Annotated in this window: 48 protein-coding genes (2 of these 48 running past the window's edge); 24 read left to right on the forward strand and 24 right to left on the reverse strand. The window is 52.0% G+C overall.

Annotation, left to right across the window (positions count from 1 at the left end):
• The 4 genes in view from J5067_RS19170 to J5067_RS19185 are tightly spaced (at most 22 nt apart) and all read left to right on the forward strand, a layout consistent with a single transcriptional unit that may run on beyond the window.
• A protein-coding gene (locus J5067_RS19170) for a sugar ABC transporter ATP-binding protein (RefSeq protein ID WP_264651786.1) crosses the window boundary here: on the forward strand, positions 1-537 show its final stretch. Its footprint begins 984 nt before the window's first position; only the last 537 of its 1,521 coding nucleotides appear in the window; its start codon lies off the left edge, out of view; its stop codon occupies positions 535-537.
• Positions 534-1,529 (forward strand): ABC transporter permease, encoded by a 996-nt coding sequence (locus tag J5067_RS19175; RefSeq protein ID WP_264651787.1) that lies wholly within the window; start codon positions 534-536, stop codon positions 1,527-1,529. The genes J5067_RS19170 and J5067_RS19175 overlap by 4 nt, the downstream gene beginning before the upstream one ends.
• Positions 1,530-1,551: 22 nt before the next feature.
• Positions 1,552-2,619, forward strand: coding sequence for a sugar ABC transporter substrate-binding protein (locus J5067_RS19180; RefSeq protein WP_264651788.1), 1,068 nt, complete (start codon positions 1,552-1,554; stop codon positions 2,617-2,619).
• Positions 2,620-2,630: 11 nt separating this feature from the next.
• Positions 2,631-3,878: an LVIVD repeat-containing protein gene (locus J5067_RS19185; protein WP_264651789.1), complete on the forward strand. Its 1,248-nt coding sequence runs from the start codon at positions 2,631-2,633 to the stop codon at positions 3,876-3,878.
• A gap of 182 nt (positions 3,879-4,060) precedes the next feature.
• On the opposite strand, the gene gdhA is transcribed toward J5067_RS19185, so the two are convergent.
• Together gdhA and uspA are read right to left on the reverse strand one after the other, a co-directional pair.
• The gene (gene gdhA, locus J5067_RS19190) at positions 4,061-5,404 is read right to left on the reverse strand and encodes an NADP-specific glutamate dehydrogenase (RefSeq protein WP_264645383.1); all 1,344 of its coding nucleotides are present in this window, start codon (positions 5,402-5,404) and stop codon (positions 4,061-4,063) included.
• A gap of 440 nt (positions 5,405-5,844) precedes the next feature.
• Positions 5,845-6,279, reverse strand: a complete 435-nt coding sequence (gene uspA, locus J5067_RS19195; protein WP_252317672.1) for a universal stress protein UspA — start codon at positions 6,277-6,279, stop codon at positions 5,845-5,847.
• A 524-nt stretch (positions 6,280-6,803) separates the two neighbouring features.
• Here uspA and uspB point away from each other — a divergent pair.
• Entirely contained in the window at positions 6,804-7,139 is a 336-nt protein-coding gene (gene uspB / locus J5067_RS19200; RefSeq protein ID WP_264651790.1) for a universal stress protein UspB, read from the forward strand.
• Between the two features lie 93 nt (positions 7,140-7,232).
• Here the strand turns inward: uspB and pitA are convergent, their stop codons facing one another.
• Positions 7,233-8,735 carry an inorganic phosphate transporter PitA gene (gene pitA, locus J5067_RS19205; RefSeq protein WP_264645381.1) on the reverse strand — a complete coding sequence of 501 codons (1,503 nt, stop codon included), beginning with the start codon at positions 8,733-8,735 and terminating at the stop codon, positions 7,233-7,235.
• A 271-nt stretch (positions 8,736-9,006) separates the two neighbouring features.
• Here pitA and J5067_RS19210 point away from each other — a divergent pair, with 271 nt between their 5' ends.
• The gene (locus tag J5067_RS19210; RefSeq protein WP_264651791.1) at positions 9,007-10,197 is read left to right on the forward strand and encodes an NAD(P)/FAD-dependent oxidoreductase; all 1,191 of its coding nucleotides are present in this window, start codon (positions 9,007-9,009) and stop codon (positions 10,195-10,197) included.
• A 147-nt stretch (positions 10,198-10,344) separates the two neighbouring features.
• Here J5067_RS19210 and J5067_RS19215 read toward each other — a convergent pair whose 3' ends face one another.
• Positions 10,345-11,598 (reverse strand): enolase C-terminal domain-like protein, encoded by a 1,254-nt coding sequence (locus tag J5067_RS19215; RefSeq protein WP_264651792.1) that lies wholly within the window; start codon positions 11,596-11,598, stop codon positions 10,345-10,347.
• 338 nt (positions 11,599-11,936) lie between these two features.
• On the opposite strand from J5067_RS19215, the gene J5067_RS19220 reads away from it, so the two are divergent.
• From J5067_RS19220 to J5067_RS19230, 3 genes are all read left to right on the forward strand, one after another.
• A complete protein-coding gene (locus tag J5067_RS19220; RefSeq protein ID WP_264645378.1) occupies positions 11,937-12,704 on the forward strand; it encodes an SDR family oxidoreductase in 768 nt (255 codons plus the stop codon).
• A 56-nt stretch (positions 12,705-12,760) separates the two neighbouring features.
• Positions 12,761-14,047, forward strand: a complete 1,287-nt coding sequence (locus J5067_RS19225; RefSeq protein WP_264651793.1) for an MFS transporter — start codon at positions 12,761-12,763, stop codon at positions 14,045-14,047.
• 86 nt (positions 14,048-14,133) lie between these two features.
• The gene (locus J5067_RS19230) at positions 14,134-14,862 is read left to right on the forward strand and encodes a FadR/GntR family transcriptional regulator (RefSeq protein ID WP_264645514.1); all 729 of its coding nucleotides are present in this window, start codon (positions 14,134-14,136) and stop codon (positions 14,860-14,862) included.
• A gap of 168 nt (positions 14,863-15,030) precedes the next feature.
• On the opposite strand, the gene J5067_RS19235 is transcribed toward J5067_RS19230, so the two are convergent.
• The 7 genes from J5067_RS19235 to norV all read right to left on the reverse strand — a co-directional run bounded on the left by J5067_RS19235 (position 15,031) and on the right by norV (position 23,271).
• Entirely contained in the window at positions 15,031-16,056 is a 1,026-nt protein-coding gene (locus tag J5067_RS19235; protein ID WP_264627848.1) for an AbrB family transcriptional regulator, read from the reverse strand.
• Positions 16,057-16,075: 19 nt separating this feature from the next.
• Positions 16,076-17,479: an FAD/NAD(P)-binding protein gene (locus J5067_RS19240; RefSeq protein WP_264627847.1), complete on the reverse strand. Its 1,404-nt coding sequence runs from the start codon at positions 17,477-17,479 to the stop codon at positions 16,076-16,078.
• Positions 17,476-18,702, reverse strand: coding sequence for an acetyl-CoA carboxylase biotin carboxylase subunit family protein (locus J5067_RS19245; protein ID WP_264651794.1), 1,227 nt, complete (start codon positions 18,700-18,702; stop codon positions 17,476-17,478). The genes J5067_RS19240 and J5067_RS19245 overlap by 4 nt, the downstream gene beginning before the upstream one ends.
• Entirely contained in the window at positions 18,702-19,337 is a 636-nt protein-coding gene (locus J5067_RS19250; RefSeq protein ID WP_264627970.1) for a 2OG-Fe dioxygenase family protein, read from the reverse strand. The genes J5067_RS19245 and J5067_RS19250 overlap by 1 nt, the downstream gene beginning before the upstream one ends.
• Before the next feature lie 308 nt (positions 19,338-19,645).
• Complete coding sequence (locus tag J5067_RS19255) at positions 19,646-20,545, reverse strand: EamA family transporter (RefSeq protein WP_264645375.1); 900 nt, start codon at positions 20,543-20,545, stop codon at positions 19,646-19,648.
• Positions 20,546-20,701: 156 nt separating this feature from the next.
• Positions 20,702-21,829 carry an NADH:flavorubredoxin reductase NorW gene (gene norW / locus J5067_RS19260; protein ID WP_264651795.1) on the reverse strand — a complete coding sequence of 376 codons (1,128 nt, stop codon included), beginning with the start codon at positions 21,827-21,829 and terminating at the stop codon, positions 20,702-20,704.
• On the reverse strand, positions 21,826-23,271 hold the full coding sequence (gene norV, locus J5067_RS19265; RefSeq protein WP_264651796.1) for an anaerobic nitric oxide reductase flavorubredoxin: 1,446 nt from the start codon (positions 23,269-23,271) through the stop codon (positions 21,826-21,828). Before norV ends, norW begins: the two co-directional genes overlap by 4 nt.
• 188 nt (positions 23,272-23,459) lie before the next feature.
• Between norV and norR the strand changes: the two genes are divergently transcribed.
• On the forward strand, positions 23,460-24,974 hold the full coding sequence (gene norR / locus J5067_RS19270; protein ID WP_264651797.1) for a nitric oxide reductase transcriptional regulator NorR: 1,515 nt from the start codon (positions 23,460-23,462) through the stop codon (positions 24,972-24,974).
• A gap of 239 nt (positions 24,975-25,213) precedes the next feature.
• Positions 25,214-26,107, forward strand: coding sequence for a LysR family transcriptional regulator (locus J5067_RS19275; protein ID WP_264628070.1), 894 nt, complete (start codon positions 25,214-25,216; stop codon positions 26,105-26,107).
• Positions 26,108-26,176: 69 nt separating this feature from the next.
• Here J5067_RS19275 and J5067_RS19280 read toward each other — a convergent pair whose 3' ends face one another.
• The 3 genes from J5067_RS19280 to J5067_RS19290 are packed head-to-tail and all read right to left on the reverse strand — an operon-like array spanning position 26,177 to position 28,851.
• Positions 26,177-27,511 (reverse strand): MFS transporter, encoded by a 1,335-nt coding sequence (locus J5067_RS19280; protein ID WP_264651798.1) that lies wholly within the window; start codon positions 27,509-27,511, stop codon positions 26,177-26,179.
• A 10-nt stretch (positions 27,512-27,521) separates the two neighbouring features.
• Entirely contained in the window at positions 27,522-28,175 is a 654-nt protein-coding gene (locus J5067_RS19285; RefSeq protein ID WP_264627845.1) for a 4-carboxy-4-hydroxy-2-oxoadipate aldolase/oxaloacetate decarboxylase, read from the reverse strand.
• A 13-nt stretch (positions 28,176-28,188) separates the two neighbouring features.
• Positions 28,189-28,851 carry an RraA family protein gene (locus tag J5067_RS19290; protein ID WP_264627844.1) on the reverse strand — a complete coding sequence of 221 codons (663 nt, stop codon included), beginning with the start codon at positions 28,849-28,851 and terminating at the stop codon, positions 28,189-28,191.
• A 342-nt stretch (positions 28,852-29,193) separates the two neighbouring features.
• Here J5067_RS19290 and J5067_RS19295 point away from each other — a divergent pair, with 342 nt between their 5' ends.
• Together J5067_RS19295 and J5067_RS19300 are read left to right on the forward strand one after the other, a co-directional pair.
• Positions 29,194-30,597, forward strand: a complete 1,404-nt coding sequence (locus tag J5067_RS19295) for a M24 family metallopeptidase (protein ID WP_264651799.1) — start codon at positions 29,194-29,196, stop codon at positions 30,595-30,597.
• Between the two features lie 194 nt (positions 30,598-30,791).
• Entirely contained in the window at positions 30,792-32,273 is a 1,482-nt protein-coding gene (locus J5067_RS19300) for a hypothetical protein (RefSeq protein ID WP_264627586.1), read from the forward strand.
• 102 nt (positions 32,274-32,375) lie between these two features.
• Here the strand turns inward: J5067_RS19300 and J5067_RS19305 are convergent, their stop codons facing one another.
• The 7 genes from J5067_RS19305 to J5067_RS19335 form a co-directional block, all read right to left on the reverse strand.
• A complete protein-coding gene (locus J5067_RS19305) occupies positions 32,376-34,259 on the reverse strand; it encodes a sigma 54-interacting transcriptional regulator (protein ID WP_264627587.1) in 1,884 nt (627 codons plus the stop codon).
• A 146-nt stretch (positions 34,260-34,405) separates the two neighbouring features.
• Complete coding sequence (locus J5067_RS19310; RefSeq protein ID WP_264645367.1) at positions 34,406-35,569, reverse strand: metallo-dependent hydrolase; 1,164 nt, start codon at positions 35,567-35,569, stop codon at positions 34,406-34,408.
• A gap of 14 nt (positions 35,570-35,583) precedes the next feature.
• A complete protein-coding gene (locus J5067_RS19315) occupies positions 35,584-36,978 on the reverse strand; it encodes an anion permease (RefSeq protein ID WP_264645366.1) in 1,395 nt (464 codons plus the stop codon).
• Positions 36,979-37,052: 74 nt separating this feature from the next.
• On the reverse strand, positions 37,053-37,751 hold the full coding sequence (locus J5067_RS19320; protein ID WP_264645365.1) for an RraA family protein: 699 nt from the start codon (positions 37,749-37,751) through the stop codon (positions 37,053-37,055).
• Positions 37,752-37,761: 10 nt separating this feature from the next.
• On the reverse strand, positions 37,762-38,715 hold the full coding sequence (locus tag J5067_RS19325; protein WP_264627735.1) for a hydroxyacid dehydrogenase: 954 nt from the start codon (positions 38,713-38,715) through the stop codon (positions 37,762-37,764).
• A 408-nt stretch (positions 38,716-39,123) separates the two neighbouring features.
• The gene (locus tag J5067_RS19330; RefSeq protein WP_264651800.1) at positions 39,124-40,104 is read right to left on the reverse strand and encodes an MDR family oxidoreductase; all 981 of its coding nucleotides are present in this window, start codon (positions 40,102-40,104) and stop codon (positions 39,124-39,126) included.
• Between the two features lie 203 nt (positions 40,105-40,307).
• Positions 40,308-40,997, reverse strand: coding sequence for a TetR/AcrR family transcriptional regulator (locus tag J5067_RS19335; RefSeq protein WP_264651801.1), 690 nt, complete (start codon positions 40,995-40,997; stop codon positions 40,308-40,310).
• A 178-nt stretch (positions 40,998-41,175) separates the two neighbouring features.
• Between J5067_RS19335 and J5067_RS19340 the strand changes: the two genes are divergently transcribed.
• Positions 41,176-41,571, forward strand: coding sequence for a DUF2946 domain-containing protein (locus tag J5067_RS19340; RefSeq protein WP_264651802.1), 396 nt, complete (start codon positions 41,176-41,178; stop codon positions 41,569-41,571).
• A gap of 206 nt (positions 41,572-41,777) precedes the next feature.
• Positions 41,778-43,778: a TonB-dependent copper receptor gene (locus tag J5067_RS19345; protein ID WP_264651803.1), complete on the forward strand. Its 2,001-nt coding sequence runs from the start codon at positions 41,778-41,780 to the stop codon at positions 43,776-43,778.
• On the opposite strand, the gene J5067_RS19350 is transcribed toward J5067_RS19345, so the two are convergent.
• The 3 genes from J5067_RS19350 to J5067_RS19360 are packed head-to-tail and all read right to left on the reverse strand — an operon-like array spanning position 43,775 to position 46,875.
• Positions 43,775-44,722, reverse strand: a complete 948-nt coding sequence (locus tag J5067_RS19350) for a LysR family transcriptional regulator (protein WP_264651804.1) — start codon at positions 44,720-44,722, stop codon at positions 43,775-43,777. The genes J5067_RS19345 and J5067_RS19350 overlap by 4 nt on opposite strands.
• A gap of 3 nt (positions 44,723-44,725) precedes the next feature.
• Positions 44,726-45,997 carry a serine hydroxymethyltransferase gene (glyA, locus tag J5067_RS19355; protein WP_264651805.1) on the reverse strand — a complete coding sequence of 424 codons (1,272 nt, stop codon included), beginning with the start codon at positions 45,995-45,997 and terminating at the stop codon, positions 44,726-44,728.
• A gap of 56 nt (positions 45,998-46,053) precedes the next feature.
• The gene (locus J5067_RS19360; RefSeq protein ID WP_264651806.1) at positions 46,054-46,875 is read right to left on the reverse strand and encodes a YggS family pyridoxal phosphate-dependent enzyme; all 822 of its coding nucleotides are present in this window, start codon (positions 46,873-46,875) and stop codon (positions 46,054-46,056) included.
• A 124-nt stretch (positions 46,876-46,999) separates the two neighbouring features.
• Here J5067_RS19360 and J5067_RS19365 point away from each other — a divergent pair, with 124 nt between their 5' ends.
• The 9 genes from J5067_RS19365 to J5067_RS19405 form a co-directional block, all read left to right on the forward strand.
• Complete coding sequence (locus J5067_RS19365; RefSeq protein WP_264651807.1) at positions 47,000-48,511, forward strand: PLP-dependent aminotransferase family protein; 1,512 nt, start codon at positions 47,000-47,002, stop codon at positions 48,509-48,511.
• Positions 48,512-48,606: 95 nt separating this feature from the next.
• Positions 48,607-49,005: a rhodanese-like domain-containing protein gene (locus J5067_RS19370; protein WP_264651808.1), complete on the forward strand. Its 399-nt coding sequence runs from the start codon at positions 48,607-48,609 to the stop codon at positions 49,003-49,005.
• Positions 49,006-49,116: 111 nt separating this feature from the next.
• On the forward strand, positions 49,117-49,746 hold the full coding sequence (locus J5067_RS19375; protein ID WP_264625972.1) for a response regulator transcription factor: 630 nt from the start codon (positions 49,117-49,119) through the stop codon (positions 49,744-49,746).
• A 7-nt stretch (positions 49,747-49,753) separates the two neighbouring features.
• Positions 49,754-51,280, forward strand: coding sequence for an MASE1 domain-containing protein (locus J5067_RS19380; RefSeq protein WP_264645355.1), 1,527 nt, complete (start codon positions 49,754-49,756; stop codon positions 51,278-51,280).
• 100 nt (positions 51,281-51,380) lie between these two features.
• The gene (uhpC, locus tag J5067_RS19385; RefSeq protein WP_264651809.1) at positions 51,381-52,703 is read left to right on the forward strand and encodes an MFS transporter family glucose-6-phosphate receptor UhpC; all 1,323 of its coding nucleotides are present in this window, start codon (positions 51,381-51,383) and stop codon (positions 52,701-52,703) included.
• Between the two features lie 30 nt (positions 52,704-52,733).
• Entirely contained in the window at positions 52,734-53,765 is a 1,032-nt protein-coding gene (locus J5067_RS19390; protein WP_264645353.1) for an ABC transporter substrate-binding protein, read from the forward strand.
• 237 nt (positions 53,766-54,002) lie between these two features.
• Positions 54,003-56,084, forward strand: coding sequence for an iron ABC transporter permease (locus tag J5067_RS19395; RefSeq protein ID WP_264645352.1), 2,082 nt, complete (start codon positions 54,003-54,005; stop codon positions 56,082-56,084).
• A 16-nt stretch (positions 56,085-56,100) separates the two neighbouring features.
• Positions 56,101-57,192, forward strand: a complete 1,092-nt coding sequence (gene fbpC, locus J5067_RS19400) for a ferric ABC transporter ATP-binding protein (protein ID WP_264645351.1) — start codon at positions 56,101-56,103, stop codon at positions 57,190-57,192.
• A gap of 199 nt (positions 57,193-57,391) precedes the next feature.
• On the forward strand, positions 57,392-57,671 hold the 5' end (the start) of the coding sequence (locus J5067_RS19405; RefSeq protein WP_264651810.1) for an EAL domain-containing protein. Its footprint extends 1,361 nt past the window's final position; only the first 280 of its 1,641 coding nucleotides appear in the window; it begins with the start codon at positions 57,392-57,394; its stop codon lies off the right edge, out of view.

Raw genomic sequence — 57,671 nt, forward strand, 5'->3', positions numbered from 1 at the left:
ACCACGCCGGCGGATGCCGTCGCCGCAGGCATTGCTCTGGTGCCGGAAGAGCGTCGCAAAGAAGGCATTTTTATTGACGAGTCGGTGGCGATGAACCTGAGCATCAGCGCCGACGACAGCTTTTCCCGCTGGAGCCTTTTCAATCATCGGCGCGCATGGCGCTGGGCACAGGAGATTATTTCTCGTCTCGGGGTGCGAACCACCGGGCCAGCACAGACGCTGCGTCGCCTGTCAGGCGGCAATCAGCAAAAGGTCGCGATTGGCAAATGGCTGCGCAACGATGCCGACGTGCTGATCTTCGATGAGCCAACCAAAGGCGTTGATGTGAAAGCCAAAACCGATCTCTTTCTCTTGATCGATCAACTGGCTCGCGAAGGCAAAGGCGTGATTTACGCTTCCGGCGAATTCGCCGAGTTGGTCGGGCTGTGCGATCGCATTTGCGTGCTGTGGGATGGCCGCATTGTGGCGGAGTTGGATGGCCGCAAAGCCAGCGAAGAGACCCTTTTACTTTACTCCACCGGAGGAACCCCTGCGTGAGCAAAGCACTTTCCCTTAAGGCGACAGTTTCGGGCCGCCAACAGCTGTTTGATTTTCTCTACAAGTGGGGAATGCTGCTGACGGTTGTCGCGCTGATTGCACTGTTCGGTATTGCATCCGACAATTTTCTCGATCCGTACAACATCATCAACATTTTGCGCTCGATTGCCATCGTCACAGTAATCGCCATTGGCGTCTCTATCTCACTCACAGTGGGTGGGTTCGATCTGTCGGTGGGCTCCACCGCCTCGCTGGCAAACGCACTGGTGATTTCACTGTTTGTCTGGCACGGCTTTGGCACCACGGAAGCGATTCTGGTGACGCTGCTGCTGTGTACGCTGGTCGGCCTGTTTAATGCTTTTCTTATCGTAGTGCTGAAAATTCCCGACATGTTGGCAACACTTGCCAGCCTGTTCGTGATTCAGGGCGTAGCGATGACCTACAGCTACGGTGGCTCCATTACCCAGAACATGGTGCTGCCCAGCGGAGAGATGGCAGAGGGCGTAATACCTGACGCCTTCTCACTGCTCGGTCAGGTGCCGACCATCGTGATTATCATGCTGGCTGTCACGCTGGTGGCGCAGTTAGGCCTGTCACTGACTAAACACGGCCGCCGCATGTATGCCATCGGCGGCAACGCCGAAGCCGCACGGCTTTCCGGCATTCGTACCACCCGTTACCGCGTGGCGGCCTATATCCTCGCCTCACTGTTGGCAGGATTGGGCGGTATCTTGCTGGCATCGCGCATCGGTTCATCGCAGGTCAACGCCGGTGGCGGTTACCTGATGGATGCCGTAGCAGCAGCCTGGATCGGTTTTTCACTCGCTGGCTCGGGTAAACCCAATGCATTGGGTACGCTGGTCGGCGCCGTTATCCTTGGCGTATTACAAAACGGGCTGGTGATGCTTTCCGTTCCCTACTACGCCATGGACATTATTAAAGGGCTGGTGCTGGCCGCCGCTCTGGCAATCACTTACGTTCAACGCCGTTAATCCCGAAAGACAGGAAACTATAATGAAAAAATTGACGTTTTCACTGCTGGCGCTGAGCCTGCTGACCATCGCCCCCACCTATGCAGCCACGCCTACGCCGGTGCCGGACGCTATCGCCAAACATGACGGACCGATTCGCATCGCCGTCATCCGCAATCTGGGCTCCGACGATAACACCACCCAGTTTATTGCGGGAGCCATCCAGCAAGGGAAAAAACTGGGGTTCACCGTTAATACCTTCCTGAGCAACGGCGACGATGCACGTTTTCAGGATTTCGTTAATCAGGCCATCAGCCAGAAGTACGACGGGATTATCCTGTCTCAGGGCCGCGACCCGTACTCTACTGCGCTGGTTCAGCGCATCGTTGACAGCGGCATTGCGGTGTCTACTTTCGATACCGCCGTTAATGGCACTATTCCCGGCGTGACCGTGACTCAGCAGGATGACGCGTCGCTGACTGAGCTCTCCTTCGGCCAACTGGTGAAGGATTTCAACGGTCAGGCCAACATCATCAAGCTGTGGGTAGCCGGGTTCCCGCCGATGGAGCGCCGTCAGGCGGCCTACCAAAATATCCTGAAAGATCACCCTGGCATCAAAGAGCTGGAATCCATTGGTGCGGTCTCTTCTGACGTACAAGGTGACACCGCCAACAAAGTGGGCGCAGTGCTGGCGAAATACCCGAAAGGCAAGATCGACGCCATCTGGGGCACCTGGGATGCCTTCAGTCAGGGGGCTTACAAGGCGCTGAAAGAGAATGGCCGCACCGAGATCAAACTCTACAGCATCGATATCTCCAATCAGGATGTGCAACTGATGCGCGAAGCCAACAGCCCGTGGAAAGTCAGCGTGGCAGTTGACCCGAAACTGATCGGTGCCACCAACGTGCGCCTGATTGCCAACAAGATTGCTGGCGAGACCACCCCGGCAACCTATGATTTCAAAGCCGCCACCATTCCACAGGCGCTGCTGGTAAGCCAACCGGGGCAGGTGAACGTCTCTTCACTCGGCAACATCATTCCCGGCTGGGGCCAGAGCGATGATTTCATTGCACCGTGGTTCGCGACGCTGGAAGCCAAACAGAAAAAATAAGGAACCACAGCATGGCAAAGCAGGAACTGTCGCATCCCGATTACAGCCGCAATATGCGGTTGATCGGGCATAGCGATCAGGGCGGTCGGCCGGACGGCGTACAGGTGATGGTCCATCGCGGCTACGCTTATATCGGGCACATGGTGTCACAGGGGTTCTCCATCGTCGATGTGCGCGATGCGAAAAACCCCAAGGCGGCGGTTTACGTGCCCGCCCCACCCGGCACCTGGAATGTGCATTTGCAGGCACATGACGATCTGCTGCTGGTGATTAACGCACGCGATCTGTTTGCCGACACCCGCTTTGCCGATGAAAAGGTCTATTACACGCGCTCCGTTGCCGATACGGTGAGTGACGTGCAAGACAGAGGCTGGAGCGCAGGACTGCGCGTGTTCGATATCTCAACGCCGGATAAGCCGCGAGAAATCGGCTTTCTGTCGCTGAACGGCATTGGTATTCACCGTATCTGGTACGTCGGCGGACGTTGGGCCTACGTCTCTGCGCTGTTGGACGGTTTTAGTGATTATATCTTCCTGACCATCGATCTTGCCGATCCGCGTAAACCGGAAGTGGCCGGGCGCTGGTGGTTGCCGGGCATGCACAGCGCCGCAGGCGAAACGCCCAACTGGCCGGAAGGGAAACGCTATGCGTTGCACCACGCGATTATCAGCGGCGATACCGCGTACGCCAGTTGGCGTGACGGTGGTCTGACGCTGCTGGACGTGAGCGATCGCCATCAGCCGCAGTTGATCAGCCACCGCAACTGGAGCCCACCGTTCGGCGGCGGTACCCACACCGCGCTGCCGTTGCCGGATCGCGATCTGCTGGTGGTACTGGATGAGGCGGTGCTGGACCATCAGGAAGATGGCGAGAAGCTAATCTGGCTGTTCGACATTCGCGAACCGAGCAATCCGGTCAGCATTTCCACCTTTCCGCAGCCGGATGAAGTGGACTACGTTGCCAAAGGCGCGCACTTCGGGCCACATAACCTGCATGAGAACCGACCGGGCAGCTTCATCAGCTCGACGCTGATTTTCGCCACCTACCAGAACGCAGGCGTTCGTGCTTACGATATCAGCAACCCGTATCGCCCGGTGGAAACCGGCGCACTGGTGCCTGCTGCGCCAGAGAAAATGATGGATACCCGTCCGGGCCGCCCGCGAGTGATTCAGTCCTGTGATGTGTTTGTGGATGCACAGGGCATTATCTACAGCACGGATTACAACGGTGGGCTCTCGATTATTGAGTATTTGGGCTGAGGCTATTTTCTCCGTTATGACGGAGAACGCCGGGGAAAAGAAGCGTCTCTCTGCAAGACCGTTGATGTTTCGTGTGCGTTAACCCGCGCGGTTATTTGCATCGCACGCGCACGAAACCTTCACGGCACTCACAGAAATCCCCGCCCAAATCTAAACGGGGATAGCCTCACGAGGCGATATCGTTACACCACGCCTTGCGCCAGCATCGCATCCGCCACTTTCACAAAGCCCGCGATGTTCGCGCCGCGCACGTAGTTGGTGTGCTGGCCTTCGCCGCCGAAATCCACGCACGCATGGTGGATATCCAGCATGATGTGGTGCAGACGCGCATCTACTGTCTCCGCTTTCCAGCCCATACGCGCCGCATTCTGCGCCATTTCCAACCCAGAGGTCGCCACACCACCGGCGTTTGCCGCTTTGCCCGGCGCAAACAGCACGTTGGCCTCCAGGAAGGCGTCCGTCGCCTCAATGGTGGTCGGCATGTTAGCCCCTTCGGCCACGGCTTTCACACCGTTAGCAATCAGCGTCTTGGCACTGGTCAGGTCCAGCTCATTCTGCGTGGCGCACGGCAGCGCGATGTCCACCGGAACGTTCCACGGCGTTTGGCCCGGCAGATACGTGAGACCCGCTTCACGCGCATAATCTTCCACACGGCCATAGCGTTGGTTTTTGATATCCTCCAGCAGCGCCAATTTCTCCGGCGTAAAGCCCGCTTCATCCACCACCGTGCCGTTTGAATCCGAAGCGGTAATTACGCGCGCGCCCAGGGACAACGCTTTTTCAATGGCATACTGCGCCACATTGCCTGAACCCGATACCGCAACACGCATGCCCTCAAAACCAAGGCCGTGACGCTCCAGCATCGCCTGGGTGAAATACACCAGCCCATACCCTGTCGCTTCCGGGCGAATCAGACTGCCGCCAAAAGAGAGCCCTTTGCCGGTAAACACGCACGCGGTGTTGTTGGTCAGCTTTTTCATCATCCCGGTCATAAAGCCCACTTCACGACCGCCCACGCCGATATCTCCGGCAGGCACGTCGGTGTCCGGCCCCAGATGGCGATACAGTTCCGCGATCAGCGCCTGACAGAAACGCATTACTTCACCCTGGCTTTTGCCCTTGGGATCGAAATCGGAGCCGCCTTTACCGCCGCCCATCGGCAACGTGGTCAGCGAGTTTTTAAAGGTTTGCTCGAAACCGAGGAATTTAAGGATGGAGAGGTTCACCGAAGGGTGGAAACGCATCCCGCCTTTATACGGACCAATGGCGGAACTGAACTGCACGCGCCAGGCGCGGTTTACCTGCACCTGACCTTTGTCATCGGTCCAGGCAACGCGAAACTGAATAACACGCTCTGGCTCCACCAGACGTTCCAGCAGACTTTGCTCTGCATAACGCGGATTCTGTTCCAGAAACGGCCACAGGGTAGAGAAAACTTCCCTGACCGCCTGAGCAAACTCCGGCTGATGCGGGTCGCGCTGTTGAACCTGATTGAGAAAACTTTCCAGAGAGACTAATTGAGCCATTACCAACTCCTGCAAAAAAGAGAAAGCGTCCGGTGGACTGTGCTTTTTTTATCCCGCACCCTTTCACGCGCAGCAAAATGCTTGGCCGCGTGAAAACGGTGAGAGTTATGCACGTTAAAAGCCTGTGGGATCGCGGTTGAATGATGTTGTGCCGCTTCGACTATAGCACTGCTGGTGGATATTCAAGCAAGCGTTTTTTAACGTCTTATATGCTTAAAAACCAATGAGATAGGCACTTAACTTCGCATAAAAAATGATAAAAGTTTGTCATAAGTTTCTGTTATATAACAAAAGAAAGTGCAATTCAGTGCACAAAAAGGCGATTAACAGAGGGAAGGTAAAAAAATGCGATCGACTAAAAAATCGGTCAATGTGCAAAAAAATGCACCTGCCAAAACTATCCCCGGCTTAAGGCCGGGGATAGGAAGAGAACGAAGAGGTTACTCTTCGTCATCACGCAGCGGAACGATCAACATGTCCACATGCACAGTGTTGATCAGTTGACGCGCAGAGGACATCAGCTTGCTCCAGAAGTCCTGATGGTGCCCGCATAACACTAGGTCCGCATCATATTTCTTGATGGCATCCACCAATACCTGCCCCAAATCGCCGCTGCCGCTCAGGGTTTCCGTAATCGGATAACCGGCGTTTTTAGAGAGATCGGTCAACGCGTTTTGCGTTTCTTCAGAAATACGCTGCTGCATGTCGCCCAGATTTACGTCGATCAGGCCGGTGTAGAGATCGGAGTAATTGACGTCGACATGAATCAACGAGACTTTGGCATTGTACGGCCTTGCCATCGAGACCGCCTTTTCCACTAACACTTTACTTTCTGGAGAAAGGTCAACAGCAATCAGGATATGTTTATAAGCCATAATAAGCTCCTTCCGTAAAGGCACATTAATGGTTCAGCAGATTTTTCCGCCTGCTAATCTGATACTTAACGGCTTGGCTATAGAATACCACCCCTGCCGATTTTCGTTATGTTCAGCAGATCACACCGCCACATATTTACCTCATTCTGCGAGATGCCCCGCACAGCGCTGGCGCGTTGGCGGAATAGCAGCTCACATCAACGGCGATCTGACCGTAAAATTCTCGTACTCATTGATAAGTGTAGTAGAAACGGCTCCTTATCTCGCCCGGATTACCAACGATCCACTGCAAAACCGAGAAAAAGAGTAGAGAAAATTGTCAAAATTATTTGATATTGGTCACTCTGTGGCAAAAATCTGTTTTCCTCTTCTACAATAACAATGAGGGGGATATCAACGTGCCATTCGGTTGCTGAGCCTCTATAAAATCGCGTAATGAACGTGTGGCAAAACGATTCGCAGAAACGCCGTAGGATGTTCACCACATCCTCGTTCTGACGAATAACATTATCCGGGAGGGGAGCATGATCAGTACATTTGCGCTTTTCTGGGCCTTATGCATCGTCTGTGTCATCAACATGGCGCGCTATTATTCCTCTTTGCGCGTACTGCTGATGATCCTTCGCGATTGCGACCCGCTGTTGTACCAGTATGTGGATGGCGGGGGGTTTTTCACTTCCCACGGACAACCCAGTAAGCAGATTCGTCTGGTTCGCTACATTTACGCACAACGCTATCTGGAACACCACGATGAGGCGTTTATGCGCCGCTGTGAGCGAGTACGAGGCCAGTTTATGCTGACCTCCGCACTGTGCGGACTCATTCTGGTGAGTCTGGTGTCCATGTTGATGTGGTATTGATCGATTGGGTATTTAACAATGTGTAACCAACAAAGATAAAAGGCGATTCTCTCGAATCGCCTTTTTATTACGTGCGGTTTCAACCCTGATGGATTAAATCAGTTTCAGCGCCAACCAATAGAGCACGCCTGACATCACCAGAGAAACCGGCAGCGTAAACACCCAGGCCAGCAGGATGTTCTTAACCGTTTTGCCCTGTACGCCACCGCCATCAACGATCATGGTGCCCGCGACCGCCGAGGAGAGAACGTGGGTGGTGGACACCGGCATACCGGTATAGCTCGCCACACCAATCGACAACGCCGCCGTTACCTGCGCAGACACCCCTTGCGCGTAGGTCATGCCACGTTTACCGATCTTCTCACCGATAGTCACCGCGACGCGACGCCAGCCCACCATGGTGCCCAGAGAGAGCGCCAATGCGACAGCAACGATAATCCATAACGGCGCGTACTCAACGGTTTTCAGCATATCCTGACGCAGATTGTTCAGATAGCGTCGGTCTTCCGACGTGGTTTCCGGCAGCTTCGCTACCTTGTCCATGGTATCCGCAATGCACATCAGCAAACGGCGCACGCGACCGCGATCCTCAGCATTCAACTGGTCATAACTCTTCAGGTTATTCAGCAGACCCAGTGAACGCTCAATGGCGATCATTACGCGAGAACTGTCGCAGTGGAACTCTTTCACGCCATTCGCAGGCAACACCGTTTCTGTCGCCGGTACCGGCGTAGAGAGGTCGATGACGTGTGTGAGCGCATCGCCGTGCTGTTGATAGAACTCCTGCAAGTTGACGACCGCATCACGCGTGCGACTGATCTCATAGCCGGAAGCGCTCATGTTGACGACAAAGCCGGCAGGCGCAACGCCAATCAGCACCAGCATGATCAGGCCGATACCTTTCTGACCGTCGTTAGCGCCGTGGGAGAAGCTAACGCCGATAGCGGAGATAATCAGCGCTGTACGCGTCCAGAACGGCGGCTTACGTTTGCCATCCAGCTTTTCACGATCGGCAGGCGTGAGGTGAACACGTTTGCGTTTCTTGTTGCTATTCCAAAAGCGCAACAGCACAAACAACACCAAGCCTGCGACCACCATCCCCACAATCGGAGACAGAATCAGTGACAGGAAGATGCTGATCATTTTGGGAACGTTGAGCGCATCCACGACGGATGTGTCGGTGAGCAGGGCGTTGGTTAAACCAATCCCGATGATAGAACCAATCAAGGTGTGAGAGCTGGAGGCCGGTAAACCAAAGTACCAGGTGCCCAGGTTCCAGATAATCGCCGCCAGCAGCATGGAGAACACCATGGCCAGGCCGTGCGCAGAACTGACGTTAAGCAGCAAATCAGTAGGCAGCAAATGCACGATGGCATACGCCACGCTCAACCCGCCTAGCATCACGCCGAAAAAGTTAAACAGTCCGGCCATGACAACCGCATATTCCGCCCGCATTGCGCGCGTATATATAACGGTGGCAACAGCATTCGCCGTATCGTGAAAGCCGTTAATGGCTTCATAGAACAGAACAAATACCAGTGCCAAAATCAGCATCAGACCGGTATGAAAATCAACCCCGGTAAATAAATGTAGCATAAGCGTTAGGCCATTTGTGGTCATGAACGCGGCGCATTATCTGCGACAAGCCTAAACGGGAAAAGGAAAATATGACTTTTTTTTGACGAAAAGATGACCAATTCGGCTGTTGGTCAGATTTATCTTAATAAAATCAAAAAAATACATATTCTTGTATAAATATACATTTTGTTACGCTGGCATCCATTCGCACCTGACACTACAATCAGCCGCCCGGTTATTATCGGGAAAATGCTTACTTTTTAGGTTGCCCTTGCCAGGAGAGCGCACTGTGGAATCGTTTGATGTTGTCATTGTGGGTGCAGGTGCTGCCGGTCTGTTTTGTGCCGCGCAGGCCGGACAACGCGGACTGCGCGTTCTGCTGGTGGATAACGGCAAAAAACCGGGTCGCAAGATATTGATGTCGGGCGGCGGCCGCTGCAACTTCACCAATATGTACGCCGAGCCAGCTGCTTATTTGTCTGAAAATCCGCATTTTTGCAAATCCGCACTGGCGCGTTACACCCAGTGGGATTTTATCGATCTGGTCAATCGACACAGTATTGCTTACCACGAGAAAACCCTTGGGCAGCTGTTCTGTGATGACAGCGCGCAGCAGATTGTGGATATGCTGATGCGCGAATGTGAACTCGGCAACGTACAGTTTCGTCTACGCACTGAACTCCAGAGCATTGAACGGACGGGCTCAGCGTTCACCCTCACCTTTGCCAATGGCACAGTGATCGTTCCACAGGTGGTGATTGCCAGCGGCGGACTTTCCATGCCGGGGCTAGGCGCATCCCCCTTCGGTTATCAGGTCGCACAGCAGTTTGGCCTTAAGGTACTGCCCACACGCGCAGCGCTGGTACCGTTTACGCTGCATAAACCGCTGTTGGAGCAGATACAGACCCTGTCTGGCGTTTCCGTGCCCGTGGTGGTGACGGCGAAAAACGGTGTCAGCTTTAAAGAGAGCCTGCTGTTTACCCATCGCGGCCTTTCTGGCCCGGCCATCCTGCAACTGTCGAGCTATTGGCTACCGGGCGAAAGGGTGACGATCAATCTGTTGCCACAGCACGATCTTAACGCGCTGCTTGCCGAGCAACGTGCGGCGCACCCCAATCAGAGCCTGAAAAATACGCTGGCGCTGTGGCTGCCGAAACGCCTGGTCGAGTGTCTGCAAACGTTGGGATTGGTGCCCGAGGTGTCACTTAAGCAACTACAATCCCCCCAAACAGCCGCGCTCACGGAAAATCTGCACGCCTGGCAGGTGCAGCCCAACGGTACGGAAGGCTATCGCACCGCAGAAGTCACGATGGGCGGAGTGGATACGCGTGAGTTATCGTCCAAAACCCTGGAAGCCAGTAAAGTACCGGGCCTCTATTTTATCGGCGAAGTGGTGGACGTTACCGGCTGGCTGGGAGGCTATAACTTCCAGTGGGCATGGAGTTCCGCCTGGGCGTGCGCGCAGGCGTTAACACGCTGATTTGGGATAGTAAAGTGGACACAAGTTTTGCAAACACAATGAATCGCCCTATCCCATTTCCCAAAAGCCCGGCCTAAGGCCGGACGTATTGTTAACCCCGTTGATGCCGGAGATGCGCATTAACGGTATCGCACCGAGTGTGTCACCTCATGGACGAGAAGCTGTGCCGTCTGGCGTACGCGCCATCGTCCAGGATGGAATGCCCCCCTCACAGGGATATTTAGCGGCTTTATCTTCATCAATATCGATGCCCAAACCAGGCTTGTCGTTCAGGTAGGCGTAACCCTGATCGATCTCTGGACACCCAGAGAAGACCTCACGCAACGCATCATTCATTGGCGTATATTCTTGAATACCGAAATTCGGTGAGCTCAGATCAAGGTGCATATTGGCACAAACCCCGACTGGCGAGATGTCACCCGGTCCATGCCAGGCGGTACGCACGCCGTTCAGCTCACTGTAGACCGCCAGCTTCTTTGCTGGCGTGATGCCGCCAATCGTACTGACATGGCATCGAATATAATCGATTAACTTGTTATCAATTAATGGTTTCCATTCGTTCACGTTAACGAATAGCTCGCCCATCGAGATCGGTGTAGATGACTGCTGACGTAACATTTTCAGCCAGTCAATATTTTCTGGTGCAACCGGATCTTCAAGATAAAACAGCTGATACTGTTCGAGCGTTTTTGCCAGATTGATGGCCGTTACCGGCGTGACGCGTTCATGCACATCATGAATAAATTCAATGCCAAAACCCAGTTTGTTGCGCAGATGGTCGAACAAACGCGGAACGCTCTTCGCATAGGCATCAGGATCAAAATAAATACCGGGGGATTTGCTTCTTGGTGAACGCTTCGGTTGAATGTTTTTTGCGCGTGCCAGTTGTGTGGCAATTAACTTCAAATCGTCTGTTCCAGCACCACCATACATCCCCATCTGGCAGCGAACATATTGATAACCTTCTTCCATACGGGCGCGGATATTATCTTCCACCGCCACTTCATCACCCCCGTCAGTGTGGCAATACAGTGGGATACCATCGCGACATTTTCCGCCCAGCAAGTCATAAACCGGCATTCCGGCAAGTTTGCCTTTGATATCCCATAGCGCCATGTCCACGCCGGACAGCGCATTGTTCATGATGGGGCCGTTACGCCAGTAACCGCTGACTGCACCGGATTGCCAGATATCTTCAATACGGGTGGGATCTTTACCGATCAGAAACGGTGCCATGTATTCATCAATCGCATTTTTCACGGCAAAAATTCGCTGTGTGAACGTCGCGCACCCAAGACCATAGAGCCCCGGCTCGTTGGTCTCGACCTTGACGACGGCCAAATCAATGCCACCGGGTGCCGTAAGAATGGTTTTTACATTGGTAATCTTAAGGTTACTCACTTTAACTCCTCAATTCAGCAAATCAACGCCATGTCATACCGAGGAGGACAACACGGCGAAATATTTGTAGGTCGTCCTACAACTTCAGGTGTTATATCACGCTTTACAATCCCACAGTTCCTTGAACGTTCATTTTGTGACAAAGGTCAAAAAACGTCAAATCAAAGATATAGTTATTCATTAAATACAATGAGTTATACAACTTCAGATAAAGAGTGATAAGCGTTATTTGTGATCCGTATTGCAAAATCATTTTTGTATTGTTGATTTTACAAAAGTGAAAATCCACTCTTAAATAAGACAGTCGTCATACAAATATCAAGCGTGAGGAAAATTACATGACTGCTTTATTTGATTTAACGGGGAAAACAGCACTGGTCACCGGTTCTGCACGGGGTTTGGGGTACGCCTATGCAGAGGGGCTGGCCGCCGAAGGCGCACACGTTATCCTCAATGATATACGTGACACGCTCCTGACTGAGTCCGTTGATAAACTGAGAGCCAAAGGCTACACCGCCTATGGCGTAGCCTTTGATGTTACTAAAGAAGACGCGATTGAAAACGCGTTCAACCAACTGGATGAACAGAATATTCATGTTGATATTTTGATCAACAACGCAGGTATTCAATATCGCAAACCGATGGTGGAACTGGAACTTGAGAACTGGCAAAAGGTTATCGACACCAACCTGACGAGCGCCTTCTTGGTCTCACGAGCCGCTGCCAAGCGAATGATTGCGCGCAACACCGGGGGAAAAATTATCAATATCGGTTCATTGACCAGCCAGGCAGCAAGACCGACCGTTGCACCTTACACCGCAGCGAAAGGCGGAATAAAAATGCTTACCTGTTCAATGGCTGCTGAATGGGCGCAATTTAATATCCAGTCCAACGCGATTGGACCAGGATATATTCTGACCGATATGAACACCGCGTTGATTGAAGATGAAAAATTCGATAACTGGGTGAAAAGCAGTAATCCCTCCCAGCGCTGGGGCCGCCCGGAAGAACTGATTGGCACGGCGGTATTCTTATCGTCAAAAGCCTCTGACTACATTAATGGTCAAATCATTTATGTCGATGGTGGTTGGCTATCCGTTCTGTAATTGTTGCTTTATTTCCAAAAATACAGATTACAAAACAATAACATGGAATATGAATAATGATTCAAAGCATACAAGCAAAATTAGCGCCGATACGCTGGCGTAAATTAATTCCGCTCGCCTTCATTACTTATAGCCTTGCGTATCTGGATCGTGCGAATTACGGTTTTGGCGCAGCATCCGGTTTGGCAGAAGATCTTAATATAACACCGGGAATTTCATCCTTATTAGGTGCCTTATTTTTCTTGGGGTACTTCTTTTTCCAGGTTCCAGGTGGAATTTACGCTGAAAAGCGCAGCGCTAAAAACCTCATTTTCTGGAGCCTGATACTTTGGGGCATACTCGCCACTGCGACAGGAATGGTGCATGACGTCAAAGTGTTGGCGGTCATTCGCTTTCTTTTAGGCGTGGCGGAAAGCGTTGTGATGCCAGCCATGTTGGTATTTTTAAGCCACTGGTTTACAAAGAAAGAACGATCGAAAGCGAATACGTTTCTGTTTCTCGGCAACCCGATTACGGTGCTTTGGATGTCGGTACTTTCCGGCTACCTTGTTGAAGCATTTGGTTGGCGTGGGATGTTTATCATTGAGGGCATACCCGCAATTATTTGGGCAGCCATCTGGTGGTTTGTTTTTGTAGATAGACCAGCTGATGCTAAATGGTTGACTGAAAAAGAGAAAAAAGATATTGAAGCTGCATTGGCAGCAGAACAAACCAATATCCAGGAAATTAAAAACTACAGTGAAGCATTTCGTTCCAGAAAAGTGTTGTCACTCTCCTTTATCCACTTCTTCTGGAATATCGGAATGTATGGCTTCATTATGTGGCTGCCTTCAATTCTGAAATCTGCGTCTGGACTGGGTATTGTCGCCACCGGTTGGTTATCAGCGGCACCTTATCTCCTCGCCGTTCCCATGATGCTGGGTGCGTCATGGTATTCCGATAAGTTTCTGAACCGAAAGATTATTGTTCTGCTCTTCTTAGGTCTTGGCGCCATCTGCTTTATTGGTTCCTTTACTGTTGGTGCATCCAATTTCTGGCTGTCTTATGTGCTTCTGATGGTTGCAGGTGGGGCAATGTATACCCCTTACGGTCCCTTCTTTGCCGCTATTCCTGAAATGATCCCTCGTAACGTGATGGCAGGCGCAATGGCCTTTATCGTCAGTTTCGGTGCGCTTGGCTCGTTTGTGGGTTCGTGGATTGTCGGCTATCTGAATGGCCTAACCGGGGGTCCCGGTGCGTCTTACATCTTTATGGGCGGAGCACTGGTGCTTGCTGTTTTCTTGACCTCGGTCACAGCGTTTACCAGCACAACCTCTTCTCTGAGCAAAGCACAGGCGTACTAATGCAAAGCGCCCTGATGGGCGCTTTGTTCTTAAAAGTGAAATGTTATACAATCGCTTTCTTCAAGACATCTATAGCGGGCCCCATCTTGAGCATAAAATCCATTCAAAAACACAATGTTGTAAATGAAATTTATGATCAGATCAGCGGAAAACTGCTAGACGGCAGTTGGTCCCCGGGGAGCCGTCTTCCCTCGGAAGCAGAACTCACGGCCGCCTTTAACGTCAGTCGCGTTAGCGTGCGCAGCGCAGTACAGCGTTTTCGAGACTTGGGTATCGTAGTCACACGCCATGGTAGCGGCAGCTTCGTGAGTGAAAACTTTACGCCGCAGATGCTCAGCAACGATCCCAGACCAATCATGCATCTGAGCCGCGAAGAATTCCACGATATGATGATTTTTCGCCAAACAGTGGAATTTAAATGCGTTGAGTTAGCGGTAACACATGCCACCGATGAGGATATGCGCCATCTCGAACAAGCCCTCAACAACATGCTCATCAACAAAAGCGATTATAAAAAATACTCGGAAGCAGATTACGAGTTTCATCTTGCCATCGTCAGGGCATCGCATAATAGTGTGTTCTACAACGTAATGAACTCGATTAAAGACATTTATTACTACTATCTTGAGGAGCTTAACCGCGCATTGGGTATTACTCTTGAGAGTGTCGAGGCACATATCAAAGTATACATGTCCATTAAAAACAGGGACGCGCGTACGGCTGTAGAAGTCCTTAATGAAGCGATGTCTGAAAATATTATCGCCATCGAAAAAATCAAATCATCGGCAAACGACACCGATCAGTCGATACGCTAATTAACGTCCCCGTTTCTTTTGGGTGCCAAACGCGCCAAAATCATCACAGCATCGTCCCCTCAACCGTCATAAGCACCTTCACCCCATATTTACCCAACCTACATCTACGCTTTTTTAGAAGGATACCGTCGAACCGCGTTCACCTCAGTGAGCTGAGCCCACAAGAAATCAGGTTTTTTTTCCACGCCGCGGGTGTTTCACACTAAGCAACAATGACGGGAGCGTATGAATGATCAACATACGAACAATATGGTTGGTCATGACAAAGCCTGCATCCACTTTCATCGCCAATGCAGCATAAGACATCGACTCCACACTGCCGGGAGCCCAGGAAAGCACGAGGATATCGAAGGAATACCCTATCAACTCGGATGTAGCCCAAGCCATCAAGAGTGTAACCCCAAGGCTAATAGTTACAAGCTGCAATGACGCCCACAGATGACGTAGAAACTCGTCCAGCGGAAAGGCAGTAAAATAGTGACCAATAAGCATCCCCATAAGCACCATACCCAGTTGGTTAATAATATCCGGTAAAACAAGCAACTCAGGCGAAAAAGCGTGGAGCAATGCGGCGCAAAATAAGGTGGTCAGCATATACGGTGCTGGAATATGCCAGTGTTCAAGCACCTTACCCAAGATGAACCCGGTGAGAACTATACTGGCTAGCCATACCCCATGTACTGTCAACTGCGTCGGTGGTGAAGTCATTGACTCTACATTATCAAATCCGACGATAATCCCAGCGAGCACGGTAAGTGTGATTAGACGCAACGAATGGGAAATCACAATCTTCTGCGGTGGCGTCTTCGAAAAATCGGCCAGTGCCAACACTGCAGCCATAGCCCCAGGTACTGCGCCCAACAGAGCCTCTTCTTTGCTCCAATGCAGGCGTTGAATACACCACCGATAACAAAGGGCAAATTGCAATGATAAGCAGATGCATAGGGCGCACAGCAGGCCGATAACACCGGTAGTTTCACCGAAAGTCATTTCCCTAAACATTAGACCGATGGAAGAACCCAGAGAAATTTGTATAAACACCATAGAATTAGGAATAGTGCTTATACGCAATGAAAAACGGCTGAGAAGAATAATAAGCGCTATGGGGCCAAACATCATTCCTAATGGAATATTGATAAGCGCCAGTAACCATCCAGCCAAGGCACATAATAAAAAACCGCCCACCAGCCCCATGCCCTACTCCTGATAAATATTAATATCCAAGATCCGCTGCATGCGGGGTGTCATTCCAGCGACTGACTACCGCCAACTTAGCTTGCTCATGAAGAATATCTATATTTCCAACGGTGAAAAATTCGCCCACTGTCATCTGTCCGATACATTTGACATTCGGCACTATGGTGTTATTTACGCTGATGACACTAAGGGTTTCAGGGCAGATACGAATCCCCCCGAACGGATGAGGAACGCCTATTCCTCTGCTTATCAGCCGACCTATCAATGGGTAATGGTAAGGACAAGCACTAATCCCGCTGGCATTGATAAGTTTATTCACTCGCGGGCCCTGGACGCCTGAAACAGAGAGGGTAAATCCATCAGGATTCGGTGTGATGGAAATATCACCGTGCAGATGATCTAGTTTACCAGTGGAAAACAGTTGTTCCACACGCAGAGCATTAGGGATAGCAATAGGAACGCGCAATTGCTGCCAGCGCGACTGCCAACGAGCAATAAAACGAGCTCTCTGGGTCAAGCTCAGTCGACGCCAAGCATGGCTAACTGAAATATTGAGTGCGAGAAGAATACTCATAGCAGTAATGCTCGGCTGAGCATTGCGCAGAAAATCACTCAAAGAACAACGCTGGGCCGCAAACTCCAGGCGTAATAGTCGAAAGAGTTGGTGAAAAGCAATATTGCCCGAGACGAAATATAAACGATCGATATTTCTGGGAGTAAACCGCTGTGGTAACACGTTGTGGTACCCGGCAATTCGCCTCGGCAGAAGTCCTTGACGGGAGATGAAATAGAGCTTCCTGCAATGTGGTGCCAATGCAATGGCAACATCGTGGGCTGATAAACGACTTCCGATAATACCGACACTCTCCCCGGGTAGAATACGCAGGTTCCGGATCGGCCATGCAGATTCGAAATACCCAGCGTGCAGTGCCACACCGTAGGGATCTCTTTGCTGAGTGGTGCCAGTACATAAAAAGCAACGTGAAAACAGCGCATTTTCTCCACTTTGAGTGTATATCCTTACCCCTCCAGCCTGGAGTGTCAGATCGACAACCATTTTTGGCACAAAACGCAATATTATGCCGCGCTGACGAGAACGTTGCTTGCACAGTATGAGTTGATAACGTAGGAACTGCCCAAAGTAGGTACGAGGAACAAACTGGTCGTCTGAGTGCTGAAGGTGAGTTTGATATTGCTTTAGCCAAGAGCCAAAATCACCAGCCTCGCGAAAATACATCGTTTTCACCGGACGATTGAGTAAATTAGTGCAAACGTCATCACCAAACGCGTGACCAACAGCAAGCGTTTCCGGTGTATCGAACAATGTAATGGCTGAGATCTCCTGATCAGGCAGTTCCAATAAGCGAAACAGAACGGAAAGACCGGCATATCCGCTTCCGACGATGGCATAGTTTTTCATATGTCGCTTGTCCACCGGGTATTTTCTTCCACCCAGTTTGCCAGATAGCACAGATTTGCATTTACCTCATGGCTGTCCCGGCCTTCTACAATAGCGCTAACCACCTCCCCATTAGTGAATTTCATGGCATCGTAATGCTGCCCCACCACGCCAGTGACACGATATTTAAGCACGAAAGGGAATGGGCATTCCTGTGGGATAGCCACCAATGTTCCATTTTGCGGTGGCACATTGAGCTGGCCCACCAGCCTGAGAGGTGAACGTTGTGTCAGATTTTCAGGATAATGCTGGTTCAGACGAGCATCAAGCCAAGTCATTCTAGGATCTAACCCGAACGCAGCCCCGAGTTCCTCATTAACAAAGCATCCCCCGAGACGACACGCAAGCTCACCAAAAATAATATGCTGAGACTTATCAACAAATACCTCTAAATGGAACAAAGTGTCATTGGGCGTAGGGAATATTTCTTCCAAGAGGTATCGCGTATAGCCAGTCAGTTGCTGAAGCAGGTAACTATTGCATTCCATCACCAGTCCCAGCGATTCACCAGACAAAAAATCCAGACAGGAGACATTGGCTCGAGAAGCAGAAATAAAAATCGGCCGCCCACACAGATATAAGCCGTTAATTTGGTAAGCGTGGCCTTCAATAAACCGCTCTATTAGCAAATTGTGAAAATGCAAGGGCGTTATCATTTGTAGACAGGCTTTCAATTGATTGTCGTTACGTATAACAACAACATTCTGTGAGCCCCTACCATCAGTCGGTTTTATAACACTGGGATAACCGTGGGTTTCTATAAATAAGGCGATATCTGTAGCATTTTTGACGAGAGCCATCTCCGGTATCGCTACCTGGTACTGCTGCACCAGAGATTTCATTAAAAATTTGTCGCGAAAATAGAGTGCCTCTTTGGCAGACTGATGAGTAAGGCCCAAACGGTCGTTAATACGCGCGGCTCTCAGTACATCGACTTCTGCCAAAAAATGGACTTCTTTCACTGGATGGCACTTGGCATAATCATAGAGATCCAGTTCCACCATTGGGTTATCGTTGAAGTCATCGTAGAAACGAACAACGAACAGATCACCAAGATGGTTCATCACGTCAATGCGATGTTCGCTGCAAGTGGCAAATACGAGCGGAGTATTCCTCTGCAAAAACGCCCACTCGGACCGTTGATGTTGAAGAATAATTTTAGCAGGGCATAATAAAATATTCATCACGACACTCGATCATCAAAGGTGATGACAAAAACATCGCGATATCCCTTTCCCGGTAATAGTGGAACTATCGCTGAAGTATAATGTAGATAATTAACATCATTAAAAACCACCGCTTCCCCTTCATTTAGTTTGAACGTCACCACTTTAGCGGTGTCTTTATCACAAGGGATAAGTGTAGTATCTCCTCCAGAAACATTATTTAATTCGATACAACACACCGATATATAGGTAAAACCGTCCTGATGGATGCCTTCAGGGGCTGGGTGACCGATATTTAAACTATCTGTAGTGATACGAATCTGATGAATGCCTATTTGATATTCCTTATCTGGCAAAATTGGGACAAGACGGGAAATAATTGAATCAAAAACAATATCAGCAACATCAGGCACCAAGCCTGCATATTCACGTTTAACTCCACCAGAATAACAATTTAGATGCGAAGGCTGATAAAATGGCATGTTTGAGTTAAGATAACTAAATTGTTGAGATTTCAAAACAGCTTGCTGATAACAGCGAAACCGAAAATGACTGTCCTTGGGTTTCAACCAAAGGTCGGGTGGTAAATCATTAAAGCTATCTTTCAAAAAACGTGGAATATCACCTACAGGTAAGAACTGATAATATTGCATATATTATTCGTCCATGTGTGAGATCAAAGTTTTTGGAAATTTATATTTCATACAAGACAATCCACACCATAATATGAACTTATTTTATCCATCTAAGTTCAACACCTAGTTAACAGCATTCAACCTTTTTCAATTATGACCAAGAAATCAAGCCACACCGCTGTAGACTCAACGCAGACGATCGGCAGAGTGGAACGCAAACACTCCCCCCAATCCTGCGGTCGAGGCCATCGATCAAGGTAACAAGCATTGGGTCATCGAGAATGAGCGTCCAGAGATGCCAGTACGCCTAGACAATTTTTTCCATGTTACTGATGCAGCTTCCCCCTGGCATCCATGGCAATCAACAGCACGGATGAGAGAATAAGCAGCGTGCCAAGCCAGTCCGGCAGCGTGAAGGTAATGCCCAGCAGCAGCAAGGACAACACCGCACTGGTCAGCGGCTCCGCACAGCTGAGAATACTGGCCTTCTGGCCGCCAATCAGCGATGCGCCCTTGAGATACAGGCTAAACGTCACGGCGGTACCCACGATAATCAGGTAGAAGAAGGCAAACAGGCCCAGGCCGTTAACCGCAATATTCTCTTCCGGCAGCAGGAAGAACGGCATCATCGATACCCCGGCAATAAACATGCTCCACCCCACCACCAGCAACGTGCCGTGCCGGGATATCAGGCCCGAGGAGTAAGTGGAATAGAAGGCGGCAGCAAAGGCGGAAGCAATACCCCAAATCAGCGCCGCAGGCGAGATCGACAGCGATGTCGGATTACCGTGCGTCACCAGTAAAAAAGTGCCCGCCAGCGAGGTCAGTATCGCAGCGCACACGAACACACCCGGCAACTTTTTCCGCGTCAGCGCAAACCAGGTGACAATCACCGTCGGGGAGAGAAACTGGAGGATAGTCCCGGTTGCCGCGTTTGATTTTTCAATCGTGACCAAAAAGGTAAACTGCACCGTCAACGTACCGCACAGGCTGAAAATAAATAACTTGATGGCCTCTTTCTTCTCGCTGAACACGCTGAAAACCGGCTGGCCTTGCAAGAAACCGAGCATTAACAGAATGATGCCGGAAAACAGCAGACGCGACATTGTCAACCAACCGGCCGAAATGTGCAGATGTTCCATCAAGTATTGGGCGCAGACGCCGGAACTGCCCCACAGGATGGAGGCGATTAGCACGTACAACATGCCTTTTTTGGCAAGACTCATCACAACCTCATGGTGGAATAAAACGGAGTAAGGCGACACTTATCAATCACGCTCGCTGCACGCGACCAATACGCTATCGCCCTATGCCCTACACCATACTGAAGATAGACAGCCTTTTCGATGGAAAAGCCGAAAAAATCACAGCCATACACCAGGTTATAGCGCTTTTAGCAGCGCGAACGCCTCTTTCATCCGATCTTCACTCACCACAAAGGCGCGCAACGTGCCCTCCGCATCCATTCCCTGCGCCACCATGCCCTGCGGTGCAGTGGTAATCTGCCAGCGTAAGTCACTGCGGCCTGATTCTCCGGCCAGATGTAACGGCAGCGCCGGTGTTTTCACCTTCACCAGCATGGCGGGCAGCGCGAGCGCGGTGTTAACGCCAAGCAACGTTTTCGCCAGTGCGATAGCGCTTAGCTGGATCGGTTGCAGAAATGGCCGCACCTGCCCCGCAATTTCGGCGCAGTCGCCTAACGCATAGATATCCGCCTGGCTGGTTTGCAGCATATTGTCTACCACCACGCCGCGTCGGGTGATAATCCCGGCATGCTGTGCCAGCGCCGTTTCCGGGCACAAGCCAGTCGCGGCCACCACCACATCCACGTCACAGATACGATCGCAATCGAATCGGGCGCGAATGCCTTTCTCGGTCTGCTCCAGCGATTGCAGTTTTGCTTTCAGTAACAGGTGCGCCCCCATATCGACCAGGCAGTGTTGCAAGCGACCACTCACTTCCGGCGGCAGCAACGTTGGCAACACGCTGGCAGCGCAATCTGCCAGCGTAACCGTCTTACCGGCACGGCAAAAATCCATTGCCAGTTCAGTGCCAATCAGCCCGGCGCCTACCACCAACACCCGCCGCGCATCCTGCAACTGCGCTTCACACGCGCGGTATTCTTGCTGGCTGTTCAACGTCAGCATCAGTTCATGCCCCGGCACCGGTGGAACCGACGCGGAAGCCCCCGTTGCCAGCACCAGCTTGTCGTAACCCCACTCGCTGTCGTGACTTTTTATCCGGCGCTGTGCGACATCAATATCGGTAACCCGCGTGTTAGGGTATAGCCGTAGCTGATATTGCTCCGCAAACGCCCCCATCGACTGACGCGTGAGATCGTCGGCGCGTTGCCCTTGGCTTATCACATGGCTGAGATCGGGTTTGTTATATTCATCCATGCTGTCAGCCGCAATCAGCGACAGCGGGATCGCCGCATCCTGCTTGCGGATATTCTTCACCAATTGGCGCGCCGCGAAGCCTGAGCCGATAATAACGATACCCTGACTCATACTGCCTCCACCGCCAATTCATCAAATACCGCCTTACCCAAAGAACATTCCGGGCACAGGAAACTGTCTGGCACCTGGCTCCACGGCGTTCCGGGTGCCACGTCCTGCATCGGCTCACCGCGTGCCGGGTCATACACCCACTGGCAGACGCTGCACTGCATCTGCGGCCCCAGATCGGCAGCGGCTTTCGCTGCACAGGCGCAGGCTTCTTGTTGCGGCGTTGCGCGCACTGCCTCCGGCAACGGGGAGAGCGCCCACTGACGGCCAATTTCACGCCCGTGCTCACGGCATATTTCCAGCGCATCGATATCAGGACGCCATTTGGCCTTCAGGGCAATGGTGGTTTCGAAACCGGCATCCATCAAACGGGTTTGCACGCGATCGACCGCACCGCCATTCCAGCCATAGCTGCCGAAAGCAGAGGCTTTCTTGTTGCGAAAACGCAGCCCCGTCAACTCCTCCAGCATGCCCGCCACTTTGGGCATCATGACGTTGTTCATGGTGGAAGACCCCACCAGAACCCCCTTGGAGCGGAACACATTTGTCAGAATCTCGTTCTTATCGCTGCGTGAGATATTGAAAATTTTCACCGCGACGCGCGGGTCGACGTCGTTGATGCCCTGCGCGATAGCATCCGCCATCATGCGCGTGTTGTTGGACATGGTGTCGTAGAAAATAGTGATGCGATCTTCCTGATAATCCGCCGCCCATTTCAGATACAGCTCAACGATTTGCGTCGGGTTATCTCGCCACACCACGCCGTGTGAAGTGGCGATCATATCGACCGGCAGATTAAAGCCGAGGATCTCCGTGATTTTAGGCGTCACCAGTCGGCTGAACGGCGTCAGGATGTTGGCGTAGTAGCGCTGGCACTGCTCAAACAGTTCAGTTTGGTCAACTTCGTCGTTAAACAAGCGCTCATCGCAGTAGTGCTGACCAAATGCGTCGTTACTGAACAGCACCGCATCGCCCGTCATGTAGGTCATCATGCTATCCGGCCAATGCAGCATCGGCGTTTCCACAAACACCAGCTGTTTGCCATTGCCAATATCCAGGGTGTCGCCGGTTTTCACCACGTGAAAGCGCCATTCCGGGTGATGGTGATGACCGTTGATGGAGTCAATGGCATTGGCGGTGCAGTAGATAGGCGTATTGGGAATCTGCGACATCAGCTCGGTTAACGCGCCCGCATGGTCCTCTTCTGCATGGTTGATAATGATGTAATCGATCTGCGCCAGATCGATTTCTGCGCGCAGGTTCTGGACGAAATCGCGGCTGAACTTGTGGTCCACCGTATCGATGAGCACGTTTTTCCCTTCACGAATCAGGTAACTGTTATAGCTGCTGCCGCGCAACGTTTTGTATTCGGTGCCGTGAAAATCACGAACTTCCCAGTCACGTTGTCCTACCCAGTGGATGTTGTTCTTTACATGAATAGCCATATCAACCTCAAATTTATGCAGTGATGCGAATAAGATAGTCAGGCTATATCAATTGCCGTGCCATGTTTTTAACATGCTGTTTTTAATCTACTTGTTGTTTTTATCGAATAAATAAAATGTCATAATGACTATACTTATCACAGTCATTATGACATTCTTCATTGTCAATTTGACTGTCAGGGGTAGCCATGAGTTTTTCCGTTAACGTCTTGGCGAAGATTGCCATTGAACTGCAAAGCGGCATCGGCCATAAGGATCGGTTTCAGCGCCTTATTACCACCCTGCGCCAGGTATTGGATTGCGATGCCTCAGCCCTGTTGCGCTATGAAACGCGGCAATTTATCCCCCTGGCCATTGACGGTCTGGCATCGGACGTGTTGGGCCGACGCTTCGCGTTGGAAGCGCACCCACGGCTGGAGGCGATTGCGCGCGCGGGCGATGTGGTGCGTTTCCCCGCCGACAGCGATTTACCCGACCCCTACGATGGATTGATCCCCGGTCAGGAGACGTTGAAAGTGCATGCCTGTATCGGCCTGCCGCTGTTTGCCGGGCAGAATCTGATTGGCGCGCTCACCCTGGACGGGCTGGCTCCGGATCAATTCGATACCTTCAGTGATGAAGAGCTGCGTCTGATCGCCGCGCTAACGGCTGGGGCATTGAATAACGCACTGCTGATCGAGCAGTTGGAAAGCCAAAACATCCTGCCCGCTGCCGCTCCCGCCTTTGAAAAGGCCGCGCACACCGAGATGATCGGCCTCTCTGCGGGTATGACTCAGCTTAAAAAAGAGATTGAGATAGTCGCCGCGTCCGATCTCAACGTGTTGATTGGCGGAGAAACCGGCACCGGAAAGGAGTTGGTCGCTCAATCTATTCATCAGGGTTCAGCCCGTTGCGCAAACCCGCTTATCTATCTCAACTGTGCAGCCCTGCCGGAAAGCGTGGCCGAAAGCGAACTGTTCGGGCATGTCAAAGGGGCGTTTACCGGTGCTATCAGTCATCGCAGCGGCAAGTTTGAAATGGCTGATAAGGGCACGCTGTTCCTCGATGAAATCGGCGAACTCTCTCTCGCCTTGCAGGCCAAATTGCTGCGCGTTCTGCAATACGGTGACATACAGCGCGTGGGTGATGACCGCAGTCTGCGCGTTGATGTGCGCGTGCTGGCGGCAACCAATCGCGACTTACGCGAAGAGGTGCTGGCGGGACGTTTTCGTGCCGACTTGTACCACCGTCTGAGCGTATTCCCACTTCTGGTGCCTCCCCTGCGCGAACGCGGCGATGATGTGATTCTTCTGGCAGGGTATTTTTGCGAGCAGTGCCGGGTAAGGCTGGGGCTGACCCGTGTGGCACTCAGCCAACGTGCACACGCCCTGCTGCTTACTTATGCCTGGCCTGGGAATGTACGGGAACTGGAGCATGCCATCCACCGTGCCATCATCCTTGCTCGCGCTGAGCGGGCCGGTGATCACGTCGTGCTGGAAGCGCACCACATTGCGCAGCAGGGTGCGCCCGAGCGCCCGGTGCAGGAGAGCCAAAACGTTGCACCAACGCCCAACTTACGCCATGCCACGGAGGATTTTCAGCGCAACGTGATTAGCCAGGCGTTAGCCCAGAACGGACACAACTGGGCAGCCAGCGCCAGAGCGCTTGACATGGATGTTGCCAATCTTCATCGGTTGGCGAAACGCCTGGGGATCAAACCGTAATTCTGCACGGCCAGCGCCCTAACGCAGGGCGCTGCTTGATAATGCTGTGAGTAAAAGGAAAGCGTTATTTGTTGTTACGCACCATTATTTATTACACTGAAATAAAAACACCCGATTTAATTATTTATAACAACGACAGCCTCACACTGTCTCTTCTTTTATCATTCTCGATAAATTTGAAAAAAATGAGCACGCAAGATATCATTAAATAACATGTCCACCAGGATAAGAGTCTGCCTTTGAATATCAAACAACTGCGCTATTTTTGTAAAGTGGTTGAAACGGGAAGCGCCAGTCAAGCAGCAAAAATGCTCGATCTGGCACCTGCTGCAATCAGCATGCAAATTTCGTCACTTGAAAAAGAGCTTAACGGTGAGTTATTCAATCGTAGTTCTCGTCCAATGACCTTAACCCGTCTCGGGGAATTTATCTATCAACGAGCACCCGAGATCATCTTTAATATCGAGAAGCTTGAAAAAGATGCATGGCAATACGTTAACAGCAAATCGATTACGTTAACACTTGGGTTCGTTCGCTCCGTGATGTTTAACCTGATTCCAGAAACGATAAAATACTTCGCTGACACACACGGGCATATCGAAATAAATTTGAAAGAAGTGCTTTCCGAGTATCAGCCTGAGTTGCTATTGAACCATGAGCTTGATATCGGCTTCACACGAGAAATGGATAACGATAATTTTATTGGTCATGAACTCAATCATGAACTGATACTGATTGATCCGCTTATCGCTGCGATTCCTAAAAATCATTATTTAAGCAAGAAAAAATATATTACGCTGCGTGATTTTTGCAACTCCCCCTTTATCATTTTCCCCAGCGATCCCAAAAGCGGTTACTCATTGCGCGTATTTGAAAAATTTGATGAATACGGTATTCGCCCAGCCGTTTCACATCGCGTTGTTGAAATTCACACAGCATTGGCATTGGTGGGAGCCGGATTAGGCGTAACACTGGTGGGAAAAACCACCATTCCCAATAACCGGCAAGATATCATCTTCCTGCCAATTGAGGATTTTCGCTGCCTCAGCTATATCTACGCAGTTTATAACCCAAAAAACACCAACCCGAATATCCATGCCTTTATTGATACCATGAAAAAGATCGCTGAATAATAGGGTGAAAAAAGGGAAGCATACATTCCGCTTCCCCGGTACTGACGTTTATTATCTCAACCGCAAGGGTTAGGCGTCACAGTTTTCCATCGGTTCATCAATGGTTACCACGACTAAAAAGGTGAGTAGTGAAATGCCCGCCATAAACAGAAACACAGTATTCCAACCATAATGGTCAAGAATCAATCCGGCAATAAAGGGCGTCGCCGCACCGCCTAATTGCCCCCCCATGTTAACAATGGCATTGGCAACCGGGAATTTATCTTTGGCTACGAAAGACATGGGATAAACCATGTAGGCAGAGAAGCCAATGCTCAGCAACAAACCGGTCATAAACAACAGTAATGCACACAATACTGGATTAGCCGGCATATACAGCAGGCACAGCATCATTACCGATGTCGAAACGGCCGAGAGCAACATGCCCGGCTTTCTGCGTTTATCCAGCAGCGTATCAGAGAGGATACCGCCCAGCAGATTACCCAGCACCGCACCGACCCAAGGTGCCGCAGAGACAAACCCCATACCAACCACAGAAAGGTTTTTTTCCGACAACAGATAGGTAGGGATCCAGGCCAGCAATAGGCTGGAAATCCCTAACTGACAGCAATAGCCCAGGCCGCAACCAAACACATTCCATGAGCGATACACTTGCTGGGTTGTGGTTACTTTAGGGGTATTGCGCACCCGAATAAACCTGTCCAGGTAAGGTATCCGTTTGTAGACTTTCTTCTCCTGAACCTGCGCCGCCGTCCGCTTTTCATTGATGATGTCGACTTCCTGTTGGTTGACGAAGCTGGACTCAGAGGGCTTGTCCTTCACAAACAGGAACCACATAACCGGCAGGAGCAGTCCCGGAAGGGCAAAGAACAAAAAAACCTCTTTCCATCCCCAATGCAGGATAATAAACGAACCGATGATCGGCGTTATCACGGGGCCAAGCTTGATAGAAGAAAGAAAAATGCCGGAGGCGATGCCTTTTTCTTTCGACGGAAACCAGTTGTTAATGGTGGAGGTTACGCCAATAGGCAGTGGGCCTTCAGCAATACCTAACAACACCCGGCACAATTTAAGTTGCACAATAGACCCGGCAAATCCCGTCAGGGCCGTCGCGATGGAGGTCAGAACCATGGATGACGTGAAGACTTTCCTCACACCAAAACGCGTAATCAACCAGGCCGAAGGGATCTGGATAAAGGCATAGGCCAACAGAAACAGGCTGACAAGCGCACCGGCTTCCGCATTCGTCATGGTAAATTCTTTTCTGATAAACGGTAGTGCTACCCCCAGATTGGCCCTGTCTGCTGCTGCAATGGTATAAATCAGGAAAAATAAGAAGGCGACCCACCACCGATGATGGGTCGGTTTAACCCCTGATGCCGCCTGTTCTATATTCAGACTCATTTTCAAAACCTCATTTTAAGTCGAGAGAATCAAAGACGCGGTTCAGCTGCATCAATTCCGCTGTTGTCGCACCCTTGATAATTTTATTTTTATAGTTATTTTCTTTTTCCTCTCTCGCGTCGGAGAGTTTAATAACGTTATCAACCTGTTCGCGTTCGATGACGACCAGACCATCCGAATCGCCGACCACGATATCACCGGAACGGATAATACAGTCACCAATAATCAATGTTCCATTGAACGTGCCTGGTTGTTTTTTCTCCGTTCCTCGAATAGAGATCCCTCGGGCAAAGACAGGAAAACCAGATTCGATAATCGCATCACTGTCCCTTACCGCGCCATTAACTACCAGTCCCGCCAGACCAATATGCTGTGCTTGTGTTGTCAGCACATCCCCCCAAATACCAGCAGCCGTAAAACCATCACAATTAATAACCAGTACATCACCTTTCTTTGCATGCATTAAGGCGTAATGCACCATCAGGTTATCACCGGGACGCATGTGTAACGTTAAGGCAGGCCCCGCCATTTTCATGCCGCGAGCCAGGGGTTTTATGGCTTCAGACAATGCCCCAACAGCCCCTTGTGCTTCATAAACGGTTGCGCTTCCCAGTCGAATTAAATGTTCGACAACGGCGTCAGTCAGCGTATTTTCATTTTTCACGATATGGCCTTATTTATAAAGAGGGATTGCGTTGTAACAGGTGGTAATTATGCTTCTTTCTGGCGGCGGAAATAGACATTCCTGCCAGAGCATCCTGAACAATGCGCTCTTCGATGGCTTTCATTTCCAAAGCGCGATCAATTACCCGAGCAATATGTTTTTTACCAATCACTACCGCACCATCAATATCGGCCACCATCAGGTCTCCGTGATTCACTAATACACCACAGATATTAACGGCACCGGTTACTGCGGCAACCTGAACCCTGTCTTTGCCTGTACGCATATAATGACCGCAGGCATAGATCGGGTAATGTGCATTTATCGCCTCATCGGTATCGCGGCTTACACCATTAATAATGGTTCCGGCAATACCTTTAGCTGCCGCCACCTGACTTAAAATGCCGCCCCATACGGTACAATCCTGTCGGCCTGCATTATCAATAACAATGACATCGCCCTTCTCAACCTGATCGATATAATCTCCAACCGAGCCTGGATTATCAGGATCGACGGGAACATAACGGACTGTCCAGGCCCATCCTGCTATTTTTTGATTTCCCGTAATCGCCTTCAAACCCAGCAATGTCCCAGGCAAAGAAAAGAAATCAAGCGCATCAGCAAGTTCCGGAGTCGTCAGCGTTTTGGCCTTTGCTAAATATTCAACATCATTCATTGCGAACCTCTAAATAAAAAAACATTTCGCCATAAATATCCAAAATAGCCGCACAAGCCGCAACGGTGCATTGCTGAATCTAAGTTCAGAAAAAATGAATCTGGTTAATAAATAAATATCCCGCCCTCTGTAAAAACAAATTAAAACCATAAAATTCATAACATTAAAATAATTTGATTATATAAAAATAATTTAAATCCTCGATAGCGATAACCAAAATGTGATCCGCCGAAAAATCTTTATTATCGTCAGGCTCGACACCGCGTGATGAGGTCAGGTTAGGTTATAATTCGTTCATACGATCAGAGGCAGCAACCTTTCCCCCGTTATTCAGAGGCGATCATGACAGTGAATGAACCGGAATCATACACACTGCAAGCCATTCCTCAGCCGGAAACCTATGCCAGTGTGCAGAGCACTCCGCTTAGTGATGAAACTCAGCGAGAACGCCTACAGCGCGTCTTACGCGCCATGCGTCAGCAGGGTCTTGATGCATTGATTATCTATGCCGATAAAGAGCATGGGGGCAATTTCGAATATCTGAGTGGGTTTATTCCCCGCTTCGAAGAGGCGCTGCTGATCGTCGCAAATAATGGTGCCGCGACCTATATCATGGGGAATGAAAACCTCAAGCTGGTGCCTCACGCCCGACTGCCCGGCACCGTGTTGCACGCGCCCTGCTTCTCGCTGCCCGACCAGCCAATGCCACCCGATTTCGATCTCACCGCATTGCTTGCGCAATCAGGCATTCAGCTTTGCCAACGTGTCGGCATTGCTGGCTGGAAACACCTGAGGTTAAACGGGCCTTCAGGTCAGGCCATGTTTGATATTCCACATTTTATTTATCAAAGCATTCGGGATGCACTGCCCTCCGCCACCGCGTTGGTGAACGCCACCGGTATTTTTATTTCTCCCGACCGGGGCGTGCGCACCATCAACAACGCCAACGAACTGGCGCACTATGAATACGGGGCGAATCTGGCCTCCACCGCCATACTGAATGCGCTCAATGCAATAGAGATTGGGAAGACAGAAAAAGAGATTGCCGCCTTGCTGGCTGCCGAAGGGCAGCCCCATAGCGTGGTGACCATCGCAGCCACCGGCGATCGCTTTGAGCAAGCCCGGCTTTACCCCAGTGATAAAAAGATAGCGCTGGGTGATAAATTTTCCCTCACCACCGGTTTTAAAGGTGGGCTCACCAGCAGAGCGGCCTATGTGGTAAAACATCGCGAGATGCTGCCCACCAAAACCAATGACTATCTGGAACGTGTCGCCATTCCTTATTACCACGCCGTGGTAAGCTGGCTGACCGCGCTTCGCGTCGGGGTTACGGGCGGGGAGATCTACGCGTTAATTGAGGATGTTCTGCCCAAAGAGCGGTTTCACTGGCACTTGAACCCTGGTCATTTGGTGGCCGATGAAGAGTGGCTTTGTTCACCCATCAGCCAGAATTCCCCCATCACGCTCGCCAGCGGTATGCTGTTGCAGATCGATATTATCCCTTCGGTAGCGGGCTATGCGGGTGCCAGCATTGAAGATACGGTGGCACTGGCCGACGCAGAGCTGCGGGCCGAATTGGCCTGTGCGTACCCGGCGCTGTGGCAGCGTATTGTCACGCGCAGAACGTATCTGGAAGCGGTATTACACATCCCATTGCATGCCGATGTTCTGCCAATGTCCAATACCGTTGGTTATTTGCGCCCTTTTCTGCTGGATAAGCAAAAAGCATTGGTCTGTGGCAGATAATTACCCTGCCGTCTATGCCCATCGTGGGTTCAGTCATTATGGGATAGCGTGTTTGCTATCCCGATTGTTGCCTAAGACTAATCGTTAATAAACACGCTCACGATGTCAAAATCATAAAATTGAATTTTGAAAGAAATCAAAGGGATTATGTCATTCAGTACAGGCTCGTTCTGCACTTTGCATAAGGATGCGCCATGTTTAGTCATATCCCGAGTCACAGCCCATCGCTGCCGCCCTCTTCCCCCCTGAAAACAGAGCAACATAATCCCCGAGATGGCCGATATACAGACAACAAACCGGGCTCCTCTTGCAGAAACGTCACGGAAAATCTCAATCTTATTGCAAACAATGCGGCAACGTTAACTCGAAGCCAAGAACAAGAAACAGCGGCCCCAACTTATAAGCCAGCAGGCTCAATGAGTTATATTTCTATTGCTGAAGGACAACACTTAAGACACCTGAGAAATTTTGTAGATTCTTCTTACAAGATTTCAGGCGCTATTGATGATAAGGAACAGGTTATTCTGCAACTGAAAAACATCTACTCAGAAGAGTATCTCAATAAATCAATTGCTGGCCCTGATGAGGATATGGATGAATTAATCGATTCATTTAACAAGCAAAAACTGTATGTGAAATTTCATTTCATTGATCTGTTCTCAATTTATGACTACGGTAAGGATGGCTATGTAGATATCAATAAAACCTTATTAGCCCTTGCGCCAGGAGCCCTCAGACCGCCACACATTGCTCAACTGGCATTAACCCTACATCACTTGGCCATGAAGCAAGCCAATGATGATGAGTATTTCAGCAACGCCGTTCCCTTGTTCAGAGGGGAAGTAAGGAAAAGTGAGGATTTCGAGGATATTGAAGAGGGTGACATTTTTTCCTCACCCATCTTCTTCAGTACTTCCGACGATCAAGATGTTGCTGACTCTTTCCTCGGTGATAAGGATGCGCTAGAGCAGGGAGAAATAAATGTGCTTTATACTATAGAGAAAATTACACCTTATTCTGGCGCACACTTATCAGACATCATGGATGATAGAGAAAATGAATTTTTATTCCTCCCTGATATAAAATTCATCATTACAGAAAAAGAATTTAACGAAGAGGATAGCACACTCAACGTGACGATGAGCCAATTACCTATCAGCAAAAACGTTTTTTTCGATCAGCTAAACACATTGATAAAACAAGCCGTGTTCGCCGGTGATTTTACAAAAAAAATGAGCGACATGACATTAACCTCCCCTGGAATAAACCACCGAAACATTGAAGAATATCTGGCAACAGTAAAAACGCCTGACCAAGCTATGATGATGCTGCACCAAATAGATAAAGAGGCATCGATACGCGCTAAAAACGCAGTTAAACACACGCTGGATAATATCAGTCATGAAGCAACAACAAGTAAGAAAATGAAAATAGAGGAAGCAATAAAACCGCCTGGGGCGTCACCGGTTACTGAGCAAGATAAAAACAGGGAAATAGAGTACAGGTTGAAAAAAATAAAAGCCTTCAGGGCAGCATTAAACATGGAGAAATTAGAACAACGGCTCAGTGTTATCCGACAGTTTAACCTTGACAGCTATGCTGATGAGCAAGGCCGAGGAGATCGTAGCGAACAGGGCACCGCAATGCGTTCTCCTCACGACCACGGGAGTAAATAGGGGGAGCGATAAGACTCGGGCAGAGAAAGGCTGCACCACCCAAGGGATATGGCAATTTACATGCCTATCCCCAGCAGGTTTTCGGGGGGAATTAACACAACGTTAAACAAGCTGATACGCTTTAATTTTACGCCAGAGCGTCGTTTGACTAATGCCTAGCATGACAGAGGCCTTCACTCTGTCGCCCTCAGTCAGGGTAATAACGTCGGAAATCAGCCTTTTTTCTTGTTTTTTCAGCAAATCAATATCATCGCTCTTCACGCTAGAGGGTTGCACAGGGTTTCCATCCCCCTGCCAGGGCGCTGTAATTTTACAGACGCTGTGGATGTCTTCCTTATCGACAACATCCTTATCAAACAGCACAATCAATCGGTGAATCGCCGCATGAAGTTCCCGCACGTTACCCGGCCAGGAATAGTGGTTTAAAAAGGCTACGGCGCGATCGGTAAACGCCATTTCTCGTCCATAACGAAATAACAGATCCTTGATAATTAGCATGACATCGCCAGTTCGTTCCCGTAACGCAGGAAGCGCCAGATCCAACACATTGATGCGATAATAGAGATCTTGCCGAAAATCGCCTGATGTCACCAAATCAGCTAAGGGTTTATTGCTGGCAGTGATCAGTCGGAAATCCACCGCGAGTAGCGTGTCGCCACCCAGTCGCGAAAATTGTTTCTCTTGCAATATTCTGAGCAATTTAATCTGAACCGATAAAGGCGCTTCGCTGATTTCATCAATAAAAACCGTGCCGTTCATCGCCATTTCAAATATACCCGCCTTTCCCCCACGACGTGCATTGGTGAATGCCCCTTCGACATAGCCAAACAGTTCGCTTTCCAGGATCCCTTCAGGAATGGCGGCACAGTTTATGGCAATGAACGGGGCATTTTTGCGTTCACTGGCATTATGAATACTTTGAGCAAACAGCTCTTTCCCCGTACCCGTTGCGCCAAAAATAAACACAGGGAGATCGTGGCTGGCATACACTTTCGCGCGGTTAATCGCCTCACGTATCGCTGCTGACTCGCCCACAATATCGGAGAACGAGTAAGCCGCACAAAACCCCTTCACCTCTGATTTTTTCCCACCCCGGGCAGACGCGGCCAGAGCACTATCTTGTTTGAATCCGCTGATAATGGTGTAAACATATTGCTTGTGCGTCACGTGCTTGATGCTGGCGTGAATCACGTCACCATCAATGTCTAACAGCTGTTCCTTGACGTTAATTTCATTAATAATGCTACCAAAAATGCCTTTATAGGCCTCTTTTTGGAAAATTTTATCACCGATGCTACAACGAAATAACCCCATGCCTTTTGCGTTGATATTAATGACTTCCCCGGACTGGTCGATACACATGATACCTTCACGGGATTGATTCAGCGCAGCATAGGACATAGAGAGCTTCATGCTCTCCTTATTAATATACTTAAGCAAACTGAATGCTTCGTTAAGGGCTTGTTCAATGGAGATATTATCGGTGTCTCCCATGATGACCTTGAGACCGTATTTTTTTGCCATTTCGGCCACGGTCAGGCCACCAATTACCAGTTTATACTCATTTGCAGCCAGATTTTTAATCACATGCTCAATATCATTATGATTATAAACCTGGCAGATTTTAAACTCTTCACCGGTCATTGTCTGATAATGACGTAAAACGTTACAGAATTGAGGGAACCCGACTACCGCAATTTTTTCCGTTCTGTCTTTTGCTTCCTGTAAGCTGCGATAAATACCGTGAAAATCATGAGCAATTTCAATAACAGGAATAGTCACGCTGCTTCTTAACAGTGCTGCAGTACCACCACGACTAATAATGATTTTAGTGCCGCCGTTGATCAACCCCTGTGCTTTATCAACGACATCTGAGTAATGAAACTCATACACCGGAATCTCGATATTTCGCTCAATTAATACATTTGAAATTCGCTGTGTAATGGTATTCGACACTGAAAATATGACGATATCGTTATTTGGCATGTTCGGCCTGCGGGTTGTAGAATATTACCGATAATTATATCGTTACGCACTTGCAAATCAATCTATTAAAGAGCGACTGCGGACAGCCAAAGCCCCAGTACATTCTTGTTCTGTACCGGGGCTTATCAGCATTGATGGCATCTCACTCAGAAAGTGTGACGGCGATAAACAATCTGCCCTTTACATATCGTTGCACAATTATCGATATAGCGGTCGCCTTCTACTTTAATTCCACGCGTATCTTCAAATGTGATTGCCTGCTTACGTAATTTAACAATAGCAATATCCGCAAATGCGCCTGGTTGTAATGTCCCAATGTCTCCCGACATTTTCATCAGCCGGGCAGGCGTTTGTGTCACCGCGCGGAGTACATCGAAGAAAGACATGCCCATATTCAGGTATTTCGACATAATAAATAACAAGCTAAACACTTTATCCGTGCGCAGACTATTTCTCTGTGTCAAATCGGTACTGATGATATCAGGATAGAAACCTTGCTCCATGGCATTACTGGCAACGGCAAAATCGAAATGGGCGACGCCATTTGAACAGTCAAAAATGACGCCTCTGGTTTGCGCTTCTTTTATCGAGGCATACACCTCACCATGTGCGTCGAGAATAGAGTTACCGGTTCCGTGGAAACAGTGGGCGTAGATATCGTCTTTTCTAAAGTGCCCAATAAGCTCATCGGCTGCCAGCAGTGAGTCGGTAACATGCACACACAGCGTAGTCTCTAACTTTCTGACCAGATCTACCGTGGTCAGAAAGGGATCGGCGCTGTAATTTTTTCCGCGAGCGATATCCTGACTGTAGCGTAGCTTCAGACCAAGAATATTATCTTTATACTCCGCCAGCGTCTGTGCGATTCGCTCGATGTTGTAATTCGCCGGGTTGGTATTCTCAAGGTAACCGGTCGGCCCCCCGCCCAACGTCGCCAGACCAACGTTAACCACGTTGAGGTAACTTTTGATTTTTACCATCGACGGATTGATAACCGTTTGGCGGAAATTGGCGTAATTAACCCAACCACTGCTTCCGGCATCAACCACGCTGGTGACACCATTAGGTAAGCAAATAACATCCGGGTTAACGCTGATTGCCGTGCCCCCCTGATAGACATGAGCGTGAAAATCAATCAGCCCGGGCAAAACCATACAGCCTGCGGCATCAATCACCGTCTCCGTATGCGCTGCATCAGCATCCTCTATATCGACGATACGGTTGCCAACAATGCCAATATTACGGTTAACATAGTTATTGTTGTCGAGGTCAACGACTAAACCGTTTTTAATTAAAACATCGAGTTTCATTTTCGCCTCACGCATTAGATACCGATAAATTTCCAGTAAGGAATACCAATCAGGAAAAACACCAGCACGTTGACCAGAACCATGATGGTGCCTAGTAGCCAGAAGGTTTTTTGTGGAACATAGCCGCTTGAAAAGGTGAATACGCCTGCACCGTTACCATAATGCGTCAGCAATGCGCCATAACCGGCAGAGAACGCCAGCGAAAGCGCCACATACATCGGATGCGCTTGCGTCGTCATGCCAAGCGTAAACAGCACCGGATAGAAGGACACCACAAAGGCACTGTTGGAGACGAAAAAGTAGCGTACCGCGAGGCTGATAAACACCAGTGTCGCCAGCGCGCCGATTTCACTCAACTGAGAGAGATCGAGGTAATTCTTTATGACATCAACCAGATACACATAGAAACCGCCTTTTGACAGCGCCACCGCACAGCCATAGAAGGCACCGTACCAGACAAAGGTTTGCCAGGCAGACTTCTCGCTGACAACGTCATTCCACGTCAGCACACGAAACAGCAGCAAACACGCCAAAAAGGCCAGGCCGACCGGGATAAAATCAATACCGGTCACCGATCCCGTCATCCATCCCAGTACCCCCAGAATAAAGAAGACAATCAGCAGCTTTTCTTCACGTTTTACCGGGCCTAACTCCGCCAATCCTTTTTCAGCAATCTCATTAACGTTGGCAATGATCTTTAATTCTGGTGCATAAATCTTATAGAGAATCCAGGGTGCCAATACCAGCACCAGACCGGCAGGAACTACCGCCGCTTTGAACCACACCATCCATTCGAGATTGACCTTCATTATCTCATTGGCAAGAGACACGGTAATGGAGTTAGTCGCCATACCGGTTAAAAACAGGCTCGAGGTTCCCATGGAAACCACGTACATCAGAATGGTCAGGTAGGCACCAATTTTACGACTTCCGGCTTCAGGTGTTGAACCCAGCGCTTCGGCAATGTTTCTGAAAATAGGGTAGGTGATCCCCCCTGAGCGGGACATATTCGAGCCGGTAGCTGGCGCAAGAATGGTATCCGTTACCATCATCAAATAGCCGAGCGTCAGGGTATTTTTGCCATATCGCTTTAATAACATATAGGCAATACGTTTACCTAGCCCGGTAATAACGAATGCCTTACAGATAATAAAGGCGCTGATAATAAACCACACCATTGGGCTGCCGAATCCGGCAAACAGCGGGCCAGGGGAAATAACCAATGATGCAAAGCCAAGAATAATCAGCATAATGACGGAATCGGTAAATGGGCGTAGTACCAATCCACACAGCATGGCCAAATAAATACCCACCATATGCCAGGTGTCTGCTGAGACGCCGGTTGGGTGCGGTATTACCCAAAACAAGACGGGGAAAAATATAATGGGCAAGAGTTTAAGATAAAGCATAGTAACAATACCTTTACTTATAAAGCCACGCGGCCAGATACCCCGTCCGTGTGGCTTTTATTTATTAGAAGGAATTAACGAAAGATGTCGTTGATAAACTCAACGCCTTTGGCTTCCAACGATTTTTTCACCCATGCGCGATTCGCCGTGCCATTTTTGGCGGCATCCACTTTGCTCGCATCGAATTTTGAGTACTCTTTGGCTTTATCCAACAGGGTGGCAGCATCTTTCAGCGGAATAACAATGACGCCATCGGCATCACCCACGATAAGATCGCCAGGACACACCGCCACGCCACCCACCGCAATCGGGGTATTCACTTCGCCCGGTCCTTCTTTGAAAGGCCCGGCGGGGTTAGAACCGGTAGCAAACAGAGGAAAGTCGAGCACGGAAAGCGCGTCAACATCACGGATCGGCCCATCGAGCACGATACCGGCGATTTTCTTGGTGCAGTGCGCATAGGCCACCATGATCTCTCCCATCAGCGCGCGCGAGCGGTCGCCTTCATTGGAGACAACAATCACATCATGCTCTGAGGCCATATCCAGCGCGGCATGCAGCATTAAGTTATCGCCAGCGCGCACCTTCACGGTGATGGCATAACCCGCCATAATCGGCTTTTTCGGCGAAGAAATACGTTTGATGCCATTACCCAGCACCGCAATTCTATTCATGGTATCAGCGATATTTGCCGCAGGCAGTTGTTCGTAATGTTGCAGCAGTTCAATATCGAAAGCAGGGCGTTGGGTAAAAATACGATTACCAATAGACACGTTATTCTCCTTAAAATCCCGGTACCGGCCAGGATGGTTTTTTGCCAGACAGCACTTCATCCACACCGATGGCGGAATGCAGCGATGCGCGATCGGTTGCTTCTTTTGTTGCAGCACCAATATGTGGAGCAATAACGATATTGCTTAATGTAAAAATCGGGTCTTCGGGATCGAACGGCTCTTTCTTTAATACATCAACCCCCGCACCTGCAATACGCTGAGTGGATAACGCGTGGTATAGCGCTTTTTCATCAACCAATTTTCCGCGTGCGGTATTAATGAAATACGCGGTAGGTTTCATCATTGAGAACTGTTTTTCACCAACAAAATCGAACGTTTCTGCGGTTGCCGGACAATGCAGTGAAACAAAATCGCTCTCTTGGAAAATACGATCGAAGTCATTGGTCAATTCAACGCCTTCCGGCATTTGTTCCTGTGTTTTATACGGATCGTAGGCAATAACGTTCATGTTGAAGCCATGTAATGCCTTCAGGGCAACGCGAGAACCAATATTACCGACACCGACCAGGCCCAGCGTTTTACCATCAAGTTCGACTTTCGGCGTACGCAATTTTGCCCAGTAATATTCACTGAGCATTTTTTCTTCAACCAGTTTAAAATTACGCGAGCAGTGCAGCATATAAAATATCGCTAATTCAGCGACCGACATGCTATTCGCCACTGGCGCATTCAGTACGGTGACACCGTGGCGTTTTGCGGATTCTAAATCGACAGTGTCATAGCCAGCGCCATGTCGTGCGACAACTTTCAGTTTTTTGGCAGCGTCAAATACGCGATCCGACATTTTAGACAAGCGAACAATAATGCCATCGCAATCAGCAATATCGCGGATGATATCCGCTTCTTCCATCCCTGAACCATCAATAAGTTGATAGCCGCGGCTTTCGAGATATTCTCTTCCTTCCCGCATGATTTCTTGCGGAAGTAAAATCTTATACGACATGTAACAATCTCCTGTGTGGGTTTCCCCTTTAAGAGCACATGCCATGCCAGAAACAGAACATCATAAAAATCAAAATTCAATTCATTGAAAAATATAACTTTATATTTTTATCTGTTTTTACAGCGTCCACGACAAAGTGATGTTATTCACATTTTCATCGGGTATAAAACACGTCAATATTTCAAATTGAAAATCATGAATTTCATTTTTAAACATAATATCATTGCTGCATCACAGTATTTTTCGCGTGCTGCACATTCAAAAAAACCTGACGGGTTGGCTAGGCGCTATTTATTTTCAGCGGGAGGATACAACGAGATGCAAAACAGGACGATTCACGACGAAAGCGAGAGAAAGGGAAAAAGAGATAACCCGCCCAGGATCAGGCGGGTCGAAAATCACTGGCTATCAGCACTTGATCACGGCACGGCCCCGCACTTTGCCCGCTAACAGCGCTTCGGCAACATCAATGGCCTGCGTCAGCGGATACTCCGTGGTTAACGCAGCCAGTTTTGCCATCGGCAGGTATTTGCAGGCTTTTTCCCACAGCGCCGGGCGTTTCTCCGTACTGACCATCACGCTGTCGATACCTTGCAAGGCGACGTTGCGCAGGATAAACGGCGCAACGCTTGCCGGGAGATCCAGCCCTTGCGCCATGCCACAGGCGGCAACGATACCGCCGTACTGAATGCTGGCACACACGTTCGCCAGCGTATGGCTGCCCACGGTATCCACCGCCGCCACCCAGCGCTCTTTTTGCAGCGGTTTACCCGGTGCACTCAACTCGGCACGATCGATAACCTCACTCACGCCCACCTCGTTGCGCAGCCAGTCAGCCTCTGCCGGGCGGCCCGTGGAAGCCACCACCTGATAACCCAACTGCGCCAGAATCAATGCCGCACAGCTGCCTACGCCGCCGCTGGCACCGGTCACCAGCACCGGACCGTCCTCCGGTTTCACTCCGTGGTGTAACACCGCCTCGACGCAGAGCATCGCGGTAAACCCAGCCGTACCAATCGCCATCACATGCCTGGCGTCTGAACCCTGTGGCAACGGTGCCAACCACTCAGCGCTCACCCGCGCCTTACCCGCCAGGCCGCCCCAGTGTTTTTCCCCAACGCCCCATCCGGTCAACAGCACCTTGTCACCGGCTTTGTACGCTGGGTTAACGCTTTCTATCACTGTGCCAGCAAAATCAATGCCGGGCACCATCGGGAATTTACGCACGATAGGACCGCGCCCCGTGATGGCCAGCGCATCCTTGTAATTGATGGAGGAGTAGTCGATGGCGACCGTTACATCACCTTCCGGCAATGCACTTTCCTCTTGTGTCACCAGTGCCGCATGATAATTGCCTTCAACCTTGTCGATCACGATTGCATTGAACATATAAACCTCGTCTCCGTATCGTTCGCCCGCCGGGGGAACGCAGCCGTAAAATTCACCACATTAATTATTGACCGATCGTCTATAAATTAATACCACGGTAACTGTCATCACATTGCGTTTCAAGCGAAGCGCCACAACCGGCATTGAAGAGTGAGAAAAGTTTGTTATTTATCAATTTCACGGCGGTGAAAAGCACGCGGCTGTCAGCGCGATATTTCATCATCCGAGCGATAACCGAGGGCATGGGAAAAGAAGTACCAGAATTCATTCAGCGGTTGCGTGGATTGGTACAGCTTGGCTCTCATCACCGCCCCTTCCCAACCGCTCCAGAACATCTCCGCCACCTGCTCGGGTGGCGTCGTCGTGCGGATTTCGCCCGCGATCAGTGCCGCCCGCAAACAGGTTTCCACCAGCCCTTGCCATGCATTGAGAATCTGCTGCAACTGCCCTCTGAACGCATCGGGCAATCCGGGCGTTTCCTGCATCAGATTCCCCACCAGACAACCCCGGGTGAAGGCGTATTTCTGCATGCCTTGGCCTGCATCCGCCACAAAATGGCTGAGGCGTTTCATCGGCATTACGGAGGCATCCGACAGGAATTTATTCAGCTTATGTTGAAAGAAGCTGTCATAGGACGCGAGCACCGTGCGCCCATAATCCTCTTTATTTTCAAAATAGTAATAAAAAGAACCTTTGGGAACACCGCCGTTTTTCACGATGGCATCAATGCCGGTGGAGAGAAAGCCGTTTTGCGTCAGCAATGCCAACCCGCTGCGAATCAGCACTTCGCGCGTGTCTTTATAGCTCGCATCGGTTTTTGGCGGCCGACCTCTGCCGCGTGGCGCAATATCCGTACTCACATCAGCCTCCTGAGATCCAACGGCTAAAATCATACACCCATGACCATCATTTCACTATGGCAGGGCGCAGCGGGACTCTGTCTGATACGGCAAGGTTTAACCAAGTATGACATAAAGCAAGAAATCGATAATATAAGATAATATTTCTCATTCTCATCAATATTCCTGCGATAAACTACGCCTCTGTTTCCACTCTGGTTTCTCTGGCCCGATGATCGTTTCACACGCAACGACACAAAAAAGCGCAGCCTGCCTGGCATTACTGGCGGTGTTACTGCTGTTTGTCGCTCCGGTGATATCCAAGGGGCGCGCCGAGCGGATGCCGTTACCGCAAACCCACGAAATGGCGATGAATCATCACAGCACAGCGCCTGCGGCACACGATCACGCCGCCATGATGCAGCAACAAGGGTTTGCCTGCGGCTACTGTGAACTGCTGGTGCATGTGCCCTTTGTCGTCGGCCTATTCATCCCTATGGTGTGGCTGACGGTGCTGTTAGCACGGGCACCGCCGCTACCCCGCGTTCTGCCTCCGCGTTGTCCCCCGCTTGATACCACGCATCTTCCGCGCGCACCGCCACGCCTTCATCTGTCACTCACAGCGTAAATTTCCCTTTCCACAGTAACCGGTTATCGGATTAACACCGTGGACACGTCGTGCCCGTAACGCTCGCGCTGATGGGCCGGGGAGATGTCATCCCGTTCGAAATGCACATCCGCCTTTCGCAACGACATACCCTTTTTATCCACCGGGATCAGGTGGCTCCCGATCGTGGCGTTTTTCATACGCACGATCGAAGACAGGTGAAAGTAATGAAAAAAACTAAAATGTTAACCACATCACTGGCGGTGTTTTGCACCTTACCGCTTCAGGCAACGGCCAGCGAAAAAAGCACACACCAGCATGATGAAGGTGATGTGATGACGGTGACGGCCCCGGTCTATTCGCCGTTAACCATTGTGACCTCCCCCAAAACCCCGCGCCAGCCCGTCCCGGCCAGCGATGGGTCGGATTACCTGAAAACCATCCCCGGCTTTAGCCAAATTCGCAATGGTGGCACCAACGGTGACCCGGTGTTTCGCGGCATGTTCGGATCGCGTTTGCGGCTGCTTACCAACGATGGTGAAATGCTCGGTGCCTGCCCGGCGCGTATGGACGCCCCCAGCTCTTATATCTCGCCGGAAAGTTACGATTTGCTCACGCTGATCAAGGGGCCACAGAGCGTGCTGTGGGGACCGGGTAACTCTGCGGGCACGCTGCGCTTCGAGCGGCTCCCCCCTCGGTTCACGCAGGCGGGCGCCAAAGGAAATGTCAGCCTGCTGGCCGCCTCCAACCGCCGCTGGGATCAAAATGCGGATATCAGCGTTGGCAACGAGCAAGGCTATCTCCGGTTGACGGGAAACAAATCCCGCGCCAACGACTACAAGGACGGAGACAACCGCCGCGTGCCCTCAAAGTGGGATAAGTGGAACAGCGATATCGCGCTGGGATGGACACCGGATAAAGATACGCTGCTGGAACTCTCCGCTGGCAAAGGCGATGGCGAAGCACGCTACGCGGGACGCGGCATGGATGGCTCGCAGTTCAAGCGCGAAAGCCTTGGCCTGCGTTTTGAAAAGAGCAACATTGGCACCCTGCTCGATAAGTTCGAAGCCAGCGCCTATTACAACTATGCCGACCATGTGATGGATAACTTCAGTTTGCGTACGCCGGGCAGCATGTCGATGGGCGGTATGTCTATGCCGATGGCGGCGATGGCGATGCGTCTGGATCGCCGCACCGTCGGCGGCAGGATGATGACCACCTGGCTGTGGCAGGATTACCAGTTGCAAACCGGTGTTGATACCCAGTTGAATACCCACCGCAGTTTGGACAACGGCCGTTGGGATAAAGATGCCCGTTTCCACAATTATGGCCTGTTCGGTGAACTGACCTGGGAGGCCAGCGCACAAAACAAGGTTATTGTCGGTACCCGACTGGATCGAGCGCAAGTCGATAACTTCACCACAGCAGAACAACCCAGCCGCAGTGCCACGCTGCCCGCTGGCTTCCTGCGCGTGGAGCATTCCGTCGCCTCGCTGCCGTTGATGGTCTATGCCGGCGTAGGCTACACCACGCGTTTCCCTGATTACTGGGAGCTTTTCTCGCCTAAACGCGGCCCCGGAGGCAGCGCCAGCGCCTTCGATAACCTGAAAACGGAGAAAACCACCCAGTTGGATATCGGCGCGCAATACAAAGGAGAGCGCCTGACCAGTTGGGTCTCTGCCTATGCGGGTCGGGTGAATGATTTTATTCTGTTTCGTTACGATGCCAACAATGCCCGTATAAGCCAGGCGGATAACGTCAACGCACTCACCCTGGGCGGCGAAACCGGCTTGAGCTATCAGTTGACCGACCATTGGAAAACCGATGCCAGTCTGGCGTATTCCTGGGCCGAAAACCGTTCAAACGGTCGTCCGCTGCCGCAAATCCCGCCGCTGGAAACACGCTTGGGGCTCTCCTGGGAATCCGGCAACTGGAGCAGCGGCGGCTTGCTGCGGCTGGTCAGCAGCCAGAACCGGTTAGCGGCTAATGAAGGCAACGTGGTCGGTAAAGATTTTGGCAGCAGCAGCGGTTTCGCCATTTTCTCTGCCAATCTGGCGTATAGGGTGACGGAGCAGGTGAAGGTCAGCGCAGGCGTCGATAACCTGTTTAACACCGCCTACAGCGAGCACCTGAATCTGGCCGGTAACAGCAGCTTTGGCTACTCCGCCAATACCACGATGAATGAGCCGGGAAGAACCTTCTGGGGCAAAATTAACGTGACGTTCTAAACCCATGCCGATGCCGGCGGCACGTTTGCCGTCGGCAATGAGAGCAACACATTGAGCGCCGCGATATCTTGCTCAGAGAGTAAGGGATTTTTCATTACCAGATACACATCCAGCGCATCCCTGAAATCCGGTACCACCGTCAGTTGGTGCGCATCAGCGATCGCTTGCGACACCATACCCACACCGCCCCGGCTTTTCATTAATGACATACTGACTTGTTCACTGCCGGAATCGTAAACCGCTTTCCCCTGCACCCACGGCTGATGCAGGGCAACAAAGCGATCGAAGACACGGGCATAAGCGCACTCCGCCACCGGTTTGATCAACGGTGCCTGTGCCAGCAGGGTGCCCGGCGCCATCGCGGCCACGATCGACACCTTCAGTGCATCAATCAAGCACATAGGGTCATCACAGTGCGCCGGACAACCAATTACCACTGCCATATCGGCATCGCCATTGGCCAGTTTGGTCAGGTTTTCCGGTGATTCAGAACTGCTGAATACGATGCGGTAACCGCGCAGCGTATCCATCATAAAGTTCATGATGCAGTGATTAATATCCAGCGAAAACGTGCTGTTCAGCGCGATGTGTAACGTCGTTGGCGCATGCTGGCGCAACTGATCGACCTTGCGTTGCAGTTGCTCCGCCGTTCTGACCATCGCGGTGATTTCTGGCAGCATCTGCTGACCCTCCGGGGTCAGCGACACGCCCTTGTTGGTGCGGTTAAGCAACCGCAGACCCATGTGTTGTTCCAGTTTTTTGATTTGCGCCGCCAGCGCCTGAACCGTCAGACAGGCGTCATCGGCCGCCGCCGTCAGCGAACCTAACTGGACGATTTTTAAAAAGTGCTTCAGTACCTTGCTGTCCATACGCCACCCGACCGCCTTGATTCTCTCGTTATAGCAGTCGTCGTTATCCTTTTCAACGCAGCGTAGGGTGTGCATCGACTACCGGTACACCGGATGGCAACAGCACAGATCTACCACCTGCTTACGAACCCGATCGCGCACCGTCCTCTGCGCGCTTTCATCGTGTTGCAACGCATCCAGTACATCACACAGCCAGCCGGCCAGTCGCTCGCACTCGGTGACGCCAAAACCGCGCGTGGTGACTGCCGGTGTGCCAATGCGCAGCCCGGAGGTGACAAACGGCGAACGGGGATCGTTAGGCACGGTATTTTTATTCACGGTGATATAGGCATCACCCAGCGCCGCATCGGCGTCTTTGCCCGTGTAAGCGCGATCGGAAAGGTCAATCAGCATCAGGTGGTTATCCGTACCGCCCGAGACAATCTTGTAACCACGCTGTTGCAGCACCACCGCCATAGCGCGGGCATTGGTCACCACCTGACGCTGGTAGGTAGTAAACTCAGGACGCAGCGCCTCCTTGAAAGCCACGGCCTTGGCAGCAATCACGTGCATCAACGGCCCGCCCTGAATACCGGGGAATACGGCAGCATTGAGCTTTTTGTAGAAATCCTCACTTTGCCCTTTGGCGAGGATGATGCCGCCACGCGGGCCGCGCAGGGTTTTATGGGTGGTACTGGTTACCACGTGAGCATAGGGCAACGGATTGGGGTATTCCCCTGCCGCGACCAGACCGGCAACATGGGCCATATCCACCCAAAACACCGCCCCGACTTTATCGGCGATGGCACGCATCCGCGCCCAGTCTTTGTAGCGCGAATAGGCAGAAAAGCCCCCGATCAACATTTTCGGACGGGTTTCCAGCGCAATACGCTCCATCTCGTCATAGTCGATAAGCCCGGTCTCAGGATCGAGCCCGTAAGGCACAATCTTGTAGTGACGGCCCGAGAAGTTGGACGGATTGCCGTGCGTCAGGTGTCCCCCCTGCGCCAGGTTCATGCCCATTACGGTATCACCGGGATTGGTGAGCGCCAGAAACACCGCCGCATTGGCCTGAGCCCCCGCGTGAGGCTGCACATTGGCATAATCGCAGTCGAACAGTGCTTTCGCGCGCTCAATGGCTAAACGCTCCGCCACATCAACAAACTCACAGCCGCTGTAATAGCGCTTGCCAGGGTAACCTTCGGCGTATTTGTTGGTGAACACGGAATTCTGGATAGCCATCACCAACGGGCTGGCATAGTTCTCAGAAGCAATCAGCTCGACGTGCTCCTCTTGGCGGCGTTCTTCATTCAGGATGGCATCCGCCAGTTCAGGATCGACATCGGTCAGGGTAAGGGAAGCGTCATACATGGCAAGGTCCTCTCAATTAAAATAGTGGTATTCAATGCATCGATGGCAAATGGGTATTATTGCGATGGCTCGCCAGGCCAGTAATGGCTGTCAGGCAGCGCACGCGCGCCGAAGATGGCCTGCCCGACGCGCACCACGGTGGCCCCCTCTTCGATGGCTATCTCAAAATCACCCGACATCCCCATCGATAGCGCATCCAGCTCAATCATTGCGGGAGCACTCTGCCGCAATTGATCGCGCAGGGTGCGCAATAGCACAAAGCACTCGCGTACGCGTTCCGCCTCACTGGAAAAGCGCGCCAGCGTCATCAACCCACGCACCCGCAATGCCGTGAAAGCAGGCAATGCCTGAATAAATTCCGCTACGCTCTCGGGCGCGAGGCCATATTTGCTGACTTCACCGGAGGTGTTGACCTGCACAAACACATCCAGCGAACGTCCTTCATGTTGCAGACGGCGATCCAGCGCTTCGGCGAGTTTCAGGCTGTCCAGCGCCTGAAACTCGCTGGCGAAACGCGCCACCAGCCGAGCCTTATTGGTTTGCAAATGGCCGATAACCGACCATTGCAAATCGCTCAGATCCTGCATGGCCTCCCATTTCCCCATCGCTTCCTGTACCTTGTTTTCGCCCAGCATGCGGCAACCCGCCGCATACGCCAGTCGCAGGTTGCTTTCGGGTTTGGTCTTGCTGACCGGCAGCAGGCGCACCGTGGCCGGATCGCGCCCCACGCGCTGACAGGCCGCCGCGATACGCGCCTGCACCGCCGCCAGATTGTGTCGGAAATCCTCAACGGTCGTGGCCTCAGGATAAAGGCCGTGGCGATCGTGATGGGTCTGTGTGCTCTCAGGAAGCGATGCGCGTGAAGTAGAAGATGACATGGCCTGACGTTAACTCCTGAAAAAGGAAACAAACGGGTTGTAGCACGTAGCGGTTGTACCCATTATTTATAGCGCTAAAATGGCCTGATTAACCCTGCCAATTACCCGAACAGAGACAGACCAATTGTTTAAACATGCTCAGCTTGAGTCGGTTAAAGCCTGGATCGGCGATCCGGCACAGCGCGCCCTGCCGCTGCACGTGCGCATACAGCGGGCGGTGCGCCAGTTGATCCTTGATGGCGTTTTGGATGTGGGCAAGCCATTGCCCGCATCGCGCGCGTTAGCGACGTCGCTGGGCGTTTCCCGCGACACCATCGAATCGGCTTATGGGCAGTTGCACGCGGAGGGTTTCATTGAGCGGCGAGTGGGCAGTGGCAGCTTTGTCTCTGAACGCACACGGCGTTTACCGGGGCGCGGCAAACCTCGTCGTGCGCAGGCGGATAGCGAGACCCCGCGCCTCAGCCAGCGTGGTAGCGCCATGTTTCAGGGCGGTGGCGTGCGCGACTTTCTTATCTCTCGCCCTTTTGCACCGGGCGTGCCGGAAACGCGCAGTTTCCCACTCGCCGTCTGGGAACGTCTGGAACGGCAGGTACTGAAAGAATATGGCACGCGGGCGTTGCTGCACAGCCCACCGCAGGGTATGGAGCCTCTGCGCCGGGCCATTGCCAACCATGTTAATCTGGAGCGCGGCGCACGCGCAACGCCCGAGCGGGTGCTGGTGCTCACCAGTTCCCAACAGGCATTGACGCTGTGTGCCCAGGTCTTGCTTGATGTGGGCGACAAAATCCTCCTCGAAGACCCGGCCTATCACGGCGCGCGCAAAGCGTTCGATGCGGCAGGCCTCATCAGCGTGCCGGTACCGCTGGATGCCGATGGGGTAAGAGTGGACCAGCTGTTTACCGCCGCGGCCGCATCGGAAGTTCCGCCCAGAGCGGTGTTTCTGACACCGTCGCACCAGTTTCCTTCCGGCGCCACGCTGTCTCTGGATAGACGACTGGCCGTCATTGAGTGGGCCAGACAACACCACAGCTGGATCATCGAGGACGACTATGACAGCGAGTTCCACTATGCGGGTAAACCCACTGCCTGCGTACAGGGACTGGACCTGCACGAACGCACGATCTACATCGGCACCTTCACCAAATCCCTGTTTCCCGGCCTGCGTATCGGCTATATGGTGCTGCCGCCATCGCTGGTGGCCCCCATGACCGTGGCCCGCACCCTGCTGGACGGCCACAGCGCCCCCATCCCCCAGCTCACACTGGCGCGCTTTATCGAAGATGGTCACTTTGGTGCCCACGTGCGCACCATGCGCCTGCTGTATGCCGAACGTCGCGATGTGTTGGCCCGGCTGGTGCGACAACATCTGGCCGATGTCGTGGAGCCGTTGGTGCCCAGCGGCGGCATGCAAATGCCCTGCGTGTTTATCCGCGATATCCCCGAACGTGAGGCGGTTGAGTGTGCCCGTCAGGCGGGTGTTGACCTGCTCGGACTCTCGACACTCTCCGCCTTGCATCAACACCGCACCGGCTTTCTGATGGGGTTCGCCGCCCACACGCCCTATGAACTGGAGATCGCGGTGAAGACGTTGGCAAACGTCCTCAAAAAAAACTTCATATGCCTGAAAAACAATTGAATTTACCGCATTAACAGACCTGCTATTTTCTCGTTTACGGCAAGGGCGTCTCTGCGCACCCGTTGGGCTACGTCAGGTTAAACCAAGGGAAAATCATGTCCATCACTGAGCAAATCAACTACTACCAGCAAAAATTGACGTTTGAAATGGACGCCGCCGATCTGCACACGGCGCGCCAGCAAGGCAAGAACCTGGTGGTGGTCGATGGTCGGCAGCACAGCTATTATCAGATCGAACATATTCCCGGAGCCGTCAATCTGCCCCATCGGGCGCTCTCGTTCGATACCACCACGGCATTGGACAAATCGGCGCTCTACATTTGCTACTGCGACGGTATGGGTTGCAATGGTTCGACGCAAACCGCGCTCAAGCTGCTAATGCTGGGGTTCGAAGTCAAAGAATTGGTTGGCGGGCTGGACTGGTGGAAACGGGATGGCTACCCCACTGAAGGCAGTCAGGGGCAGGCAAAGCGCCCTTTGCAGTGTGGCTGCTGACCCATCGTCCGGAAAATAGTGTTAACCCCCCAACAAAATATCGATTGCTGGTTGCTGTAACCATTTTTTCCTGCGCATGATGCAGAAAGTTTTCATGAGTGTTACAGCAACATGATTAATGTAGCCTTGATTGACGACCACGTAGTGGTGCGTTCCGGTTTTGCCCAATTGCTTTCACTCGAGCCTGATATGCAGGTGGTCGGGCAATATGCCTCGGCCGCCAGCGCCTGGTCATCACTGTTGCGCATGAATATCGATGTGGCGGTGATGGATATTGATATGCCCGACGAGAGCGGGCTGAACCTGCTGGCACGTTTGCGGCAAAAACGCCCGGATTTTCGCGCCATTATCCTCAGCATTTATGACACCTCGGCGTTTGTGCAAAGCGCGTTGGATGCGGGCGCACGCGGTTATCTCACCAAACGCTGTGGTCCGGAAGAGCTGGTGCAGGCGCTACGCGCGGTGCACGCGGGCGGCACCTACCTGTGCGCCGATGCAATGCGCGCCCTGCGCCATCCGCCGCAAAAGTCAGATGCCTTGCATGAATTAACCCCGCGCGAGCGCGAGGTGTTCGATCTGCTGGTGGCGGGTGTCAGCGTTAAAGCCATTGCCGAGCGGCTGGCGCTGAGCCATAAAACCGTGCACGTGCACCGTGCCAACGTGCTTGGCAAGCTGCAATGCGAATCCACCATTGAGCTGGTGCACTTCGCCTTGCAACACCACCTGATCAATAAAGCGTAATACCGCCATGTCTGCACTACGGCGCTGCGGATTGATGCTGTTTCTGGCGCTGTTTTATGGCTTGAGCTGGCTGGCGCTGTGGACCATCAGCTTCTACCTCAATGATAACGGCCAGCAGGCGGCATTGTTATTGCCCCAGGGGCTACGTCTGGCGTTGCTGATTCTGCTAACCCGCCGTTACTGGCCCGTGATCATTGGGGTGGAAACCGCCCTGCTGTTCTGGCTGCACACCCAGCAGTTGCAAACCCAGTGGGTTATTCTGGTATCGGTGTGGGTCAGCCTGCTGCCCGCCTGGCTGACCCACAGCCAATGGCATCGCTACACGTTATACTGGCAGCGGCTGTTGCTGTTGCTGATCGCGGTGTCTCTCAACAGCCTGTTGCAAATGGCACTGCCCGGTGCCGGTTTGCCTTCGCCGCTCACCCATACGCTGCTGGCAAGCCTGACCGGTGGCGTGCTGCTGATCCCGTTTATCTACCTGATCTACGAGTATCTCAAGCAACAGCATTTACAAAATCTGCTGGCACAAAACCTCTCCAATCCGCCGTTACGTACCTCGCTGCTGGTGTGGTGTTCGCTGTTTTTCTCACTGGCGGTAGGTGTGCAAATCTCGTTGTCGCCGGATGTCGAGCGCTTACTGCTGATTGTGGTGTTTCTGCCTAACGTGGTGATGGCCTATGCCTTTGGCTGGCAAGGCGGGGTGCTGGCGGCAATACTGGGCAGCTTGCTGATTACCATCACCCGTCAGATGAGCGGCGCATTTCATGACATTATCGAACTGGAGCTGTTTCTCTCCACGCAGGCGCTGCTCGGCATTGGCCTAGGTATCGCCATCAGCCGTCAACAACAGCTCGCCCAGCGCCTGAACCGCTATCGCCAGCGCCTGGAGCAAGAGCTGAATCGGCGACGCCAGTTGATGCAGCGCCTGGTCTCCACCGAAGAAGAGATCCGTAAGGACATCGCGCGCGAGTTGCATGATGACATCGGGCAAAACATCACGGCGATTCAGATACAAGCGGCGATGATTACCCGTCGACCAGAGCCGTTGCTGACCACGCAGGCGGCTGCGCAAATTACCCAATTGGCACAACGCGTGCACCACACCACACGCCAGCTGCTACGTCAGTTGCGCCCACCGGTGCTAAACGAGATGTCATTGGAAAAGGCGCTACATCATCTGGCGGATGAGTTCGCTTTCGCGCAACGCGGCATCGATTTCCGGCTCGATTATCGCCTACCGCAGCCGCCAACCGACGATACCGTGGTGTTTACCCTTTATCGATTGGTGCAGGAACTGCTCAATAACATCAGCAAACATGCCAATGCTCGCCGGGTGCGCGTTCGCCTGACGCCGCTGCCCGGCATGCTGATGTTGGAAGTCAAAGACAACGGCATTGGCATACCGGAACAGGTACAGGAAGGCTTCGGCTTACGCGGCATTGAAGAACGCGTGCATGCGCTGGGCGGCGAATGGATGTTACAACGACGTAAAGGAACACGCATAATTGTTAAGTTGCCCACAAATTTGCCTTAAAGGGGGCTTGAACTAAGAATAATTCCTATCGGGTTACTACCTTATCTCATCCACTGACGGCACGGCTTTCCTACACTCCCTTCAACCGCTGGAGAACCTCATGAGCGCAGACCCTATCAGTATCAGCGCGCACTACCGCTACTGGCGCGGACGTTTGCTGATTTCCATGGTGGTGGGTTACGCCGCGTTTTATCTCACCCGGCGCAGTGTCACCTTCGCCATGCCCGTCATGCAGGTGGAGCTGGGGCTGGATAAAGCGGATATCGGTTTGCTTGGTACGCTGTTTTATCTGGCGTATGGCGGTTCAAAATTTGTGTCCGGCATGGTGCATGACCGCATAGGCGCACGCTGGTTTATGGGCGTCGGCCTGCTGATGACCGGTGTGCTGAATATCGCATTCGCGTTCAGCGCCTCCCTGCCCGCGCTGCTGTTGGTCTGGACGTTGAACGGGTTCTTTCAAGGGTGGGGATGGCCCCCCTGTGCCAGGCTACTGACCCACTGGTATTCGCGTAATGAGCGCGGGCTGTGGTGGGGATGTTGGAACACCTCGATCAATATCGGCGGTGCTGCGGTTCCTCTGCTTTCCGGCGCACTGGCCGCCAGTCAGGGATGGCAAGCCGCACTGCTGATACCGGGTGCGATAGCGATTGTGCTGGGCGCCATACTTTGCCGCCAACTGTGCGGCACGCCGCAAGAAGAAGGGCTGCCCACCGTGGGCCAGTGGCGGCGCGATCCGCTGGAGTTGCGACAGGAGCAACAGAGTCCGCCCATGCGTCTGGGGCAAATGCTGAACCGCACCATTTTGCGTAACGGCATTATCTGGATCCTCGCGCTCTCTTACGTGCTGGTGTACCTGATTCGCATCGCACTGAATGACTGGGGCAATTTGTGGCTGACGGAGAGTCACGGCGTTCAGCTTCTCAGCGCCAATGTCACGGTGATGCTGTTCGAATTAGGGGGATTGTTCGGGGCGCTGTTTGCCGGATGGGGCTCAGACCTGCTGTTTCGCGGCCAGCGTGCGCCGATGATATTGCTGTTTTCGCTGGGCTTATTTCTCAGCGTAACCGCCATCTGGCTGGTGCCAATTCACCATTATGCTCTGCTGGCGGTGAATTTTTTCAGTATCGGCTTTTTTGTTTTTGGCCCTCAGATGCTTATCGGTCTGGCGGCCACGGAGTACGCCCATAAGGAAGCCGCAGGAACCGTTACCGGATTTCTTGGCCTGTTCGCTTATCTTGGGGCCGCATTGGCAGGGTGGCCGCTGGCACAGTGGATGCAATTCTACGGCTGGTCCGGTTTCTTTGCCTTACTGACACTGGCGGCAGCCTGTGTCGGGCTGTTGCTGATGCCGTTGATGATGGCGGGCACCAGTCGATCGCAAATGCATCCGTCTCGGGGGCCAAACGCTTCAGGCCCGTCCTGACGCTTTTACCACTGATAATAAGGAAGCATTATGAAACTTTCTCTTCTCTCTGCCCTTATCGTTACCGGGATCGCAGCGGCCACGCTGTCCAGTGCGGCACAAGCCAAAGGCCGCCTCGTGGTGTATTGCAGTGCCACCAACGCTTTCTGTGAAGCAGAAACCAAAGCGTTTGGTGAAAAGTATGACGTGCAAACCTCCTTTATCCGCAACGGTTCTGGCAGTACGCTGGCGAAGGTAGAAGCGGAAAAACGTAACCCGCAGGCCGATGTCTGGTACGGCGGCACGCTCGATCCGCAATCGCAGGCCGGTGAGATGGATCTGCTGCAACCTTATGTCTCCCCTGAATTGGCCAATATCATGCCGCAGTTCCGCGATCCGGCGAAACGCAAAGGCAATTACTCCTCCGCGGTCTACATCGGGATTCTCGGCTTTGGCGTCAACACTGAGCGTTTGAAAGAGAAAAACCTGCCGGTACCGCAATGCTGGAAAGACCTCATCGACCCCAGGTACAAAGGGGAAATCCAGATTGCCGATCCGCAAAGTTCCGGCACCGCCTACACCGCACTGGCGACTTTCTCGCAGCTGTGGGGTGAAGATCAGGCCTTTGATTACCTGAAAAAACTCAATGCCAACGTGTCGCAGTACACCAAGTCGGGTATTGCCCCGGCACGTAACGCCGCCCGTGGCGAAAGCGCTATCGGCATCGGCTTCCTGCACGATTATTCACAGGAAAAAGAGAATGGCGCACCGCTGCAACTGGTATCACCGTGCGAAGGCACCGGCTATGAAGTGGGCGGCGTCAGCATCCTGAAAAATGCGCGTAACCTGGAAAACGCCAAGTTGTTTGTCGATTGGGCGCTGTCCAAAGAAGCACAAGAACTCTCCTGGCAAAAGGGCCAGTCCTACCAGATCCTGACCAACACCAAGGCCGAAGCATCACCGCTGTCGCTCAAGCTCGAAGAGCTGAAATTGATCAATTACGACATGGATAAATACGGCGCAGAAGATGTGCGTAAAGCGCTTATCACCAAATGGGTGAATGAAGTCAAGATGGGCAAATAAGCCCACCGCCCCGGCATAAGCCGGGGCACAGATTGCTGACAGACTGACGCGAATACGGTTATTCCCGTATACCTTCCGTCATTCTCGCGCAGGCGGGAATCTCGTACAGACGAAACGCTTTCTTTCTGTGGGAGATCCTCCGTCTACGCGGAGCATGACTCGTCGGCGGAGTGACACTGTCTTCAGTCTCGGTCATTCGTCACCATTGTGACTTTTAGTCAACTCAGAGGGAAACCCATGTCTCACTCACTCGCCTCGGCTCAACGCCCGCAGGCACTGGACGCCATTTTTCTCTGGCTCGCCGTTATCCCGCTCTCGTTCGCGCTGATGCCGGCCTGGAGTTTGGACTACGGCCTGTTCGGTGCCACCCGGGAAGAAGTGCTGCACGCTTACGGCTGGTCTGGCATCAATATCAGCCTGCTGTGGCTGCTGTTACCCTGCGCGCTGTTACTGCGACCACGCACGCCAGCCTCGCGTAAACAGCGGGGTCGCCACCTGTTTGATGCCGGCTATGCCCTGTTTTGCATGCTGTTTATGCTGCTTAGCGCCACCGTGGTACAGCAGGGTATGGGCTATGCCACCATCGGTATCTTTATCGCGTTAGGCGCGATCATGACGCTGGCGATGGCGCGCCTTGAATGGCTGGGCGGCGATCGCTTCGTCATCGGCTCACTGATAGCCATCATTGTGCTGATCGGTATCTTTATTCTCTACCCCAGCATTGCGATTTTCATTCCGATGTTCACCAACAGCGCGGGCGAATTCGTGCCGTTGGGTTTTATGACGGTATTAGGCCAATCGCACATTCTTCGGGTGATCTGGAACTCCTTCCTGCTCGCCATGGCCGTTGGCTTTGGTTGTACCTTCTTTGGGCTGGTGCTGGCGATTTACACCTCGCGCATCGCCAAGCGTACCGCCATTGTCGGGCGCGTGTTCTCCATTCTGCCGATTGTCACGCCGCCGTTTATCGTCGGGCTGGGCGTAACGCTGATGATGGGCCGTTCCGGCTATGTGACCGAGCTGATGGTTTCCTGGTTCGGGCTGACCAACACCAACTGGCTGTACGGTTTCACCGGCATCTGGATTGCACAGGTGCTGGCCTTTACCCCGATGGCCTTTATGATCCTCGACGGTGCGATAAAGAGTATTCACCCGTCGCTGGAAGAGGCGTCCTATACGCTGCGCGCCAACCGCTATCAGACCTTTAACCGCATCTTCCTGCCACTGTTGAAACCGGCGCTGGCGAACGCCTTCCTGATCGTTATTGTGCAGTCACTGGCGGATTTCAGTAACCCGTTGGTGCTGGGGGGCAACTTCGACGTGCTGGCGACGCAGATTTACTTCTATATCACCGGTGCGCAGTTGGATTATCAAGCCGCCAGTACGCTGGGCGTGATTCTGCTGGTGTTCTCGCTGGTGGTATTTTGTATCCAATATCTGTGGATAGGGAAACGCTCCTACGTCACCATTTCCGGCAAATTCAGTCGGGGCGACGTACAGCCGCTGCCGCGCCTGATGGTGTGGGGTGTCACTTTTATCCTCATTGCCTGGGTGGCGTTTAACGGCCTGCTGTACGGCAGCATTTTCTACGGCAGCTTCACCGTTAACTGGGGCGTGGATTACACGCTGACGCTGCAAAACTTCATTACCCTGTTCGGACAAGGTTTTAGCGACGGCGCATGGCCTTCACTGCTCGATACGCTGCTCTACGCAGGGATCGCGGCACCCATCACTGCGCTGTTTGGTCTGTTGATCGCCTATATCGTGGTGCGCCAGCAGTTCCGCGGCAAAAAAACCATCGAGTTCACCACCATGCTCTGCTTTGCCGTACCGGGCACCGTGGCGGGTATCTCTTATATTCTGGCGTTCAACAGCGCGCCCATCTACCTGACAGGCACTGCCGCCATCGTCATCATCTCGATGGTAATGCGCAACGTGCCGGTGGGGATTCGTGCAGGTATTGCCGGGTTGGGCCAACTGGATAAATCGCTGGACGAAGCGTCACTCAGCCTGCGCGCCGGGGCAATGCGTACTATCGTCTACATTTTACTGCCGCTGCTGCGTCCGGCCATTCTCTCCGCGTTGATCTACAGCTTTGTACGCGCCATCACCACCGTCAGTGCCATCGTGTTCCTGGTGACACCAGACACGCGCGTCGCCACCGCCTATATCCTGAATCGCGTCGAGGACGGTGAATACGGGGTGGCTATCGCCTACGGCTCTATCCTGATCGTGGTGATGCTGGCGATCATTTTCCTGTTTGACTATTTGGTTGGCGAATCTCGCACCGCCCGCTCCAAAGCCAAAAACGCACAATAATCAGAAGGTGACTATCGTGAATACTGTATTAAGCCAACACGCCACCGCTGAAGCGGGGCAGGCACCGCGTAAAAACTTCGTTGAACTCAAAGGCGTGACAAAACGCTTTGGCACCAACACCGTGCTGGAAAATCTCGATCTGGCGATTCCACAGGGTCACATGGTGACACTGCTCGGCCCGTCCGGCTGCGGCAAGACCACCGTGCTGCGACTAGTGGCCGGGCTGGAAAAACCCAGTGAGGGCCGCATCTATATCGACGGCGAAGACGTGACCGATCGCTCCATCCAGCAGCGTGACATCTGCATGGTGTTTCAGTCCTATGCATTGTTCCCCCACATGTCGCTGGGGGAAAATATTGGTTACGGCCTGAAGATGCTCGGCAGACCCAAAAGCGAAATTCGCGATCGGGTCAACGAAGCGCTGGCGCTGGTGGATTTGGAAGGCTTCGCCGATCGCTATGTCGATCAGATTTCCGGTGGCCAGCAGCAGCGCGTGGCGTTGGCGCGCGCATTGATTCTTAAACCTAAAGTGCTGCTGTTCGATGAGCCGCTGAGTAACCTGGATGCTAACCTGCGGCGCAGCATGCGGGAAAAAATCCGCGAATTGCAGCAGCAGTTCAACATCACTTCACTCTATGTCACCCACGACCAAAGCGAAGCCTTTGCCGTGTCTGACAGCGTACTGGTGATGAATAAAGGTCACATCATGCAGATGGGATCGCCACAAGCGCTGTACCGTCAGCCCGCGTCACGTTTTATGGCAAGTTTTATGGGCGAGGCGAATATTTTCCCGGCACAACGACAGGCCGACAGCGTAGAGATTTTCGGCTATCGCATTCCCAAACCGGTACATTTTGGTGCGGAAAACGGGGAATGCACCGTGGGCATACGCCCCGAAGCCATTACGCTTGATACGCAGGGCGATGAGAGCCAGCGCTGCTCGGTGCACCATGTGGCTTACATGGGTTCACAGTATGAAGTAAGTGTACTCTGGCACGGGCAATCGCTGCTGTTACAAGTGAATGCCACCCAGCTACAACCCAATGTGGGTGACGATCTCTACTTGCAGATTCACCCTTACGGCATGTTTATTCTCAACCAAGGCTAACACTTGCCTCCCCCTTCAGGGAGCCCATTCGGGGCTCCCTTTTTTTCATCCTTTGCTTTCAAAACAATTTCCGATCGATTTACAGGGGATTGATATACTTAAAAAGCGCGTAGACGTATTTATTACACGATGCGTTTCAGGGTGCGCTGGCTGCCACGACAGGCAGAAACATATCTACGTGGTACCAAGGAGTAGTGACGTGAGTCCACAGCATCAACGCGCGCAACAACGGGGCCGCTGGCTGATTCTCTGCGCCGGGGTATTCCAATTGCTATTGGTACTGCTTTTTACCTTTGTAGAATCACGACAAATCGTGAAACGCGATCTGCAATCCACGGCAAATTTGGCGCTCGATCAGGCGGAAAGCATCACCACCCGCGCCTGGTCACTGCTGGAGGCCCTGCAACCGCTGCAAGGAAAACTGTGTGAAGATATCAGAGACGATCTCCAACGGCTCAGCGCGCAGTTCGCTTACTTTC

Origin of the sequence: Candidatus Symbiopectobacterium sp. NZEC151 (assembly GCF_025962655.1) — a bacterium.
In the GTDB taxonomy this organism is placed as follows: Bacteria; Pseudomonadota; Gammaproteobacteria; order Enterobacterales; family Enterobacteriaceae; genus Symbiopectobacterium.

Coding starts and splice junctions, on each gene's coding strand:
- J5067_RS19375 (WP_264625972.1), top strand. CDS start 49,117: ATGATTAATGTAGCCTTGATTGACGACCACGTAGTGGTGCGTTCCGGT.
- J5067_RS19340 (WP_264651802.1), top strand. CDS start 41,176: ATGATCGTTTCACACGCAACGACACAAAAAAGCGCAGCCTGCCTGGCA.
- J5067_RS19335 (WP_264651801.1), bottom strand. CDS start 40,997: ATGATTTTAGCCGTTGGATCTCAGGAGGCTGATGTGAGTACGGATATT.
- J5067_RS19225 (WP_264651793.1), top strand. CDS start 12,761: ATGATTCAAAGCATACAAGCAAAATTAGCGCCGATACGCTGGCGTAAA.
- J5067_RS19295 (WP_264651799.1), top strand. CDS start 29,194: ATGACAGTGAATGAACCGGAATCATACACACTGCAAGCCATTCCTCAG.
- J5067_RS19360 (WP_264651806.1), bottom strand. CDS start 46,875: ATGTCATCTTCTACTTCACGCGCATCGCTTCCTGAGAGCACACAGACC.
- J5067_RS19325 (WP_264627735.1), bottom strand. CDS start 38,715: ATGTCGTATAAGATTTTACTTCCGCAAGAAATCATGCGGGAAGGAAGA.
- J5067_RS19310 (WP_264645367.1), bottom strand. CDS start 35,569: ATGAAACTCGATGTTTTAATTAAAAACGGTTTAGTCGTTGACCTCGAC.
- J5067_RS19250 (WP_264627970.1), bottom strand. CDS start 19,337: ATGCAATATTATCAGTTCTTACCTGTAGGTGATATTCCACGTTTTTTG.
- J5067_RS19255 (WP_264645375.1), bottom strand. CDS start 20,545: ATGAGTCTTGCCAAAAAAGGCATGTTGTACGTGCTAATCGCCTCCATC.
- gdhA (WP_264645383.1), bottom strand. CDS start 5,404: ATGGCTCAATTAGTCTCTCTGGAAAGTTTTCTCAATCAGGTTCAACAG.
- J5067_RS19220 (WP_264645378.1), top strand. CDS start 11,937: ATGACTGCTTTATTTGATTTAACGGGGAAAACAGCACTGGTCACCGGT.
- J5067_RS19240 (WP_264627847.1), bottom strand. CDS start 17,479: ATGAAAAACTATGCCATCGTCGGAAGCGGATATGCCGGTCTTTCCGTT.
- pitA (WP_264645381.1), bottom strand. CDS start 8,735: ATGCTACATTTATTTACCGGGGTTGATTTTCATACCGGTCTGATGCTG.
- J5067_RS19380 (WP_264645355.1), top strand. CDS start 49,754: ATGTCTGCACTACGGCGCTGCGGATTGATGCTGTTTCTGGCGCTGTTT.
- J5067_RS19185 (WP_264651789.1), top strand. CDS start 2,631: ATGGCAAAGCAGGAACTGTCGCATCCCGATTACAGCCGCAATATGCGG.
- norV (WP_264651796.1), bottom strand. CDS start 23,271: ATGGCTATTCATGTAAAGAACAACATCCACTGGGTAGGACAACGTGAC.
- J5067_RS19395 (WP_264645352.1), top strand. CDS start 54,003: ATGTCTCACTCACTCGCCTCGGCTCAACGCCCGCAGGCACTGGACGCC.
- J5067_RS19235 (WP_264627848.1), bottom strand. CDS start 16,056: ATGGGGCTGGTGGGCGGTTTTTTATTATGTGCCTTGGCTGGATGGTTA.
- J5067_RS19315 (WP_264645366.1), bottom strand. CDS start 36,978: ATGCTTTATCTTAAACTCTTGCCCATTATATTTTTCCCCGTCTTGTTT.
- J5067_RS19390 (WP_264645353.1), top strand. CDS start 52,734: ATGAAACTTTCTCTTCTCTCTGCCCTTATCGTTACCGGGATCGCAGCG.
- norR (WP_264651797.1), top strand. CDS start 23,460: ATGAGTTTTTCCGTTAACGTCTTGGCGAAGATTGCCATTGAACTGCAA.
- J5067_RS19330 (WP_264651800.1), bottom strand. CDS start 40,104: ATGTTCAATGCAATCGTGATCGACAAGGTTGAAGGCAATTATCATGCG.
- uhpC (WP_264651809.1), top strand. CDS start 51,381: ATGAGCGCAGACCCTATCAGTATCAGCGCGCACTACCGCTACTGGCGC.
- J5067_RS19345 (WP_264651803.1), top strand. CDS start 41,778: ATGAAAAAAACTAAAATGTTAACCACATCACTGGCGGTGTTTTGCACC.
- J5067_RS19350 (WP_264651804.1), bottom strand. CDS start 44,722: ATGCACACCCTACGCTGCGTTGAAAAGGATAACGACGACTGCTATAAC.
- uspA (WP_252317672.1), bottom strand. CDS start 6,279: ATGGCTTATAAACATATCCTGATTGCTGTTGACCTTTCTCCAGAAAGT.
- J5067_RS19280 (WP_264651798.1), bottom strand. CDS start 27,511: ATGAGTCTGAATATAGAACAGGCGGCATCAGGGGTTAAACCGACCCAT.
- J5067_RS19300 (WP_264627586.1), top strand. CDS start 30,792: ATGTTTAGTCATATCCCGAGTCACAGCCCATCGCTGCCGCCCTCTTCC.
- J5067_RS19290 (WP_264627844.1), bottom strand. CDS start 28,851: ATGAATGATGTTGAATATTTAGCAAAGGCCAAAACGCTGACGACTCCG.
- J5067_RS19305 (WP_264627587.1), bottom strand. CDS start 34,259: ATGCCAAATAACGATATCGTCATATTTTCAGTGTCGAATACCATTACA.
- J5067_RS19370 (WP_264651808.1), top strand. CDS start 48,607: ATGTCCATCACTGAGCAAATCAACTACTACCAGCAAAAATTGACGTTT.
- J5067_RS19245 (WP_264651794.1), bottom strand. CDS start 18,702: ATGAATATTTTATTATGCCCTGCTAAAATTATTCTTCAACATCAACGG.
- norW (WP_264651795.1), bottom strand. CDS start 21,829: ATGAGTCAGGGTATCGTTATTATCGGCTCAGGCTTCGCGGCGCGCCAA.
- glyA (WP_264651805.1), bottom strand. CDS start 45,997: ATGTATGACGCTTCCCTTACCCTGACCGATGTCGATCCTGAACTGGCG.
- uspB (WP_264651790.1), top strand. CDS start 6,804: ATGATCAGTACATTTGCGCTTTTCTGGGCCTTATGCATCGTCTGTGTC.
- J5067_RS19180 (WP_264651788.1), top strand. CDS start 1,552: ATGAAAAAATTGACGTTTTCACTGCTGGCGCTGAGCCTGCTGACCATC.